This is a genomic window from Rhodocaloribacter litoris (assembly GCF_011682235.2).
GTDB classification, from domain to species: Bacteria; Bacteroidota; Rhodothermia; order Rhodothermales; family ISCAR-4553; genus Rhodocaloribacter; species Rhodocaloribacter litoris.
Genome location: NZ_CP076718.1, coordinates 2896115 through 2953785 on the forward strand (window position 1 = coordinate 2896115; position 57671 = coordinate 2953785).

At 67.8% G+C, this 57671-nt stretch carries 44 protein-coding genes, 2 tRNA genes, 1 other RNA gene and 1 pseudogene (2 of these 48 running past the window's edge); 25 read left to right on the forward strand and 23 right to left on the reverse strand.

Annotated elements, in window-relative coordinates:
• The 7 genes and pseudogenes from leuB to GQ464_RS12085 form a co-directional block, all read left to right on the forward strand.
• Positions 1-787: the 3' portion of a 3-isopropylmalate dehydrogenase gene (leuB, locus tag GQ464_RS12055; RefSeq protein WP_228350248.1), read on the forward strand. Its footprint begins 314 nt before the window's first position; 787 of the gene's 1101 nt are visible here — the last part of the coding sequence; its start codon lies beyond the left edge, outside the window; the stop codon is at positions 785-787.
• 187 nt (positions 788-974) lie between these two features.
• A pseudogene (locus GQ464_RS12060) lies at positions 975-2573 on the forward strand (2-isopropylmalate synthase); the annotation flags it as partial.
• A gap of 71 nt (positions 2574-2644) precedes the next feature.
• A complete protein-coding gene (locus GQ464_RS12065) occupies positions 2645-3937 on the forward strand; it encodes a 3-isopropylmalate dehydratase large subunit (RefSeq protein WP_166977841.1) in 1293 nt (430 codons plus the stop codon).
• A gap of 236 nt (positions 3938-4173) precedes the next feature.
• On the forward strand, positions 4174-4737 hold the full coding sequence (locus GQ464_RS12070; RefSeq protein WP_166977843.1) for a LeuD/DmdB family oxidoreductase small subunit: 564 nt from the start codon (positions 4174-4176) through the stop codon (positions 4735-4737).
• Positions 4738-4769: 32 nt separating this feature from the next.
• The gene (gene cimA / locus GQ464_RS12075) at positions 4770-6425 is read left to right on the forward strand and encodes a citramalate synthase (protein ID WP_166977846.1); all 1656 of its coding nucleotides are present in this window, start codon (positions 4770-4772) and stop codon (positions 6423-6425) included.
• Between the two features lie 53 nt (positions 6426-6478).
• Positions 6479-11035, forward strand: coding sequence for a glutamate synthase large subunit (gltB, locus tag GQ464_RS12080; protein ID WP_228350249.1), 4557 nt, complete (start codon positions 6479-6481; stop codon positions 11033-11035).
• An 80-nt stretch (positions 11036-11115) separates the two neighbouring features.
• Positions 11116-12579 carry a glutamate synthase subunit beta gene (locus GQ464_RS12085; RefSeq protein WP_166977848.1) on the forward strand — a complete coding sequence of 488 codons (1464 nt, stop codon included), beginning with the start codon at positions 11116-11118 and terminating at the stop codon, positions 12577-12579.
• Positions 12580-12675: 96 nt separating this feature from the next.
• On the opposite strand, the gene GQ464_RS12090 is transcribed toward GQ464_RS12085, so the two are convergent.
• The 3 genes from GQ464_RS12090 to GQ464_RS12100 all read right to left on the reverse strand — a co-directional run bounded on the left by GQ464_RS12090 (position 12676) and on the right by GQ464_RS12100 (position 13730).
• Positions 12676-12748: transfer RNA gene (locus GQ464_RS12090), tRNA-Glu, on the reverse strand.
• A gap of 302 nt (positions 12749-13050) precedes the next feature.
• Positions 13051-13467, reverse strand: a complete 417-nt coding sequence (locus tag GQ464_RS12095; RefSeq protein ID WP_166977850.1) for a type II toxin-antitoxin system VapC family toxin — start codon at positions 13465-13467, stop codon at positions 13051-13053.
• Entirely contained in the window at positions 13464-13730 is a 267-nt protein-coding gene (locus tag GQ464_RS12100) for a hypothetical protein (RefSeq protein WP_166977852.1), read from the reverse strand. The genes GQ464_RS12095 and GQ464_RS12100 overlap by 4 nt, the downstream gene beginning before the upstream one ends.
• Positions 13731-13970: 240 nt before the next feature.
• Here GQ464_RS12100 and GQ464_RS12105 point away from each other — a divergent pair, with 240 nt between their 5' ends.
• The 3 genes from GQ464_RS12105 to GQ464_RS12115 all read left to right on the forward strand — a co-directional run bounded on the left by GQ464_RS12105 (position 13971) and on the right by GQ464_RS12115 (position 18206).
• Positions 13971-15098 (forward strand): endonuclease/exonuclease/phosphatase family protein, encoded by a 1128-nt coding sequence (locus GQ464_RS12105; RefSeq protein ID WP_228350250.1) that lies wholly within the window; start codon positions 13971-13973, stop codon positions 15096-15098.
• Positions 15099-15188: 90 nt separating this feature from the next.
• Positions 15189-16835 (forward strand): acetolactate synthase large subunit, encoded by a 1647-nt coding sequence (locus tag GQ464_RS12110; RefSeq protein WP_166977856.1) that lies wholly within the window; start codon positions 15189-15191, stop codon positions 16833-16835.
• A gap of 3 nt (positions 16836-16838) precedes the next feature.
• The gene (locus GQ464_RS12115) at positions 16839-18206 is read left to right on the forward strand and encodes an NAD-dependent succinate-semialdehyde dehydrogenase (RefSeq protein ID WP_166977858.1); all 1368 of its coding nucleotides are present in this window, start codon (positions 16839-16841) and stop codon (positions 18204-18206) included.
• 15 nt (positions 18207-18221) lie between these two features.
• Here GQ464_RS12115 and GQ464_RS12120 read toward each other — a convergent pair whose 3' ends face one another.
• The 3 genes from GQ464_RS12120 to GQ464_RS12130 all read right to left on the reverse strand — a co-directional run bounded on the left by GQ464_RS12120 (position 18222) and on the right by GQ464_RS12130 (position 21125).
• The gene (locus tag GQ464_RS12120; RefSeq protein ID WP_166977860.1) at positions 18222-19487 is read right to left on the reverse strand and encodes a M48 family metalloprotease; all 1266 of its coding nucleotides are present in this window, start codon (positions 19485-19487) and stop codon (positions 18222-18224) included.
• A gap of 17 nt (positions 19488-19504) precedes the next feature.
• Entirely contained in the window at positions 19505-20497 is a 993-nt protein-coding gene (locus GQ464_RS12125) for a M48 family metalloprotease (RefSeq protein WP_166977862.1), read from the reverse strand.
• Between the two features lie 142 nt (positions 20498-20639).
• Complete coding sequence (locus GQ464_RS12130) at positions 20640-21125, reverse strand: hypothetical protein (RefSeq protein ID WP_166977864.1); 486 nt, start codon at positions 21123-21125, stop codon at positions 20640-20642.
• A 227-nt stretch (positions 21126-21352) separates the two neighbouring features.
• On the opposite strand from GQ464_RS12130, the gene GQ464_RS12135 reads away from it, so the two are divergent.
• From GQ464_RS12135 to secG, 6 genes are all read left to right on the forward strand, one after another.
• Positions 21353-22537, forward strand: coding sequence for an RNA-guided endonuclease InsQ/TnpB family protein (locus tag GQ464_RS12135; protein ID WP_166977866.1), 1185 nt, complete (start codon positions 21353-21355; stop codon positions 22535-22537).
• Between the two features lie 142 nt (positions 22538-22679).
• Positions 22680-23909 (forward strand): MFS transporter, encoded by a 1230-nt coding sequence (locus GQ464_RS12140; protein WP_166977868.1) that lies wholly within the window; start codon positions 22680-22682, stop codon positions 23907-23909.
• A 188-nt stretch (positions 23910-24097) separates the two neighbouring features.
• On the forward strand, positions 24098-25270 hold the full coding sequence (locus tag GQ464_RS18745) for a serine hydrolase (protein WP_166977870.1): 1173 nt from the start codon (positions 24098-24100) through the stop codon (positions 25268-25270).
• A 76-nt stretch (positions 25271-25346) separates the two neighbouring features.
• Positions 25347-26087: an RsmE family RNA methyltransferase gene (locus tag GQ464_RS12150; protein WP_228350251.1), complete on the forward strand. Its 741-nt coding sequence runs from the start codon at positions 25347-25349 to the stop codon at positions 26085-26087.
• A 518-nt stretch (positions 26088-26605) separates the two neighbouring features.
• Complete coding sequence (locus tag GQ464_RS12155) at positions 26606-27163, forward strand: NUDIX domain-containing protein (protein ID WP_166977871.1); 558 nt, start codon at positions 26606-26608, stop codon at positions 27161-27163.
• A 78-nt stretch (positions 27164-27241) separates the two neighbouring features.
• On the forward strand, positions 27242-27592 hold the full coding sequence (gene secG, locus GQ464_RS12160) for a preprotein translocase subunit SecG (RefSeq protein WP_166977873.1): 351 nt from the start codon (positions 27242-27244) through the stop codon (positions 27590-27592).
• Between the two features lie 67 nt (positions 27593-27659).
• Here the strand turns inward: secG and GQ464_RS12165 are convergent, their stop codons facing one another.
• The 9 genes from GQ464_RS12165 to GQ464_RS12205 form a co-directional block, all read right to left on the reverse strand.
• Positions 27660-29216 carry a T9SS type A sorting domain-containing protein gene (locus tag GQ464_RS12165; RefSeq protein ID WP_166977875.1) on the reverse strand — a complete coding sequence of 519 codons (1557 nt, stop codon included), beginning with the start codon at positions 29214-29216 and terminating at the stop codon, positions 27660-27662.
• A 61-nt stretch (positions 29217-29277) separates the two neighbouring features.
• Positions 29278-32802, reverse strand: coding sequence for a M4 family metallopeptidase (locus GQ464_RS12170; protein WP_166977877.1), 3525 nt, complete (start codon positions 32800-32802; stop codon positions 29278-29280).
• A 69-nt stretch (positions 32803-32871) separates the two neighbouring features.
• Positions 32872-33333 (reverse strand): hypothetical protein, encoded by a 462-nt coding sequence (locus GQ464_RS12175; RefSeq protein ID WP_166977879.1) that lies wholly within the window; start codon positions 33331-33333, stop codon positions 32872-32874.
• 189 nt (positions 33334-33522) lie between these two features.
• An RNA gene (rnpB, locus tag GQ464_RS12180) (RNase P RNA component class A) lies at positions 33523-33948 on the reverse strand.
• A gap of 45 nt (positions 33949-33993) precedes the next feature.
• Positions 33994-34764, reverse strand: a complete 771-nt coding sequence (locus GQ464_RS12185; RefSeq protein WP_166977881.1) for a zinc ribbon domain-containing protein — start codon at positions 34762-34764, stop codon at positions 33994-33996.
• Positions 34765-34863: 99 nt separating this feature from the next.
• Entirely contained in the window at positions 34864-35997 is a 1134-nt protein-coding gene (locus GQ464_RS12190; RefSeq protein WP_228350252.1) for a Nif3-like dinuclear metal center hexameric protein, read from the reverse strand.
• Positions 35998-36065: 68 nt separating this feature from the next.
• Entirely contained in the window at positions 36066-37382 is a 1317-nt protein-coding gene (locus GQ464_RS12195) for an MFS transporter (RefSeq protein WP_166977885.1), read from the reverse strand.
• Between the two features lie 150 nt (positions 37383-37532).
• On the reverse strand, positions 37533-37928 hold the full coding sequence (locus GQ464_RS12200) for a hypothetical protein (RefSeq protein WP_166977887.1): 396 nt from the start codon (positions 37926-37928) through the stop codon (positions 37533-37535).
• Positions 37929-38272: 344 nt separating this feature from the next.
• Entirely contained in the window at positions 38273-39457 is a 1185-nt protein-coding gene (locus GQ464_RS12205; protein ID WP_166977889.1) for an aminotransferase class V-fold PLP-dependent enzyme, read from the reverse strand.
• A gap of 107 nt (positions 39458-39564) precedes the next feature.
• Between GQ464_RS12205 and GQ464_RS12210 the strand changes: the two genes are divergently transcribed.
• The 6 genes from GQ464_RS12210 (at position 39565) to GQ464_RS12235 (ending at position 46118) form a co-directional block, all read left to right on the forward strand.
• Positions 39565-39637: transfer RNA gene (locus GQ464_RS12210), tRNA-Arg, on the forward strand.
• A gap of 174 nt (positions 39638-39811) precedes the next feature.
• Positions 39812-40390: an RNA polymerase sigma factor gene (locus GQ464_RS12215; protein ID WP_166977891.1), complete on the forward strand. Its 579-nt coding sequence runs from the start codon at positions 39812-39814 to the stop codon at positions 40388-40390.
• Positions 40377-41411: a FecR domain-containing protein gene (locus tag GQ464_RS12220; RefSeq protein WP_166977893.1), complete on the forward strand. Its 1035-nt coding sequence runs from the start codon at positions 40377-40379 to the stop codon at positions 41409-41411. Before GQ464_RS12215 ends, GQ464_RS12220 begins: the two co-directional genes overlap by 14 nt.
• Positions 41412-41429: 18 nt before the next feature.
• Positions 41430-42665 carry a serpin family protein gene (locus tag GQ464_RS12225; RefSeq protein ID WP_166977895.1) on the forward strand — a complete coding sequence of 412 codons (1236 nt, stop codon included), beginning with the start codon at positions 41430-41432 and terminating at the stop codon, positions 42663-42665.
• Positions 42666-42674: 9 nt separating this feature from the next.
• Positions 42675-43160 (forward strand): DUF6174 domain-containing protein, encoded by a 486-nt coding sequence (locus GQ464_RS12230; protein ID WP_166977897.1) that lies wholly within the window; start codon positions 42675-42677, stop codon positions 43158-43160.
• Positions 43161-43265: 105 nt separating this feature from the next.
• Positions 43266-46118, forward strand: coding sequence for a carboxypeptidase regulatory-like domain-containing protein (locus tag GQ464_RS12235; protein ID WP_166977899.1), 2853 nt, complete (start codon positions 43266-43268; stop codon positions 46116-46118).
• A gap of 61 nt (positions 46119-46179) precedes the next feature.
• Here the strand turns inward: GQ464_RS12235 and GQ464_RS19225 are convergent, their stop codons facing one another.
• The 6 genes from GQ464_RS19225 to carA all read right to left on the reverse strand — a co-directional run bounded on the left by GQ464_RS19225 (position 46180) and on the right by carA (position 51551).
• Positions 46180-46290 carry a HepT-like ribonuclease domain-containing protein gene (locus GQ464_RS19225; RefSeq protein WP_272493449.1) on the reverse strand — a complete coding sequence of 37 codons (111 nt, stop codon included), beginning with the start codon at positions 46288-46290 and terminating at the stop codon, positions 46180-46182.
• A gap of 199 nt (positions 46291-46489) precedes the next feature.
• Complete coding sequence (locus tag GQ464_RS12245) at positions 46490-46786, reverse strand: nucleotidyltransferase family protein (RefSeq protein ID WP_166977901.1); 297 nt, start codon at positions 46784-46786, stop codon at positions 46490-46492.
• A gap of 117 nt (positions 46787-46903) precedes the next feature.
• Positions 46904-49732, reverse strand: a complete 2829-nt coding sequence (gene carB, locus GQ464_RS12250) for a carbamoyl-phosphate synthase large subunit (protein ID WP_166977903.1) — start codon at positions 49730-49732, stop codon at positions 46904-46906.
• Between the two features lie 26 nt (positions 49733-49758).
• Positions 49759-50214: a DUF6036 family nucleotidyltransferase gene (locus GQ464_RS12255; RefSeq protein WP_166977905.1), complete on the reverse strand. Its 456-nt coding sequence runs from the start codon at positions 50212-50214 to the stop codon at positions 49759-49761.
• Positions 50171-50368, reverse strand: coding sequence for a hypothetical protein (locus GQ464_RS12260; protein WP_166977907.1), 198 nt, complete (start codon positions 50366-50368; stop codon positions 50171-50173). The genes GQ464_RS12255 and GQ464_RS12260 overlap by 44 nt, the downstream gene beginning before the upstream one ends.
• Positions 50369-50381: 13 nt before the next feature.
• Positions 50382-51551 (reverse strand): glutamine-hydrolyzing carbamoyl-phosphate synthase small subunit, encoded by a 1170-nt coding sequence (carA, locus tag GQ464_RS12265; protein WP_166977909.1) that lies wholly within the window; start codon positions 51549-51551, stop codon positions 50382-50384.
• Positions 51552-52108: 557 nt separating this feature from the next.
• On the opposite strand from carA, the gene GQ464_RS12270 reads away from it, so the two are divergent.
• Together GQ464_RS12270 and GQ464_RS12275 are read left to right on the forward strand one after the other, a co-directional pair.
• Entirely contained in the window at positions 52109-52801 is a 693-nt protein-coding gene (locus tag GQ464_RS12270; protein ID WP_166977911.1) for an energy transducer TonB, read from the forward strand.
• A gap of 111 nt (positions 52802-52912) precedes the next feature.
• Entirely contained in the window at positions 52913-55168 is a 2256-nt protein-coding gene (locus GQ464_RS12275) for a DUF5916 domain-containing protein (RefSeq protein WP_166977913.1), read from the forward strand.
• Between the two features lie 9 nt (positions 55169-55177).
• On the opposite strand, the gene GQ464_RS12280 is transcribed toward GQ464_RS12275, so the two are convergent.
• Together GQ464_RS12280 and mdh are read right to left on the reverse strand one after the other, a co-directional pair.
• Positions 55178-55903, reverse strand: a complete 726-nt coding sequence (locus GQ464_RS12280; RefSeq protein WP_166977915.1) for an FKBP-type peptidyl-prolyl cis-trans isomerase — start codon at positions 55901-55903, stop codon at positions 55178-55180.
• Between the two features lie 180 nt (positions 55904-56083).
• Entirely contained in the window at positions 56084-57019 is a 936-nt protein-coding gene (gene mdh / locus GQ464_RS12285) for a malate dehydrogenase (RefSeq protein WP_166977917.1), read from the reverse strand.
• A gap of 248 nt (positions 57020-57267) precedes the next feature.
• Between mdh and GQ464_RS12290 the strand changes: the two genes are divergently transcribed.
• Positions 57268-57671, forward strand: the 5' end (the start) of a protein-coding gene (locus GQ464_RS12290) for an alkaline phosphatase (protein WP_166977919.1). It continues 1000 nt past the right edge of the window; only the first 404 of its 1404 coding nucleotides appear in the window; the start codon lies at positions 57268-57270; the stop codon falls past the right edge of the window.

The following is a 57671-nucleotide window of genomic DNA, read 5'->3' on the forward strand; positions in this document are numbered from 1 at the left end:
CTTCGCCAACCTGCGCCCGGTGACGGTGCCGGCGGCCCTCGCCGGCGCCTCCCCGCTCCGCCCTGAGCGCGTCGCCGGCACCGACCTGGTCATCGTCCGCGAGCTGACCGGTGGCATCTACTTCGGCACGCCGCGCGGCATCGAGCAGGGGCCGGAGGGGCGCCGGGGCGTCAACACGATGCGGTACGACGAGGCCGAGATCGAGCGGATCGCCACGGTGGCTTTCGAGCTGGCTGCCCGTCGCCGGGGCCGCGTTACCTCCGTGGACAAGGCCAACGTGCTCGACGTCTCCCGCCTCTGGCGCGAGGTCGTCACGTCCGTGCACCGCGACCGCTTCCCCGAGATCGAACTCGATCACCTGTACGTGGACAACGCCGCGATGCAGCTCGTGCGTGACCCCCGCCGGTTCGACGTCGTCCTCACGGCCAACCTCTTCGGCGACATCCTCTCGGATCTGGCGGCGACGCTGCCGGGCTCGCTGGGGCTGTTGCCCTCGGCCAGCATCGGGGGGGGCGTGGGGCTGTTCGAGCCCGTGCACGGCAGCGCGCCCGACCTGGCGGGGACGGGCCGGGCCAACCCGCTGGCGGCCATCCTCAGCGGGGCGATGCTCCTGGAGCACCTCGGCGAGTCGGACGCCGCGGCCGCCGTACGCCGCGCCGTGGCATCCACGCTGGACGACGGCTTCCGCACGCCCGACCTGGCCGGCGACGGCGAGGCGGCGTGCTCCACCCAGGCCATGGGCGCCGCCGTGTGCGAGCGGCTGGAAAGCACGGAGGTGATGGCATGATCGGATTGCGATGTTTTCGCGGACGGCGCACGCTTCGACTTAGCGGGCGTCCGGTGTGCCGGGGCCCCCGGGCCGCATGCCGGACGCTTCCCCCGATACGGCCCCGCCGCTGCCACGGGCCGTCTTGATGCGAACGTATCCCGCAATCCTGTCGAAGCAAACGGACACGGCACGTGTCCAGATCATCATGAAAGACCGCGTTATCATTTTCGATACCACGCTGCGCGACGGGGAGCAGGCGCCCGGCGCGTCGATGACCCTGCCCGAGAAGGTACGGATCGCGCACCAGCTGGCCCGGCTGGGCGTCGACGTGCTCGAAGCCGGATTCCCCATCTCCTCGCCCACCCAGTATGAGGCCGTGGCCCGGATCGCCGCCGAGGTGGAGGGACCGGTGATCTGCGGGCTGGCCCGCGCCCTGGAGGCCGACATCCGGGCCGCCGGCGAGGCCCTGGCCGCCGGACGCCGCACCCGCATCCACACCTTCATCGCCACGAGCGACATCCACATCGACGCCAAGTTCGGCGACGCCCGCTTCGGCGCGACGATGGGCGAGAAGCGCCGGACGATCATCCGCATGGCGCAGGAGGCCGTCCGGCTGGCCCGCACCTATACCGACGACGTCGAGTTCAGCGCCGAGGACGCCGGGCGCACGGACGTGGGCTTCCTCTGTGAGGTGATCCAGGCGGCCGTTGAAGCCGGGGCCACCACCGTCAACATCCCGGACACGACGGGCTACTGCACGCCGGCCGAGTATGCGGCGCTCTTCGAGGCGGCCCGCGCCTGCCTGAAGGACCACCCGCAGGTCATCCTCTCGGCGCACTGCCACGACGACCTCGGGCTGGCCGTGGCCAACTCGCTGGCGGCCGTTCGCGCCGGGGCACGGCAGGTGGAGTGCACCATCAACGGTATCGGCGAGCGGGCCGGCAACGCGGCGCTCGAAGAGATCGTCATGGCGCTGCATGTGCGGGCGGACCGGTTCGGTGTCACCACCGGCATCGACACGCGGCAGCTGACGCCGACGAGCCGCATGGTGACGCTCGCGACGGGCTTCCCCGTGCCGCCGAACAAGGCCATCGTGGGGCGGAACGCCTTCAGCCACGAGGCCGGCATCCACCAGCACGGCGTGCTCCGCCGGCGCGACACCTACGAGATCATGCGGGCCGAGGACGTGGGGCAGACGGCCGAGTCGATCCGCCTCGGGCGGCACTCGGGCCGTCACGGTTTCTTCAGCCGGCTCGAAAAGCTCGGCCTGCCCGTGCCCGAAGCGCAGCGTGAGGACCTCTACCGGCAGTTCGTGGAGCTGGCGGACCGGAAGAAGGAGATCTTCGACGAGGATCTGGTGCACCTGGTGAACGGCGCCGTGGTGCCCGACGCTACCGAGCATTACCGGCTGGAGCGGATGCGCGTCACCGTGGATTCGGGGCGGGCGCCCGAGGCCGAGGTGCAAGTGTTCTGCCGGGAAACCGGGGAGCACGTCGTCCGGCAGGCCACCGGCGACGGCCCGGTCGATGCCCTTTTCCGCGCGCTCGACCACGCCGTCGGCAGCACGCACGAACTGGCCAGCTACGCCATTCGCTCCGTCACGGAGGGCTCCGATGCCCTCGGTGAGGTGACGGTGCTCCTGAGCGACGGCGGCGCCTTCTTCCGCGGTGTGGCCCGGCATACCGACGTGCTCCAGGCCTCGGCCGACGCCTACGTCGAGGCCCTCAACCAGCTGGCCACCCACCGCGCCGACACCCACAGCGTCGCTTTCGTCACGGGGGGCATCATGCACTCCTTCGGCAATCCGGCCGCGGCGGGCCTGGACCGGCCGCCCGCGTATGCCCCCGTTTCCGACAACGAAATCAAAAAGGCCTCATGACGATCACCGAGAAGATTCTGGCCCGGCATGCCGGGCGCGACCGTGTCGCCCCCGGAGACAACATCTGGGTGGAAGTGGACGTGCTCATGACGCACGACGTCTGCGGGCCGCCCACCATCGAGATCTTCAAACGCGAGTTCGGCGAGCACGCCCGCGTCTGGGACCGGGAAAAGGTGGTCATCATCCCGGACCACTACATCTTCACGAAGAACCACCACGCCAACCGCAACGTCGAGATCCTGCGGGCTTTTGCCGCGGAGCAGGACCTGCCGCACTACTACGACGTGGGCACCGAGCGGTACAAGGGGGTCTGCCACATGGCCCTGGCCGAGGAGGGGTTCAACCGCCCCGGTTCGCTGCTCGTGGGCACGGACAGCCACACCTGCACCTCGGGCGCCTTCGGCATGTTCTCCACCGGCATCGGCAACACCGACGCGGCGCTCGTCATGGGCACGGGTAAGCTCTGGCTGAAGGTGCCCGAGACGATGAAGTTCGTCTTCGAGGGCAGCCTGCCGCCCTACCTCATGGCGAAAGACCTGATCCTGACCGTCATCGGGGACATCGGCTGCGACGGGGCCACCTACCGGGCGCTCGAGTTCGACGGCGAGGCCGTCTACGACCTGCCCGTGCACGAGCGCATGACGCTCACGAACATGGCCATCGAGGCCGGGGGCAAGAGCGGCATCATCGCGCCCGACGAGAAGATCTTCGAGTACGTCCGGGCCCGCACCGACGCGCCGTTCGAGCCGGTCTACGGCGATCCGGATGCGCGTTACCACACCTTCCGGGTCTACGACGTGACCACGATGGAGCCGGTCGTGGCCAAGCCGCACAGCCCGGACAACCGCGCCGCCGTCAGCGAGGTGGCCGGCACCCGGCTGGACCGCGCCTACATCGGCTCGTGCACCGGCGGCAAGCTGGAAGACTTCGAGGCGGCGGCGCGCATCCTGAAGGGGGAGGAGGTGGTCATCGATACGTTCATCGTGCCGGCGACGACCCACATCGCCCGGCAGCTCCACACCACCACCCTCGATGGTGTCTCGCTCTACGAAATCTTCGAGCGGGCCGGATGCCAGATCGGCAAAGCCAGCTGTGCCGCGTGCCTGGGTGGGCCGGTCGACACGTTCGGCCGCACGCACGGCTCGGAGGTCGTCATCTCGACGACCAACCGGAATTTCCCGGGCCGGATGGGTTCGAAGCAGGCCTCGGTCTACCTGGCCTCGCCGCTGACGGTGGCCGCCTCGGCCCTCACCGGGGTCATCACCGACCCCCGGACGGTGCTCGTCTAGGGGACAGGCTCCGTCACATAAACCTCCACGGAGGCTACCTCCCTCGGTCCCTCGGGGCGCCTCCTCCCTCGCACGGCGTGGGGACGGTTCGTCAGGCCGCCGCGGCCGTTGCCGCGATGAGACGGATCGCCCTGTGCGGGGAGGAGGTAGCCGGAGGGGGGCGATGGGCGGGGGGGCAGCCCGCCAAGGAACCTGCATGCTCCCGATCCCTGCCTACACACGAACGAAAGCCAGCCATGGAAGCCATCATCAAGGGACAAGCCTACGTTGTGGGCGATGCGATCGACACGGATCAGATCATTCCGGCGCAGCACCTGGTCTACAGCCTTTCCGACCCGGAAGAACGGCGTTTCTACGGGCGCTATGCGCTCAGCGGCGTACCGCCGGAAGGACAGGGGTTGCCGTTCGGGCACCGGCCTTTCACCCCGCCGGACGCCTTCACGAGCCCGTACCGGATCGTGGTGGCCGGGAGCAACTTCGGATGCGGTTCTTCGCGGGAGCATGCGCCGTTCGCCCTGGCCGAGGCCGGGTGCGCCGCCGTCGTGGCCGAGAGCTATGCCCGCATCTTCTACCGCAATGCCGTCGGAGGCGGGTTCCTCGTCCCCTTCGAGAGCACCGAGCGGCTCGTCGAGCGCATCCGCACGGGGGATATCCTCTCGATCGATACGCAGGTGGGCACCCTGGCCAATGAAACCACCGGCGAGACGTTCTTGCTCAAACCGCTCGGCGACGTGGCCGACATCCTGCGTGCCGGCGGCATCTTCAACTATGCCCGCCAGGCCGGTCTCATCCCTGCCTGATCCCCGTGCCACCCCAACAACGGACCGTTCACATGCCGCACGCCATCGAACTGTTCGACACCACGCTTCGGGACGGGACGCAGGGGGAACACGTTTCCCTCTCCGCCCGCGACAAGCTTCGCATCGCCCGCCGCCTGGACGCCTTCGGCATCGACCTGATCGAAGGGGGGTGGCCCGGCTCGAACCCGAAGGACCAGGCCTTCTTCGAGCAGGCCCGGGACGTTGCCTGGCGGCATGCCCGCCTGTGTGCCTTCGGCTCGACGCGGCGCGTGCAGTTCGCGCCCGAAGACGATCCCAACCTGGCGGCCATGCTGGCGGCCGGCACGCCCGTCGTGTCGATCTTCGGCAAAAGCTGGACGCTGCATGCCGAGGTGGCACTCGGCGTCAGCCGTGACGAGAACCTCGACCTGATCGCTTCGTCGGTGGCCTATCTGAAGGCACAGGGGAAGCACGTCGTCTACGACGCGGAGCACTTCTTCGACGGGTATGCCGACGACCCGGCCTATGCGCTGGCGACGCTGGAGGCCGCCGCCGAGGCCGGGGCCGACGTGCTGGTGCTCTGCGACACGAACGGCGGTACGCTGCCGCAGGCCGTCTACGAGGTGGTGCGGGAGGTCTGCACCCGCTTCGACCGGCCCGTCGGCATCCACGCCCACAACGACGGCGGGTGCGCCGTGGCCAACACGCTGATGGCCGTGCAGGCCGGTGCCCGGCACGTGCAGGGCACCATCGGCGGCATCGGCGAGCGCTGCGGCAACGCCGACCTGTGCGCCGTCATCCCGGGGTTGCAGCTCAAGCTGGGTTACGACTGCGTGGCCCCCGCCCAGCTCCGCGGGTTGACCGAGCTGGCCCATTTCGTGCAGGAGGTAGCCAACCTGGATCCGGTCGACCGGGCCCCCTACGTGGGCCGGAGTGCCTTCGCCCATAAGGGCGGGGTGCACGTCTCGGCCGTGATGAAAGAACCCCGGGCCTACGAGCACCTGGAACCCGAAACCATCGGCAACCGGCGGCGGGTGCTGGTCTCCGACCTTTCGGGGCGCAGCAACGTGCGCTACAAGGCCGCCGAGCTGGGCCTGAAGCTCACCGAAGCGGAAGCCGCCCTGGCCGTCCGGCGCATCAAGGAGCTGGAACACCACGGGTATGAGTTCGAGGGGGCCGAGGCCTCCTTCGAGCTGCTGCTGCGGGCCGTGCAGGGCGAGGCCGTCTCGTTCTTCGAGTTGGAACGCCTGCGCGTGCGTAGCGACATCCAGGACGTGGATCGCGTGGAGCGGTCGTCACGGGTCTCGTCCTCCGAGGCCCTCCCGGCCGGCAGCTGCACCGAGGCAACGATCGTCGTGCGCGTGGGGGGGCGGCGCGAGCTGGCCGTGGCCGAGGGGACCGGTCCCGTCGATGCCCTCTCGAACGCCCTCCGGCAGGTGCTCGCCGGCTGTTTCCCGAGCCTGGAGCGCGTGCGTCTTTCCGACTACAAAGTCCGGGTCGTCAATCCCGAAGAGGGTACCGGCGCCGCCGTGCGCGTGCTCGTCGAGCACCGGGACGACACGCGGAGCTGGGTGACCGTCGGCGTCTCGTCGAACATCCTCGACGCGAGCTGGCGGGCCCTGGCCGACGGCATCCGCTATTACCTGTGGCTCGTGCATCCGGCGGAGGCGTCGCCTTCCCGGGCCGCCGTGGAGCCGGCCCCTGCCTGACCGGCCGCCATCGTCCCCCGTTTCCGTTCCACATCAAAAAGCAGGAGGTTCACGTGTCTGGTCAACGTTCTCCCCGTGATTTGTATGATCCCCGCTTCGAACACGATGCCTGTGGGGTGGGTTTTGTCTGTACGCTGACGGGCGAAGCGACGCATCGGATCGTCCGGCAGGGATTGGAGCTGCTGGTCAACCTGGAGCACCGGGGAGCGTGTGGCTGTGACGAGAAGACGGGCGACGGCGCCGGGGTGCTTCTCCAGCTCCCGCATGCGTTCTTCGCGGAGCGGTGCCGGGCGCAGGGGCTGGTGCTTCCCGAGCCGGGCGACTACGCCGTCGGGATGGTCTTCCTGCCGGCCGTCTCCGCCCAGCAGGACTTCTGCCGGCGGATGATCGCCGATGCCGTGCGGGCCGAGGGGCAACGGCTGCTGGGCTGGCGCCGGGTTCCCACCCGCAACGAGCACATCGGAGCCATGGCGCGGGCCGTGGAGCCGTCCGTCTGGCAGTTCTTCGTCGGGCGTGGACCGGACGTGCCGGACCAGGCGGCCTTCGAGCGGAAACTCTACGTCATTCGCAAGGTGGTCGAGGGCATCGCCCGGCGGTCCGGGCCGGTCGTGCGCGACGCCTTCCACATCGCCAGCCTCTCCACGCGCACGGTCGTCTACAAGGGGATGCTCACGCCGGACCAGGTCGCCGGCTATTATCCGGACCTGACGGATCCGCTCGTGGCGAGCACGATGGCGATGGTGCATGCCCGCTTCAGCACGAACACGCTGCCCCAGTGGCCGCTGGCCCAGCCCTTCCGCTACCTCTGCCACAACGGCGAGATCAACACGCTACGGGGCAACGTGAACTGGATGCGGGCCCGTGAAGCCGCCTTCGAAGACGCGCGCTTCGGGGCCGATATGGAGAAGCTGACGCCCGTGCTCACCGAGGGCGCCAGCGACTCGGCCATCCTGGACAACGCCCTTGAACTGCTCTATCACACCGGGCGCGACCTGCCCCATGCCATGATGATGCTGGTGCCCGAAGCCTGGGAGCACCACGAGGCGATGGACGACGACCGCCGCGCCTTCTACGAATACCACGCCTGCCTGATGGAGCCGTGGGACGGTCCCGCCACGATCCCCTTCACCGACGGGCGCTACCTGGGCGCCGTGCTCGACCGCAACGGCCTGCGTCCCTCGCGCTACACCGTCACGAAGGACGGGCTGGTGGTGCTGGCCTCGGAAGCCGGCGTGCTGCCCATCGACGAGGCACGGGTGGAGACGAAAGGGCGCCTGCAGCCCGGCCGGATGTTCCTCGTGGACCTGGAGGAGCGGCGCCTCGTCAGCGACGAGGAGATCAAGGAGCGGGCTGCCCGGCGCCGGCCCTACCGGTTGTGGCTTGCGGAAAACCTGCGCACGCTGGAACGGTTGCCCGCGGTGCCGGCTTCCCAAACCGGGTACGCAGCGGCCGACGACCCGCCGGCGTGGCGGGAGAAACTCTTCGGCTACACGCTTGAAGACGAACGCCTTTTGATCGCGCCCATGGCCCTGAAGGGCAAGGAAGCCATCGGCTCGATGGGCGACGACACCCCGCTGGCCGTCCTCTCGGATCGCCCGCGCCTGCTCTACGACTACTTCCGCCAGCTCTTCGCCCAGGTGACCAACCCGCCGCTGGACGCCATCCGCGAGGAGCTGGTCACGTCGCTCATGACCTATCTGGGTGCGGCGCCGAACCTGTTCGAGGAGACCCCGGCGCATGCCCGGCGGCTCCGGCTGGAGCAGCCGATCCTCACCGACGCCGACCTGGCACGGATCCGGCAGGCCGGTGACGAGGCGCTCCGCACGGTTACGCTGGCGGCCACGTTCGACGGTGGCCGGGGCGGGGCCGGGCTTCAGGCCGCCCTCACACGCCTGTGTGCCGAGGCCGCCGACGCCGTCCGCACCGGCGCCACGATCCTCATCCTCTCGGACCGCACCGCCGGGGCCGTGCGCCTGCCCATCCCGGCGCTGCTGGCCACCGGGGCCGTCCATCACCACCTGATCCGCGAAGGGCTGCGGATGCGGTGCAGCCTCGTCGTCGAGAGCGGGGAGCCACGCGAGGTGCACCACTTCTGCACCCTGCTCGGCTACGGAGCCCAGGCCGTCAACCCCTACCTGGCCCTGGAAGTGGCCCACCGCCTGGCCGCCGACGAAGGCCTCGACCGGGAGGAGGCGGAGCACAACTTCATCAAGGCGGCCGGCAAGGGCATCCTCAAGGTGATGTCCAAGATGGGCATCTCGACGTTGCAAAGCTACTGCGGCGCCCAGATTTTCGAGGCCGTCGGTCTCGGCGACGAGGTGATCGAGGCGTACTTCACGGGCACGCCCTCCCGGCTGGGCGGCGTCGACCTCGACGTGCTGGCCGAAGAGGTGCGTCACCGGCATGCACAGGCGTTTCCGCCGGTTGCGTTGCCCTACGGGCAGGAGCTCGACGCCGGCGGCCGCTACCAGTGGCGGCGCGGCGGCGAGCACCACCAGTTCTTCCCGCTCTCCATCGCCCGGCTCCAGCATGCCGTCCGCGAGGGGCGCTTCGAGACGTACGAGGAGTACGCCCGGCTCGTCAACGAGCAGACGCGGCGCCTGGGCACGCTGCGAGGGCTGCTCGACTTCCGCACCGACGACGTCACGCCCGTGCCGCTCGACGAGGTGGAGCCGTGGACCGAGATCGTCAAGCGCTTCAAGACCGGCGCCATGTCCTACGGCTCCATCAGCCGGGAGACGCACGAGACGCTGGCCGAGGCCATGAACCGCCTCGGCGGCAAGAGCAACACCGGCGAGGGCGGCGAGGACCCCGAACGCTACGACCGTGCCCACCCGGCCCGCAGCCGCATCAAGCAGGTCGCCTCCGGCCGCTTCGGCGTCACCATCGACTACCTCACCAGCGCCGACGAAATCCAGATCAAGATGGCGCAGGGGGCCAAGCCGGGCGAGGGCGGCCAGCTCCCCGGCGAGAAGGTCTACCCGTGGATCGCCCGGACGCGCCACTCCACGCCGTACGTGGGGCTGATCTCCCCGCCGCCGCACCACGACATCTACTCCATCGAGGACCTGGCCCAGCTCATCCACGACCTGAAGAACTCGAACCCGGCGGCACGCATCAGCGTCAAGCTCGTCTCCGAGGTGGGGGTGGGCACCATCGCCGCCGGCGTGGCCAAAGGCAAGGCCGACGTGGTGCTCATCAGCGGGCACGACGGCGGCACGGGCGCCTCGCCGCAGACGTCGATCATGCACGCCGGCCTGCCCTGGGAGCTGGGCCTGAGTGAGACGCACCAGACGCTCGTGCGAAACGGGCTGCGCCGCCGCATCCGGGTCGAGTGCGACGGCCAGCTCAAGACCGGGCGCGACGTGGCCATCGCCTGCCTGCTCGGGGCCGACGAGTTCGGCTTCGCCACGGCCCCCTTGGTGGCGCTCGGCTGCATCATGATGCGCAAGTGCCACCTCAACACGTGCCCCGTCGGCATCGCCACGCAGGACCCCGCGCTGCGGAAAAAGTTCAGCGGGGAGCCCGAGCACGTCATCAACTATTTCCACTTCGTCGCCGAGGAACTGCGGCAGATCATGGCCGCACTCGGTTTCCGGACCGTCGACGAGATGGTCGGGCGGGTGGACCGGCTCCGGGTGCGCGAGGGGATCGACCACTGGAAGGCGCGGTACCTGGACCTCTCGCCGATCCTGCACCGGCCTCGCCTGCCGGACCTGCTGGCCCGCTTCCAGACGGACGAGCAGGATCACGGCCTCGACCGTGCCCTGGACCATCGCCTGATCGAGCAGGCGCGGCCCGCGCTCGAACAGGCCGAACGGGTGACGATCGAGACCGAGATTCGTAACGTCCACCGCACCGTGGGCACGCTTCTCAGCGCCGAGGTCAGCCGCCGGTATGGCCCGGCCGGCCTGCCCGACGACACCATCGTCGTCCGGGCCCGCGGGACGGCCGGGCAGAGCTTCGCCGCCTTCGGCGCACGCGGCCTCACGTTCGACATCGAGGGCGAGGCCAACGACTACTTCGGGAAGGGGCTTTCGGGGGCGCGGCTCGTCCTGCGGCCTCCCCGGGAGGCCACCTACGACCCGGCCCATGTGATCATCGTCGGCAACGTCGCCCTCTACGGCGCCACGAGCGGCGAGGTCTTCATCCGCGGGCAGGCGGGCGAGCGCTTCGCCGTGCGCAACAGCGGGGCACGGGCCGTCGTCGAGGGCGTCGGGGATCACGGCTGCGAGTACATGACCGGCGGCGTGGTCGTCGTCCTCGGCCCCACCGGGCGCAACTTCGCCGCCGGCATGAGCGGCGGCGTCGCCTACGTGCTCGACGGCACGCACGACTTCCGGCGCGGCCGCTGTAACCCGGAAATGGTGGACCTCGAACCGGTCACCGACCCCGAGGACATCGCCGAGCTCCGCGCCCTTATCGCAAGGCACCACGCCCTCACCGGCAGCACCGTCGCTGCCTGGGTGCTCGACGACTGGGAAACGGCCCTCCGCGAGTTTGTCAAGGTCATCCCCGTCGAGTACCGGAAGGCGTTGCAGCGCCTGGCCGAGGAAGCGGCGGATTCCAGCCGCGTGGACGCTTCCTCCGAAACCTCGATAGCCGCGTAAGGGGATCCCGCGCCGGCCAGACCCCGGCCCGCCTCCATCCTCCAATCTTCGATCTTCGATCTGCAATCTGCAATCCAGATATGGGCAAGCCGACCGGATTTATCGAATACCCGCGTGAGATGCCGCCGCGCCGTCCGGTGAAGGAGCGCGTGCGGGACTACCGTGACATCTACGCGCCGTTTCCCGAGGAGAAAGTGCAGACGCAGGCCGCCCGGTGCATGGATTGCGGCGTGCCGTTCTGCCAGAGCGGGTGCCCCCTCGGCAACGTCATCCCGGACTGGAACGACCTGGTCTACCGGGGGCGCTGGCGCGAAGCCTTCGAGCGGCTCCGGGCCACGAACAACTTCCCCGAGTTCACCGGCCGGATCTGCCCGGCGCCGTGCGAGAGTGCCTGTGTGCTCGGCCTCATCGAGCCGCCCGTGACCATCGAGCAGATCGAGCGAACCATCGCCGAGCATGCCTATGCCGAGGGCTGGGTGGTGCCGCAGCCGCCCGCGCGGCGCACCGGCAAGCGGGTGGCGGTCATCGGTTCCGGCCCGGCCGGCCTGGCCTGTGCCGACCAGCTCAACCAGGCCGGGCACACCGTCACCGTCTTCGAGCGGGACGACCGCATCGGCGGCCTGCTCCGCTATGGCATCCCCGACTTCAAGCTGGAGAAAGACGTCCTGGATCGCCGCCTGGCCGTCATGGAGGCCGAGGGCGTCGCCTTCCGCACCGGCGCCGATGTGGGGCGGACGGTGCCCGTCGAGGCGCTGGACGACTTCGACGCGGTGGTGCTCTGCGCCGGCGCCACGAAGCCCCGCGACCTGAACGTGCCGGGGCGGGAGCTGGCCGGCATCCACTTCGCCTGGGACTACCTGCGCCGCCAGAACAAGCGCGTCGCCGGCGACGCGGTGCCGGACGACCCGACGCTCGACGCCGCCGGGAAGGACGTCATCGTCATCGGCGGCGGCGACACCGGCAGCGACTGCGTGGGCACGGCCAACCGCCAGGGCGCCCGCTCGGTGACCCAGTTCGAGCTGATGCCCATGCCGCCCGAGACGCGCCCGCCGCACCAGCCCTGGCCCTTCTACCCGATGGTGCTGCGGACGAGCTCGTCCCACGAGGAAGGGGTGGACCGGCAGTGGAGTGTGATGACGACGGCGTTCCTCGGCACGGACGGGCACGTCGAGGCCCTGCAGACGGTGCGGGTGCGGCCCGTGCGGGAGGACGGCGGGCGGCTGCGTTTCGAGGAGGTGCCCGGCTCCGAACGCACCTGGCCGGCGGGCCTGGTGCTGCTGGCGATGGGCTACACCGGCCCCGAGCCGGACCTGCTCGACCGCCTCGGCCTCGAACGCACGCCCCGCGGCACCGTCGCCACCGACGCGCATTACCAGACGAGCCGCCCCGGCTTCTTCGCCGCCGGCGACGTGCGGCGCGGAGCCTCGCTCGTGGTGTGGGCCATCGCCGAGGGCCGCGAGGTCGCCCGCGCCGTCGACGCCCACCTGACCGGCTTCACGGCGCTGCCCGTGCGCGGCGAAGGCGACCTGCCGCTGGTGCGCTGAGCCGCCGGCTCGTGGCACCTTCGCCGGGGCGGCCCGTTTCCGCCACGACAAAACAAAACGCCGCGCCCGGAGGACGGGCACGGCGTTTTCAGGAGGTACCGCGTACGGGATTTGAACCCGTGTTACCGGCGTGAGAGGCCGGCGTCCTAGACCCCTAGACGAACGCGGCGTATCGTAATGGAGCTCTTCAAAACGCGTTTTTTCGAGACGGGTTCCCTCTTCGTGGGGCTCACCCGGTCCGCTCGGGACCACGGCGTTGCAGAATTTTGGCCGATCTTCTCATTTTTAATCTGGACTCGATCTAAACAGCGGGGTATCTTCTTTTCCGGTAACAACGACGACCTGTGATCGCGTCGTACCGCGTGGGAAGCGGCGCCCGTCTTTGCCGGAGCAGAGGCGGGCGCCGTTTGTGTGTAACGCCTGCCGTGCCGCCCTTGAAAAGGGCGGCGGCATGGACCGGCGAAAGGGAGATCATGCCGGTGGTCGTATCAGGGAGATGGTTTTCCGGCGATGTAGACGGTAGACGGAGAAGTCCTGTACGTCGAGCGTGAACACGGGCAGTTCGAGCAACTCGGCCAGGCGAACGACACAGGCATCAGCGAAATCCATCGATTGATCGGCATACTGCTCCAGCAGGCGCATCACCTCATGGGCCTGTTCATCGAAGTGCAGGGGCGTTGTTACTCTTCCCAGGCGGATCCACCGGCGCAGGGCGGCACGGGCCCGGGGTACCCTGCCGAGCAGGTGATAGGCCTCCGTCAGTACGGCTTCACACGTTACCAGGGGCGCTGCCAGATCGCGGGTTTGCTCCAGGGCCCAGGTATGATACCGGTCACGCGGGTTGAAGAAGGCCACGAGTGGGCCGGTATCCAGGATCGCCTGCCTCATGTCCCCAGGTCGTTGAGATAGGCCCGGTTGGTAGAGAGGTCTTCCGGCCCCTCTCCCAGGTCGGCCAGCAGTGCATCGAGCCCGTGGAAGGGAGTGCCCACCGGAAAGGAAGAGGTACCGACTTCGGTGGCGAGGATCTGCTCAACGGCCCGCAGGAGGGCTTCTTCAACGGAAAGATGGGCACGTTGGGCCAGCCGTTCGAGGGCCTGACGCTGCTCGGGTGTCAGCCGCAGGCGGATGTCGGAGGATTCGGACGAGGACATGGGAAGCGGCAGTTATCGCTTTTGTGCGAGGTAAAACGATGTATCTGTTGTGATGTTGCCGGATGACGAAATACAATCCACGCGTCGTGCCGCATGGGAAGCGGCGCCCGTCTTTGCCGGAGCAGAGGCGGGCGCCTTCGTCGTTCGGGGAGGATGCGCCATCAGCGAGGCGACACGGGACGGTTCAAACACATTCGCCCGATGGGTGTATCCTCTCAGCCGGCTTGTCTATATTCCGGCATGGCAACAGGCGATCGATCGGGTTATGGTGGCATCGGCATGAAGGCCTTTCTCTACGGCGCGGCCGTGCTGGTCCTCGTCGCAACGGCGCTGCCGGTCGTCCGGGGTGGGGCGTGGTGGATCCGCATCTTCGACTTTCCCCGCCTGCAGATCGTCTGCTTCGGGGGGATGGTGCTGGCGGGTCTGGTGTGGCCGTGGCCGGCGATGGGGGCCGGAGGACGGCTGCTGGCAGGCCTGCTGTTCCTGGCCCTGGGGCTGCAACTCTACCGCATCTTTCCCTATACCCCTCTGGCCGCGAAGGAAGTGCGGGACGCACGGCCCGGCGGTGAACGCTTCCGCCTGATGATCGCCAACGTGCTGATGACCAACCGCAACACGGAAGCCCTGCGCGAACGGATACGGGAAGCCGATCCCGACCTGCTGCTGCTCGTGGAGACGGACGCGCGGTGGCAGGAAGCCCTGCGCCCGCTGGAGACAACCTATCCGTACCGGCTTTGCTATCCGCAGGACAACACCTACGGCATGCTGCTTTTCTCTCGCCTGCCCCTCGAGAACGCCGGGGTGCGCTTTCTCGTCGAAGACGACGTGCCTTCGATGTGGGCCGAAGTGGTCTTGCCTTCCGGTGCCCGTTTCGATCTGATCGGCGTGCACCCGCGCCCCCCGCGCCCCGACATCGGGCAGGACGCCACCAAACGCGACGCCGAGCTGCTGCTGGTGGCCCGTATCGTCGCCGAGCGGGGACGACCCGCCGTCGTCGCCGGTGACCTGAACGACGTCGCCTGGTCTCACACCACCCGCCTCTTTCAACGTCTCAGCGGCCTGCTCGACCCGCGCAAGGGACGCGGCATGTACAACACTTTCCACGCAAGCTACCCCTTCCTCCGCTACCCGCTCGACCACGTCTTTCATGCCGGCGTGTTCCAGGTCGGGGCGCTGCGCCGCCTGCCCGCCTTCGGCTCCGACCACTTTCCAATGTTTGCCGAGCTGCGCTTCGAACCGGCCGGACGATTCTTGCAGGAGCCACCGGCGCCGGAGGACGGGGACGAAGCGGAGGCCCGGCAGAAGATCGAGGAAGGGCGAGAGGCGGCCCGGAACACCACCGAGGAGGAGAAACGCCGCGACTGCTGACCGGTAGGAAGGAAGCGGGCGAAGGGAAGTCCGGCAAGGATGCCGGGCCGGCTCCGGTTTTTTTTGCACCACCAACCCGTTTCGGATTGTATGACCGTTGCCGAGCTGTTTGTCCGGTGCCTGGCGCAGGAGGGCGTGAAGTACGTTTTCGGGGTGCCGGGAGAGGAGAACGAAGATTTGCTTTTCGCGCTGGCCGGTTCTCCGGTTACGTTCGTCCCGACGCGGCACGAACAGGGGGCGGCCTTCATCGCCAACGTGTGGGGAAGGCTCACCGGCGAGGCGGGGGTCTGCCTCTCGACGCTCGGCCCCGGCGCCACGAACCTGCTCACGGGCGTGGCCGATGCCAACCTGGACAAGGCCCCGCTCGTGGCCGTCACCGGGCAGGGCAGCACCACCCGCCTGCATCACGAGAGCCACCAGTATATCGATGTGGTGAACATGTTTCGGCCCGTGACGAAGTGGAACACGTCGGTGGCCGATGCCCGCGTGGTGCCCGAGGTGGTGCGCAAGGCCTTCAAGCTGGCCGAGATCGAAAAGCCCGGCGCCACGCACGTCGAGCTGCCCGAAGACGTGGCGAAGGAGACGGTGCCGGCGGGAGCCGTGCCCCTGCCGCGCCGGGGGGTCCGTCGCCCCGCGCCCGACTACAAGGCACTCGAACGGGCCGTGGCGCTGCTCCGAAAGGCCCGCCGCCCGCTCGTGCTGGCCGGCAACGGCGCCATCCGCAAGCTCGCCAGCACCCACCTGACCCGCTTCTGCACCACGCACGGTATCCCGGTCGTGAGCACCTTCATGGGCAAGGGCGCCGTCTCCGACCGGCTCGACGTCTCGCTGCTGAGCATCGGGCTGGGGTTCAAGGATTACGTGATGGAGGCCGTCGAGCAGGCGGATCTGATCGTCACCGTCGGCTACGACATCGCCGAGTATGCGCCCGAGGCGTGGAACCCGCACGGCGACAAGACGATCGTCCACATCGACTTCGTGCCCGCCGAGGTCTATACCCACTACACCCCCGAGGTGGAGCTTGTCAGCGACATCTCCGGGGCGCTCTGGGCGCTCAACGAACGCCTCGACGGGGACGCCCTCGCCGCCGAGCGCGGCTGGCACCGGGCGGTCCGCCGGCGCATCCTCGACGACCTGGCGACGTACGACCTGCCCGGCGACGCCACCACGTTTCACGTGCCGGGCGTGCTCAACGTCGTCCGGTCGATCCTTCCCGAGGACGGGCTGCTCCTGAGCGACGTGGGGGCACATAAGATGTGGATCGCCCGTAACTTCCCCACCTACTGCCCGAACGGGTGCATCATCAGCAACGGGCTGGCGAGCATGGGCATCGCCCTGCCCGGCGGCATCGCGGCGGCGCTCGTCGATCCCGGCCGGCCCATCGTGGCGGCCATGGGCGACGGCGGGTTCCTGATGAACGCCCAGGAACTGGAGACGGCCCGCCGCCTGAACGTGGGCTTCACCTGCCTGGTCTTCAACGACAACGACTACGGCCTCATCGCGTGGAAGCAGGAAATGGCCCGTGGCACCTCCGTCGGCACCCGCATCGGCAACCCGGACTTCAAGGCCTTCGCCGAGAGCTTCGGCATCCCGGGCTACCGCCCCGCGACGGTGGCCGAACTGCGGGCCACGCTCGAGGGCACCCTGGCCCGGCGCGAGCTGTGCCTCGTCGAGGTCCCCGTCGATACGTCGGTCAATCACGAACTCGTCCAGAAGTTGAACCAGTACTGGAGCTGAAAGATGGCTATCCGATCGATCAACCCGGCCACGGGGGAGGTTCTCCGAACGTACGAAGAACATACCGAGGAAGAGATCCGGCTGATTCTGAAGGATGTGGACGCGGCGCAGCAGGCGTGGCGCCGCGTGCCTTTCGAGGCCCGGGCCGACCACATGCGCGAGGCCGCCCGGCTCCTGCGTGAGCGCGCCGACCGCTACGCCCGCCTCATGGCCGAGGAGATGGGCAAGCCCGTCGCCCAGGGGCGCGCCGAGGCGGAGAAATGCGCCTGGGTGTGCGACTACTACGCCGACAACGCCGCCCGCTTCCTGGCCGACGAACCCATCGAGACGGACGCCTCCGAGAGCTTCGTGACCTACCAGCCGCTGGGGGTGGTCCTGGCCGTCATGCCGTGGAACTTCCCGTTCTGGCAGGTCTTTCGCTTCGCCGCGCCCAACCTGATGGCGGGCAACGCCGGGGTGCTCAAGCACGCCTCGAACGTTTTCGGCTGTGCGCTCGCCATCGAGGAGGTCTTCCGCGACGCGGGTTTTCCGAAGCACCTGTTCCGCACGCTGCTCATCTCCAGCCGGAAGGTGGAGGCCGTCATCGCCCACCCGCTGGTGAAAGCCGTCACGCTGACGGGCAGCACCCCGGCGGGCCAGGCGGTGGCGGGCAAAGCCGGCTCGGTGCTCAAGAAGACCGTCCTCGAGCTCGGCGGCAGCGATCCGTACGTCATCCTGGAAGACGCCGACCTGGAGGCAGCCGTCGAAACGTGCGTCACGAGCCGGCTCATCAACTCGGGGCAGAGCTGCATCGCGGCCAAGCGGTTCGTGGTCGTCGAGGCCGTCCGCGAGGCGTTCGAGGAGCGATTCGTGGCGCTGATGGCGGCCAAGAAGCTGGGCGACCCGATGGCAGAGGACACCGACGTGGGCCCGCAGGCGCGGGTGGACCTGCGCGACGACCTGCACCGGCAGGTGCTCGAAAGCATCGAGAAGGGGGCGCGCCGGTTGCTCGGCGGCGACATTCCGAAAGGGCCGGGCGCCTACTACCCGCCCACCGTGCTGACCGACGTGCGGCCGGGCATGCCCGCCTACGAGGAGGAACTGTTTGGCCCGGTGGCCGCCATCATCCCCGTGCGCAACGAGCAGGAAGCCCTTCGCGTGGCGAACGATTCGTCCTTCGGCCTCGGCGCGGCGGTCTTCACGCGGGACGTCGAGAAGGGGCGGCGCATCGCGCGGGAGGAGCTGGAGGCCGGTTGCTGCTTCGTCAACGCTTTCGTCCGCTCGGACCCGCGCCTGCCCTTCGGGGGCGTCAAGGAGAGCGGGTACGGCCGCGAGCTTTCCGAGGCCGGCATCCGGGAGTTTGTCAACATCAAGACGGTGTACGTCCGGTAGGATGCCCGGCGGGGCTCATTGTGCCAGGGCGTTCCACAGGCGCGCCTTCTCCAGGTGGGTGCGGCCGGTGAGGGGACTGGGGTCTTGAAAGACGGGAGCGGCATCGCCGGCCGGTTGTTCGAAGGCGTAGATGAGGGCGGTGCAGCGGTGCGTGGGGGTCAGCGGACGGGCGCCGAGGGCGGGCGGCAGCGCGTTCAGCCCGCCGCTGAGCCAGGCCTGTCCTTCGGCCAGGCTCACGGCGACGTTCTCCTGCGTGAAGGGATGGGGTGAGACGATGAAGACGACGATGCGATAATGGCCCGGCGTGGCCGTGAACAGGGCCCGGAAGTATTCGGTGAGTGAAAAGCGCGTCATCGGTCGCACCCGCGTAGACCAGCGGTCGGGTGGGTCCTTCGGGGTGCCGTCCGGGAAGATCTGTTCGAGGCGGGCCACGAGGGCGAAGCCGTCCGGCACGGCGTAGTAGCTGCGTTCGCCGTAGCCGACGGCCTCGAGGGCGGTCTCCAGCCGCTGGGCCAGGGCCTGCAGCGTGGCGGGCGGGCCGATGCCGGCGGCCAGGCGCTCGGCCGGCAGGTTGGTGAAGGCGGAGGCCTTCGGCGGCGGCCAGGGGAAGGTGGGCCCTTCGGCCGGGGAAGCCGGGGTCGCTCCGGAATCACTGGTGTAGCCGTAGTAGTGTTGCGTCGACGTGGCGGCCTTGGCCCAGCCTTCCCGGACGGCCGCCCGGCGAAGGGGCCAGGCCGGATGCGTCGGGCGTGCCTGCGGGGCGGCCAGGGAATCCATCAGGGCGGTGGCCTGTCGTGCGGAGGCCCGAAGCCGGGCCAGCACGTAGCCGGAGAAGTCGTCCGCCTCCAGTTCTTCGAACACCCGTTGCTTGCCCTCGCTCAGGGTATGGTTCAGCAGGTGGTGGCCGGTTTCATGGGCCAGCACGCGGAGCGCCGCCCACGCTTCGTCCTCACGTCCCTGTGTTTTCCGGATGAAGAAAGGGTTGTAGAGCAGCACCCGCCGGTCTGCATCGCGGGCGGCGGCGACCGTGGGGACGTTGGCCGCGCGCACGGTGAAGTTGCGTGGCAGCCGCACTTCCCGCAGGATGCGGTCTATGGCCGCCTCGGCCTCCTGATCGGCCGGGAACGCGTAGAGCGCCTCCCGGACGGCCGTGCCATCGTAGTTGCAGAAGGCTTCGAACGTGACCTGCTCCTGGGCGACCGACGGCCCGGCCGAGAGCAACAGGGTCGAAAGCAGCAGGCCGGGCAGCGGGGCGAGGCGCGTGCAGGCAGGGGGCGTCATGGCTCCGGGCGGTTGTCTCACTCGTTGTACGTGACGTGGCCCATCCGAACGGCCTGTCCCCAGGCGTTGCGCCCCCAGATGATCCCGCTCGTGTCGACGGCATAGGTGGTGCCGGTCAGGCCCATCAGATCCAGGTAGTACTTGACGGTCGGATCGCTCGACTGCACGACGTAGAACCAGGCGACGCCGGCCTGGTTGGAGGGGACGCGCCGGCCGACGCTGATCGTCATGCCCATGTAGTTCATGTAGATGTCGCCCGTGCGGGTGACGAAGGACACGCTGCCGTCCTGGAAGAGGCACTGTGCCACGATGGTGTTGCCGGGGACGGGGTCGGGGGGCGGCAGGTCGTCCCGTTCCTCGTCGGCGATGGGCTCCCGGACGGGGCGTCTGTCCTTCTCGGCGGGAGTCGCCCGGGGTTCGGTGCGCGGGTTCTGGTCACGGGCCTCCATCCAGCCGTTGGCGATGGCGGCCAGGCGCGCCGACTTCGGCGGGTGCGTTTCGCTGCCGCCTTCCCCTGCCATCGCTTCCATGGCCGCCTGTGCGTCTTCGAGTGTGGCCTCCATCTTGTAGAGGATGTAGCCCGAAAACTTGTCGGCCTGCAGTTCCGTTTCGGGGCGGCTGCCGCCGGGTTCGAGGGTGTGTCCGGAGAGGTGATGCCCGATCTCGTGGGCCAGGATGCTGATGGCCGCCCAGTCCGTGTGGGTCGTTCGCTTTACCCGCTCCATGAACGTCTGGTTGTACAGGATCAGTCGTTTGCTGTCGCGGATGACGGCGGCGGCGTTGGGCACGTTGGCGGCCTTGATGGTGAAGTTTTGCGGCAACCCGGTGTAGCGCATGATGCGCTCGACGGCCGTTTCGGCCTCCCGGTCGGAGGAAAACCCGTAGATCTCTCCCGCAATGGATTCGCCGTAATAGCTACAGGCTTCGCGAACGACGAGCAATTCCTGAGACGAGGCCGGGCGGAAGCCGCTCACCAGGAGCAGCGCGGCGAGGAGCAGGGAGCGTTTCATGGTATGTGGCCTCTTGCCGGGGAAAGGGCGCAGAGAAGGGCATCGACGCGGGCGCGAAAGACGTGCGGGCGATGCGAGATGCACGAAAATAGCGTCTTTGATACCGTGCTTCGATTAATCTAAGTAATTTTTTTACCGAAATCTAGGCCGAATCGGGGTGGTTTTCTTCCGGAGGTGGGGCAGCCGGGGAGGCGGCGGTTCGGGGGTGCCGGTCTGTTGCTACGAAGAAGAAGCCGAGCACGGCGCCGGCGAGGCCCTGCAGCGGTCCCAGCCAGAGGTTGGACAGGCGCATCAGTTCCAGCTGGGGGAGGGGAGAGAACGGGCTCAACAGCAGGGTCAGGCTGACGATGGCCAGGTAGACGACCGAGAGCGCATAGGCCAGGCGGAAGGTGAAGGGGTCCACCCGGGCTGCTCTGGCACTGCGCCCGAGGGCATCCGAGGCAATCACCCCGGCGATGAGGGACAGCGTCGGCATGATCGTCGGGAGGAACCAGCTCCAGGCCTCGCGGGCCTGATCGCCGTAACGCCCGAGGAAGGTCTGTAACAGCAGCAGCAGGAAGATCAGACCGCCACCGGTGAACCACAGTACGGCCAGGCGTTTCTGGCAGCGGGATTTGAGGAGAGGCATGGTGCTGTCGGGGAAGGGAAGGGTGCAACCCGTCTGGCGGAAGCGATACGACGTGGCGGCCGCGATGCCGGGCGAATCTCACGAGAAAGGATGCAGGATAGCGAGCGCAGGAAGCCCACTCGTTTACGGGTGGGAGGAATGCGCCTTTGCTCAGAGCACAACGTTCAGCCTGAGAGCAGGAACTTCCGCAGGCGACACATAATAGCTTGTGAAATCCCAGTACCTTTATGCCCACCGTACGTTACCGATACCGCTTCTATCCCAACGCCAAGCAGCGACAGATGCTCGCCCGGCAGTTCGGGTGCGTTCGGTACGTCTACAACTGGGCGCTGGCGCTCAAGCGGGATGCCTTCCGCGAGCGGGCGGAGAAGATCGGCTACGCCGAGACGGACAAGCGGCTGACGGCGCTGAAGCGGGAGCCTGATCATGCATGGCTTCGCGACGTCTCCAGCGTTCCGCTTCAGCAGGCCCTTCGACATCTCGACAAAGCGTACACGGCGTTCTTCCGGGGCGCCGCCCGGTTCCCTCGCTTCAAGGCAAAGAAGCACCGTCAGAGCGCCACGTACACCAGACAGGGCTTTTCGCTCAGAGACAGCGGAGTACCGGGGCAGCCCGTCGTGAAGCTTGCCAAAATGAGCACCCCGCTCAAGATCCGGTGGAGCCGCCCGCTGCCGTCCGCTCCGTCGAGCCTGACGGTCGTTCAGGAGCCTGATGGGAAGTACTACATCTCCTTCGTCGTCGAGGTGGATTATCAGCCTCTCCCGAAAACCAAGAGAGAGGTGGGTATCGATCTCGGCTTGAAGGATGTGGTGGTAACCTCCGACGGCTGGCGTAGCGGTAATCCGAAGCATCTCAAACGCGCTCTGGATCGCCTTGCCCGCGAGCAGCGAAAGCTCGCTCGCAAGCAGAAGGGTTCCAGGAACTGGCACAAGCAACGCCGGAAGGTGGCGAAGCTACACGCGAAGGTGCGGAACCAACGCACCGACTTCCTGCACCAGGTTTCGACGCGGCTCGTACGGCGTTATGATGCCGTCTACGTGGAATCGCTGAATGTGAAGGGCATGGTCAAGAACCACAGCCTTGCCCGCGCCATCAGCGATGCCGGTTGGAGTGCCTTCGTCGGAATGCTCTCGTACAAGGCGAACCTGTACTGCAAGCAGCTGGTGCAGATCAACCGCTGGTATCCAAGCAGCAAGACGTGTTCGGATTGTAGTTATACGATGGAAACCCTTCCGCTGGGTGTGCGGGCATGGGTGTGCCCTCGGTGCGAGGCAGAGCACGACCGCGACGTAAACGCGGCTAGGAACATTCAGGCGGTCGGGCAGACCGTAGCCGAACGATCGTTCGGCAAAGCTTGTGGAGACGGTGTAAGACCGGCGCTAGCTCTGGTTAGCGGCGGCGACTGTCGATGAAGCAAGAATCCCACGAGCTTCAGCCGTGGGAGTGTCAAGATAACACTTTTGCCTCAAAGGTGCCAGCGGTCGTATGCTGGGGCAGCCGGGCACCCGGCTTTCGGTGAGGCGACCGGCTGTGGCAGGCAAGCAGGCAGACGGCATGACGACAGAACGACCTCCGCGGAAGGTACGGCATCTGGTGGTGCTGGCCGTGGCCGAGTTGCTGGCCATGGCGTTGTGGTTCTCCGCCTCGGCGATCGTCCCGCAGCTCACGGTGGCCTGGGGACTCTCGGGTGCGACCCAGGCCTGGCTGACGATGAGCGTGCAGGTCGGCTTCGTCGCCGGGGCGCTGGGGAGTGCGGTGCTGAACCTGGCCGACCGTGTCCCGGCGCCGCGCCTGGTGGCGCTGAGCGCGCTGGCCGGTGCGCTGTGCAATGCCGCCATCGCGCTCTGGGTGGATGCCCCGGCGCCGGCGCTCGCCTTGCGCTTTCTGACCGGCATGACGCTGGCCGGGGTCTACCCGCCTGCGATGAAACTGGTCGCCTCCTGGTGCCGGGCAGACCGGGGCTTCTGGATCGGTGTGCTCGTCGGTGCCCTGACCGCCGGATCGGCGGTTCCCCACCTGCTCAATGCGCTGCCGCTCTTCGGGACGGAGGGGTTGCCTCCCTGGCGCACGGTGCTGCTGGCCAGCTCGGTGCTGGCGGTGGCCGGGGCGGTGCTGGTGGGGGGCTTCGTGCGGCCGGGGCCCCTGCTGGGGCAGGCCCGTCGCTTCGACTGGCGGCACGCCGCCGCCGGCCTGCGTGCCCGGCCCGCCCGCCTGGCCAACTTCGGCTACTTCGGCCACATGTGGGAGCTCTACGCCATGTGGGCCTGGGTGCCGATGATGTTGCTGGCCGCCTACGAGCAGGCCGGCTGGGGCGAACAGGCCGCCCGCCTGGCCGGCTTCGCCGCCATCGCCGTGGGCGGGCTCGGGTGCGTCCTGGCCGGTCGCCTGGCCGACCGGTACGGGCGCACCACCATCACGATCGCCAGCCTGGCCGTCTCGGGAACATGCTCCGTCTCCGCCGGACTCTTTTTCTCGCAGCCCGCCGTGCTCACCGGTCTCTGCCTCGTGTGGGGCTTTGCCGTCGTGGCCGACAGCGCCCAGTTCAGCGCTGCCGTCAGCGAGCTGGCCAACCCGCGCTACGTGGGCACCGCGCTTACCGTGCAGACGTGCATCGGCTTCCTCATCACCCTGGTTTCGATCCGCCTCATCCCGCCGATCGTCGAACTCGCCGGGTGGACGTGGGCCTTTGCCCTGCTCGTGCCGGGTCCCCTCTTCGGCATGGCCGGCATGATCCGGCTTCGCGGCCTGCCCGAAGCCCGCAGGCTGGCTTCGGGAAACCGGTGAACGCGTCCCGGAGCGGCGGAAAGATCGGGGCCGCCCGGGATTGCAAAACGGTACGAAGCCGGCCCGCACATAAGGGGCGTCGCCCCCGGCCGCACGTTGCAACGGGCACACGCCCCCGGTTATTTTTAGAGCAAAGGGAAGCCCCTGCTCTCGCAGCGGGCCCGAACGTTCAACCATTCCCCTGCACCATGCGCCGCCTTCTGTTTTTCCTGCTGGCAACGGGCCTGCTCGCCTCCAGGGCCCCGGGCCAGTCCCCGACCGAACGGCTGGAACTGCTCTTTACCCAGGATACGACCCGGGCCGAGTGGTTTGCCCCCCCCTTTCTGGAGCAGGTCCCGGCGGAACAGGTAGCCCGGATCGTGCGGCAACTCCGGCAGGACTACGGGGAATGGGTGGGAGCGACGGGCCGGGGCATCGAATACGACGTATCGCTGGAACGCGCGAACATTCCCACCCGCATCGTGCTGGACGCGCGTGGCCGGATCGCCGGGCTCTTTTTTGGACCTCCCGTTCCGCTGATCGCCAGCCGCGAGGCGCTCCTGGATTCCCTCCGGCAACTGCCCGGCACGGTCAGCCTGTTCGTGCAACAGGAGGGCCGGGATGCCATGGCGCTTCAGCCGGACACCGCCCTGGCCGTCGGCTCGGCGTTCAAGCTGGCGGTGCTGCTGGCGCTTCGCCGGGCACTCGAGGCCGGTCGCCATCGCTGGGACGAGGTCGTCCGGCTCCGACCGGAATGGAAAAGCCTGCCTTCCGGCTTTCTCCACACCTGGCCGGAGGCGTCGCCGCTGACGCTGCACACGCTGGCGGCGTTGATGATTTCGCAGAGCGACAATACGGCGACCGACGCGCTCATCCATCTGCTGGGACGTGCCCCCATCGAAGCCCTTGCGCCCCGTAATCGCCCCTTCCTCACCACGCGGGAAGCATTCGTCCTGAAAAATCCGGCCAACCATGCCCGGGCGCAGCACTTCCTCGAAGCCGGTCTGGCCGAGCGGACGTCCCTGTTGCCCGGTTTGCAGGCCCTTCCCCTGCCCGACGAAAGCCTGTTTGCCGACGGCCCGGTGCGGCCCGAAGTCGAGTGGTTCTTCTCTGCGCGGGAGCTCTGCACGCTGATCTCGGCGGTCTACGACCTGCCGGTCATGCAGATCAATCCGGGCCTGGCGCGTCGCGAAGACTGGCAGCTCGTGGCCTTCAAGGGGGGCTCGGAGCCCGGCGTGCTGAACCTGACCACCTATCTGGTCGATCACCAGAACCGGCACCATTGCATCAGCGCTACCTGGAATCATACGGACGTGCTGGACCAGGCGCGCTTTGCCGGCCTGTACCGGCGGTTGCTGCAACAACTTCGAACCCAGCCCTGAACCGTTGCCGGCCCATCCGGAGCAGGCCGGGGGCACGGGTTCGGTGACGTTCAACCCTTCGGCAAGAGATTCGCACGTGGCGAACCTGATCACGGCTCATTACGCACCACCGGCCTGTATTGAGGGCGAGACGGTGATTCTGCCCGAGGAAGAGGCCCATCACGTCGTCCGGGTGCTACGGCGCCGTGTGGGCGACGAGATCACCGTGGTCGACGGCGAGGGGGGATGGTATCGTGTGCGCCTGGACGAAGCGAACCGCACCCGGGCTGCCGGGACGATCCTGGAACGGCGCCAGGGTGTAGGCGAGCCTCCCTACGATCTGACGATCGGGATGGCGGTGCTCAAAAACCCCGGCCGGTTCGAGACGTTTCTGGAGAAGGCCGCCGAGCTGGGGGTCTCGGCCGTGGTGCCGCTGCACACCGGCCGTACGGAGAAGGAGCGCATCAAGCCGGCCCGTGCCCGGCGTATCCTGGTGGCGGCGATGAAGCAGTGCGGGCGGAGCCGGCTCGTGCGGCTGGATCCGCCGCAGGCCCTGCCCGACCTGTTGCGGGGTGCTTCGCCCGACCTGGGGTTTCTCTGCCATGAGCAAGCGGATCCGGCATGCACCCTCGATGCCATGCTCCGGCGGTATGCCGGGGCCCGGCGGGTCGTGGTGCTCGTCGGGCCCGAGGGCGGGTTCACCGAGGACGAGGTGGCCGGGGCCCGGGAGGCCGGCTACCACCCGGTGTCGCTGGGACCCCGGCGGCTGCGGGCCGAAACCGCCGGCCTCGTGGCCGCCGCGGCCGTCATGCTCGCCCGGCCTCACGATTTCGTATGAAGTGTCGGCGAAGAACCCCCCCCGGCCGGGCAGCAAATCCCGTGTGCCGTTACGATTTAAGGGTGAGGTGGGGAGCGATGAAAGCCCACGGCTTCAGGGCTATCTCATGAGATAGCCCATGTGGGATGAAATCGCCAGCAGAGTGTGACACACTAGGACGCGGAACGCGTCCAATGTCGTTGGCTTGTGTTAACTTTAGACACATAATAGGTTTGTAGATACTCGCTAAACGATGCGCAGGGAAGGGGCATCTTCCCCTGGGGTAGGCGACGTAAGACCGTCTACCACCCCCCTCGGTGGGGTGGGACGGCTGTCGCTGAAGGCTATCTCGTGAGGACGCGTTGGCCGTGTAGGGCCGCAAGGGCCGTGTAACACGGCCAACGCGGCCGGACGGCCCTTGCGTCCAAATAGCCGGGATCCCAGAATCCCACGTGCTTCAGCCGTGGGAGTATGTCAATTTGCTGCAAACGCCCATCGCCGGGACGGCTGGGACAGGACAGACAGGAGGGCGCAGCGACATGACCGACCTGCAGGAGAAGCCGCTTTCGTCCACGCCCGTCTATGACGGGGTGTTGCTCAAGGTCCGGCGGGACGAGGTGCGCCTGCCCGACGGCGGCACGTCGGTGCGGGAATGGATTGATCATCCGGGTGCGGCGGCCGTGGTCCCCCTGTTCCCGGACGGGACGACCCTGCTCGTCCGGCAGTTCCGGTATCCCCCGCGCCGGACGTTTCTCGAAGTGCCCGCCGGCAAGCTCGACGTGGCCGGAGAAGATCCGGCCACCGTAGCCCGGCGCGAGCTCGAGGAGGAGACGGGCTACCGGGCGGGCCGCCTCACGGCCCTGGGAGCGCTCTATCCGTGCATCGGCTACAGCAACGAGGTCATCCACTTCTTTCTGGCCGAAGACCTGACCGCCGGGGAACGCGACCTGAGCGACGGCGAGTTTCTCGAACCCGTACCGGTCCTCTTGGCCGAGGCCGTCGCACAGGCCCGGCGCGGCGAGCTGCACGACATGAAGACGGTCGCCGCCCTGCTGCTCGCCGAGGCCCATCTGGCCGGACGGGCATCGAAACCGTGAACTTCTCTGGAACACGTTGTCCGCCCGGAACATGCACCGTATCTTTCACTCTTCCGCAAACAGAAACGACACGTTCCCATGTTTATCTTCCTGATCGTTCTCATCACCCTCATCGCCGTGTTGCTGATGCTGGTGGTGCTGGTGCAGAGCGGCAAGGGTGGGGGGCTGGCCGGTATCGCCGCCGGTGGGGCGACCACGCAGATCCTGGGTACCCGGCAGGCACCCGACATTCTGGAGAAGGCTACGTGGACGCTGGCCACGGCGTTCATCGTGTTGTGCATCCTGACCAACTTTGCCGTCGACCGGGGCGAGCAGCAGGAGAGCGTCATCCAGCAGCAGGCGCAGGGAGCCCGGACCGAACAGCCGGTCCTGCCGCCACCTGCCGATGGCGGAGCGCAGCAGAACGCCCCGGAAGGCGGGAACAACTAAGCGTATCGGCGCGGCCCTTTCGAAACGACGCCCCGGAATGTGCTGAAAAAGCCGTTCCGGGGCTTTTTTACGGAGCGCGCAGGATGATGCGGAGCGCGGTGTGGCCGGCCTGTTGCAGCCGGACCAGGTAGGCGCCGGGCGGCAGGCCCTCGGCCGGCAGTTGCACCGTGTGACGCCCGGGCCCCTGCACGGCGTCGACGAGGCGCCGGACCTCGCGCCCGAGCAGGTCATACACGCGAAGCTGTACCGGACCGGCGCGCGGCAGGGTGTATTGCAGCATGGCACGCTCCGTGAACGGATGGGGATAGACGGCTTCCAGCGTCGGAAGCTGCGGGAGCGGCTCGTCGCGCGGCTCGTTCCGGATGGGCAGGCCGGGCGCACCGGTCCGGATGGTACGGCCCGGGCCTTCCAGCTCCACCCAGGCCGTGAGAAAGCCCGACGGCCCGGCCGCCACCGCCGGCATGCCGGCGTCGCCTTCGGCCAGCAGGACCGGCGCGCCCAGCGGCTCGCCGGCGGCGCTGAAAAGCCGGCTCCACGCTCTGAAACCGACCGCCGAACTGTCGCCCCAGACGACCATGAACCGGCCGTCCGGCAGCAGGGCCACTTCCGGGCGGCTTACGATCTCGCCGTGGCCGGTGCTGACCTGGAGGTTGGTTCCGAGGCGCCGCCCGCCTGCGTCGAAGCGCTGTGCGAAGACGTCGCCCTGGAAGCCTGTCCGGGTGTCGGCCCACACCACCACGCTCTGCCCGGAGGCGTTCATGGCCGCCGACGGCCAGAGGCTGTAGCTGCCGGGCTGGTTCACCCCGGCGTCGTTCACCTTGAGGTTGCCGCCGACGAATGCGAGCGTCTGCGGGTCGAAGAACTGGGCGCCGATGTCGCAGTCGTTCGTGTTGCCCCGGTTGTCGAGCAGCGCGCATTCGTGCCATACCGCGAGCAGGATGGCGGAGCTGGCCGCGATGTCGGGAAACTGGTGAAAGGCGGCCCGGGACAGGGGGTCGTCGTGGGGGATGCCTTCCTCGACGATTTCATTGCCGCCGGTGTCCAGGATGCGGATAGCCACGTTGTTGAAGTCGGCGTCCTGGAAGAAGCCCTGGTGCGTGATCAGGATCGTGTCGTCCGGGCCGATGGCGATCCGGGGGCGTGTTTGCCTGCCGCCGCCGGGGAAGATGAGCTCGTACTGCACGCAGTTTCCGGAGTCGTTCAGGTCGATCAGCTGCCCGCTCGGATCGACGGCGCCCAGGGTGGTTTCGGACGTGTAGACGTCGTCGGTGCCGACGAGGGATAACCAGCCCTCGTGCGTCATGGCGACCAGCAGGGTTCCGTCCGACAGGAAAGCGGGCTCCGGATGGTACATAAAGTCGCTAGACCAGAGGGAGAGGCTGCTGCAGGATTCGCCTTCGAAGAGGTGAAGCGGGCCGAGGGGGGTTCCGTCGGCCGCGTAGCGCTGGACGGCCACGTTGTCGGCCGTGGTGGTGCGCTGGACGCGGGCCACGTAGGCCAGGGCGTACGAGCCGTCGGTGGCCACGGCGAGGCGAGGCCCGTAGACATCGAGGATCTGCTGGGCGGGCGCGGGCGTTGCCGGCAGCCACAGGACCAGCAGGGCGGGCAGCATCAGACGTCGCATGGCAATCGCTTCGTGACGTTGATGGCGATGGAACATTGCCGCTAAGCAGGTGCCGGGCAGGCTAGCGCAGGTGTAGCATGCGGTGTGTGCGCACGACACCGCCGGTGGTGAGCCGGACCAGGTAGAGCCCGGGAGGCAGGTCTTCCGCCTCGAAGGTGAACGTGTGCATCCCGGCCGGCAGCGACGTGTTCACCAGCATGCGTACGGTGCGGCCGAGCAGGTCCACGACTTCGAGCCGGGTGGGACCCGCAGCGGGCAGGCCGATACGCAGGGTCGTGAGCCGGCTGAACGGGTTCGGGTAGTTGGGAAAGAGGGTCACCTCGGCCGGCAGCGTCTCGCTCGCTTCCACCGGGACGCCGCCGGGGGCCGTCACGGTGATTCGTACCTCGGCCGTTCCGCTGAGGCCGCCGGCATCGGTCACCGTCAGGCGCACGGTGAAGGTGCCGGCGAGGTTGTAGGTGTGGGTGATCACCCGTCCTCCGCTCACCGCACCGTCGCCCAGCTCCCACCGGTAGGCCAGCTCGCCCCCTTCGGGGTCGCTGGAGCCGGACGCATCCAGCGTGACGGTCAGGGGCCGCGTGCCGGAGGTGGTCGACGCCTGGATGTGGGCCGTCGGGGCCTGGTTGTTCGCTCCGCCGGAAGCTCCCAGTGCGAACCACTTCGGGTTGTGCACGGCGCTTCCGAAGAACGAGGCCACCTCCAGCGCGCCGAAGTTCTGGCCGTCGAAAAAGATGAGGGCCCCGTACTGTGCGGTGCTGAACACGAGCTGCGTGTCGTCCGGGGCAAAGGAGGGACGCCGGCCGTCGGTGATGGTGACCCCGCTGATGGGCGTGCCCGGAACGTTCAGCGTGTACAGCTCGCCCGTCTCGAAATTGCCCAGGGCCACATCCCATACGCCGCTCGCGTTGTCGATGACGTTGAAGGCGACGAAGTCCGGGTCTCCACTGCTGTAGGTGATGTTGCCGACGCTCAGCGCGGGGGGCTGGGCCGGCAGCAGGTTATAGATCCGGCCGCTGGCAAAGTCGATCTCGTACATGCTCCAGAACTCCGAGCGGCTGCCGGCGAACGTCACCGCGTTGAAGGCGTCGAAGGCCAGGCGGGGCACCTGCGGGTTGGGGGACCAGGCGACGACGTCCGGGAACTGGATTGTGTTCACCTTGATGCCTTCCTGGGTGCTTTCGGGCTCCAGGGGGATGGCTCCGATCTGTGTGCCGTCGAACAGGTAGAGGGTCGGGTCGTTCGCATAGGCCGAGACCAGCGCCACCAGGTTGCCGTCCGGCGCGATGGAGGCGTTCCACAGGTCCCCGGGCTGTTGCAGGTAGAGATCCTGAAAGACGCTTACGTTGCCGGTTTCGACTTCGAGGAAGGCGAGCCGGCCCTGGGGATCGACGAACCAGATTGTGCGGCCGTCGCGCGTGGTGGTGAGCTGGGCGTAGTCGCCGGTGCCGGGGTCGACGCGGGCTACGGCGTTCGGGTGGTTGAAGACGCCCCCGGTGATGTTCTGCGGGTCAGTCACGTCGATGAGGCCGATAGAGCCGTCGTCCAGCAGGAAGGTGATGAGGGAGGAGCCGCCCTGCTGCACCGGGATGTCGTTGCCCGCTCCACCGCCCGTGCCCGTACTGGCGGTGATGCCGACGGCATCGAAGGCCGCCGTGACGGCGTCGACCTCGGCGCTTCCCGCGCCGTAGAGGTCGGTGGCGGCCTGGATGAGGGCGTTGCGGGCATCTCCGAACTGGCTGTTGCGCGTCAGGTAGGTGGTGAGGGCGCGGTAGTAGATCCGCTCGGTTCTGGCATGGCCCAGGGCCTGGATGACGAGCGCGGCGGCCCGGTTTGGAATGCCGCTGTTGATGTGGACCCCGCCGTTGTCCTGCTCGGCACCCAGGTTCTGGTACTGGTTCATGTGGGCCGGCTGCGGTTGCAGGAGCTGCGCGTTGTCCGGGTTGAGGAAGTCGCGCAGGGCCGGGCCTTTCCCCGGGCGCATGACGTCCTCGCCGATCAGAAAGTCCTCGGGGTCCACCATGATGCCGAAGACGTCGGCGAAGGATTCGTTCAGCGCACCGGGTTGGAACTGGTAGACGAGGTTGGCCGTGTGCTGGATCACGCCGTGGGACATCTCGTGGCCGGCCACGTCGAGGGCACCGGCCAGCGGGGTGAAGATCTGGTCACCGTCGCCGTAGGCCATGATGCGGCCGTTCCAGAAGGCGTTGTCCATCGGTTGCCCGCCCTGTGTCACGCGGATGACGGACACGAGCGGTTGATCCTGCCCGTCGATGGCGTTCCGGCCGTGGACGTCCTTGTAGTACCGGTACGCCCGTTCCTGATTGACGTGCGCCGAGACCGCGGAGGGGTCCGTCCAGGCGTTGTTCGGGGAGGTCACGACGACGGGCGGGTTTTGCTCGCTCAGATCCTGCCCGTTGGCCGTGAATGTGACGGCGCCGCCCCGGTCGGGGAGGGGCAGCTTGACGTTTTCCGCCGTCAGGTTGTCCAGGTCGGAGAGGGCGACGTAGGTGCCGTCGTCGTTCAGAAAGACGCGGAAAGACTGGGTGGTGCCGTTGAGGTCCACGCCGGTGGCGTCGACGAACGAACCGGCTCCGGTGCGGCTTTCCACCTGCAGAAAGACCGGGGTATCCGGCAGCGGGGCGTCGTGCGGGTGTTGCAGGAGGGTGCAGTGGCGCTGGATACGGTTCAGCACGGTGCCGCGGCGGGCGTCGACGAGGTAGGTGTACCACTCCATGAAGTTGGGGTGCAGGCTGATCTCATAGGCCAGGTGGATCGTGCCGCCGGCGTCGGGGTAGAGGACGAGGCGTGTCTCCATGGCGTCCAGCCCCAGTTCTGCGGCGAGCCGGCCCCGCACGGGTGCCCAGCGTTTCCGCGTTTTCAGATCCTGGACGACGACCCGTTCCGCGTCGGCCGGGGAGAGTGTCGGCCGGGTGGTTACGTTGCGCGGGGTGGGTTCGTAGGTGCCGTTGAGGGCATACGCGGTTCCTGTCTCGTCGAAGTGGACGTAGAGGTCGCGGCCCCATACGGGCAGCCCTTCATACTGCTGCTCGAACCGGACGTGGGTGTAGCCGAGTTCGTCCACCACGGTGCGGATCGGCCGGAGCTCGTCGCGCGGCTCGTCCAGCCCGAGAAGCGGGGCGTGGCGTTGTAATAATTCATGGGCCGCCTCGGTGTAGCGGGTTGCCGTCTGTTTACCGGCACCCGCCGGTGGCAGGTTCACCTGTCCTAGCGATCCCCGCAGCCAGCGCAGCGTGCCGTTGGGGCTGCGTTCGAGGTGCAGGCCGGTGAGCCCGTTCGGGTGGGTGGGGAGGGCGGCTCGCAGGTTGCTTCCGGTGTGCAGGGACAGGCTTCCCAGCACCTGCCGGTCCAGCACGGCGGTGCCGGCAAGGGTGGCCCCGGCCCGCAGGTCTTGCCGGCCGGGATGGGCGGCAAGGAATGCCTCCACCGAGGCATACCGGGGCACAGCCTCGGGGGACAGGCCGGTGAGCGGCCGCGGATCGACCGGGCTTTTCTGAGCCGGGCTCTCCGGCACGAGGATGAGGGCAAGCAGCAGGACCCATCCGGAGGCGCGTAACAGGGCAATCATGGCAAATCCTTCGGCATGGCGCGCCGACGCCGGTCGACGGGGCAGGGGCCGGCGCGGCAGAGTGCGGGATCAGCGGGTTTGGAATGCGGCCCGGCCCGTGGCCAGGCACGTGTCGAAGAAGGTTTCCAGGGGTGTTTCGGCCGGCTCGATCCCCTCTACACGCGGTATCCAGGCGACCCGGTGCCGGCGGCCGTCGGCCGTGGCTTCCAGCACGGCCGTCAGGTTTCCAGGCTCATCGAGGACCCGGGCGAAGAAGTCGAGCGCCTCGAACCGGGTCCACAGCGCCTGCAGGGCTGCCCGGTCCAGTGCGCCCGTAGCCTCCACCCGTTCTTCGGCATAGCGCCCGGACCAGGCCGTCACGGTGCCGTCGGCCGTGATCGTGTAACCGGTCCAGCGACCGGCCACCCCGCCGCCCTGGCCGCACACCAGCCGCCAGTCTGCCGGCCAGGGGGCGGCAGGGGCGGGTTCATCGCGTGGGGCGGTACAGCCGGTCAGAAGAACCAGCAGGGTCCAGAGGCCTGTTTTCAACATGCGGAGGGACGATCATCGGGGGCGAGAGCCGGCCTGCACTCCGGCCGCTGTTTTTCTCTTGATCACAATAGGAAAAAAAGTCCACGTTCGGATCACCCGGCCGTTTTTTTTGAGGCCGGTGTTGCCGGAGGGGAGGGGCATACAAAAAAGGCAGCCCCCTGCGGGAGGGACTGCCTTTCGGAAAGGTGCGGCCTGCGCCGGCCTGTAAGCCGAATTCTGTCTGCCCGGCGGGTGGCCGCGGCACCCGGACCGGGGAGATCATCATTTATCTAGGCGGCCTACCCGCGCCGCGTTTCGGCGGGCCACCTTATTCCCGACGGCGTCGGGAGGCGGCGCTGCTTGGCCTTGCACCCCGTGGGGTTTGCCTGGCCGCCCCGGTTACCCGGGACGCCGGTGGGCTCTTACCCCACCGTTTCACCCATCACCTGTGCCCCGGCGAGCAATGGCGCGGCCATTTTCCGCCGGGGCCATCGGCTGGTCTGCTCTCTGTTGCACGTGCCGTCTCCGCCCGGTTACCCGGACGGAGCCCCCGCTTGACGCGGGGCACGGTGCCCTGTGGTGTTCGGACTTTCCTCACCCCGACCGGAGTCGGGGCGCGATGATCCGGCCGGCGCAAACGAACCTTCTGCGGTGTTGAACCGGCACCGTGCCGGCCGGGTTTCACTCGACGCGCGTCTCGCCGAGTTGCATCTCTTCGATGGTTTCCTCGAAAAGCTCCTGGTCGACGATGATGCGGCCGGTGTGCTCGCAGACGATGATCCGGTTGCGCTGCCGGATCTCGACCTGGCGCTGGGGCGGGACGGCAAAGCCGGCGGCGGCACCCCGGATGAGGGGGACCACGGCGCGCCCGTCGCGGACGCGGCCGCGCAGGCGCTTGTAGGCCCGGAGGTACCGCTTGTCGACGGCTTCTTCAGCCTGCTGGCGGGCGGTCTCCAGGTCGGCCTGCTCGTGCTTGGTGTCTTCCAGCACTTCCTGCAGTTCCTTCCGCTTGGCGACCAGGATCTCGTCGAGGGCCTGAAGCCGTTCCTGGGCCTCGGCCATGGCCGCGGCGCGGGCCTCGGCCGAGCCGTCGATCTCCTCGATCTTGGCCTTCGCGTTCAGGATCCGCTGTTTCTGTGCTTCGATTTCCTTCGTCAGTGCGTCGTACTCACGGTTGTTGCGCACCTGGAGTTGCTGCTCTTCGTAGCGCCCGATCAGGGTTTCGCTCTCCTTGATGTCGAGCTCCGCCTGGCGCCGGGCCGTCTCGATGTTCTGCTGCTCGCGCTTGTAGTTCTCGATCCGGGTCTCCAGCCCCGCCTTCTCGTCTTCGAGGTCCCGGATCTCCTCCGGAAGGTCACCGCGCAGCTTTTTGATCTGGTCGATCCGGCTGTCGATGTGCTGCAGCCGGATCAGGGCTTTGAGCTGTTCGCCAATGCTGGTCTCCTGAGACATAGGAATCGCGCTTGTCGTAGTTGAGGAACACGCACCCGTCGAGCACAGGGTAACGTTTCAGAAGGGTTTAGGTTCGATATATTTCGTGCGAAGAGTCGGTCAGGGGGTGAAGGTGTGCATGGGGCTGGTGCGGGTGCGGGTACGCTGCCAGGTGACGCCGGGGAACCGCCGGCCGAGCCATTCGCACAGCAGCGTTTCGGTGACGGCTTCGGTTTCATAGTGGCCGGCGTCGATGAGGGCCATGCGCGGGTGGCCGTCCGGATCGAGCACGTCGAAGAAGCGGTGGTAGGAGACGTCGGCCGTGACGAAGGCGTCGGCGCCGGCGCGGAGGGCGGTGCGGGTGAGGTGGCTGCCGGCCCCCCCGCAGACGGCGACGGTCTCGATGCGGGCCGCCGGGTTGCCGGCATAGCGCAGGCTGCCGGCCTCGAGCCGTTCGGCGACGCGCCGGAGAAAGGCCGTAAGGGGTTCCGGCTCGGGCAGCCGGCCGAGGGCGCCGAGCCCGGCCCGGGTGGCGGGCTGCTGCACCGGGTACACATCGTAGGCGACTTCCTCGTAGGGGTGGGCGGTCTTCATGGCCCGTATGACGCGCTCGAGGTCCCACCGCGCCACTTCCACCTCCAGCCGCATTTCCCGGACGGACTCGAGGGCGCCGGCGCGGCCGATGAAGGGGTCGGCTTCCGCACCCGGGCGGAAGAAGCCGGTGCCTTCGAGCGCGAAGGCGCACGCGTCGTAATCGCCGATGCGCCCGGCGCCGGCCTCGGCCAGGGCCGCCCGCACGGCGTCGAAGTGGGAGGAAGGGACGAAGGTGACGAGCTTGCAGAGGGTTTCCGGCAGGGGATCGAGGAAGCGCACGTCGGTCAGGCCCAGGCGTTCGGCCAGGGCGAAGGAGACGCCGCCCGGCGCCGCGTCGAGGTTGGTGTGGAGGCTGTAGAGCGCGATGCCGGCCTCGGCCAGGCGCAGGGCCAGCCCGCCGGCCAGGTCGTCCGGTGTGAGGCGGCGGAGCGGGTGGAACAGCAGGGGATGGTGTGTGATGATGAGCGTGGCCCCGGTGCTCCTGGCCTCCTCCAGCACGGCGGGGGTCAGGTCCAGGGCGACGAGGGCGTGCCGGACCCGTTGCCCGGCGTCGCCCACCTGAAGCCCGACGTTGTCGTACGACTGGGCCGAGCCCGGTGGTGCCCATGCTTCGAGGGCGGCCGCAATCTCTCGGATGGTCGGAAACGCAGGGTCAGGCATGGTACGGTCGGGTTGAAGGTGGAAAGGTTGCCGGTTGCGCCGGTGCTGTCGCTTTTGCAGGCTCCCGGTCATTCCGTTGCCAGCGGGGCCGTACGGGCCGGGCGCCCGGCCACGGCCACCCCCTCTTTTTCATCGACACGCAGCAGCAGGATCCCGCCGAGGATGAAGAACAGCAGCACCGAGGCCACCCCCAGGCGCTGGCTCTCGAAGAGGTCCGTGAGGCGGCCCAGCAAAAAGGGGCCGAGGAAGGCGGTCAGTTTGCCCGAAAAGGCGAAGAAGCCGTAGAACTCGTTTTCCAGGCCGGGCGGTACGAAGCGCCCGAGCAGGGAACGGCTGGCGGACTGGTTGGGGCCGGCGAGCAGGCCGATGAGGATGCCGGCCACCCAGAACCCGAGGCGGCTCGTCGTCAGCACGGCCAGCAGGCTGGCCCCGGCCAGGCCGGCGAGCGAGATCATGACGGTCGTTTTGCCCCCGAGCCGGTCGTCCAGGAAGCCGAAGGCGTAGGCCCCGAGTCCGGCCGCCACGTTCAGCACGATGCCGAAGACGATGATCTCCTCGGTGGTGAAGCCGAACGTGCCGGCCGCATAGATGCCTCCGAAGGCGAAGATCGTGATCAGCCCGTCGTTGTAGATGAGCCGGGCCAGCAGCAGCCGGAACACCTGCCGGAACCGGCGGATCTGGCGGAAGGTGGCGGCGAGTTGCCGGTTGGCCGAACGAATGAGGCCCGTGCCGGGCGGCAGCGGCGGCTGCTTCTTCTCCTTCACCAGGAGAAACATCGGAAGGCTGAAGAGGGCGAACCAGACGGCTACCAGCAGGTTCGTGGCACGGACGTGCGCGCCGGTCTCCTTCGACAGCCCGAAGGGTGGCGTCTCGGGGTTGACGAAGACGAAGAGCGCCGTCACCATGCAGAGGAGCCCGCCCACGTAGCCGAGCGCCCAGCCGTAGCCGGAGATGCGGCCGATCTTCTCCCGCGGGGCCAGGTCCGGCAGGAAGGCGTTGTAGAAGACGTTCGCCATCTCGAAGGCGATGTTGGCGACGACGAAGGTCGTGAGGGCGAAGCGTACCTGGCCCGGGGTGGGAAAGAAGAGCACGGCGGTGGCGGCCACGCAGATCCCCGTCGAGAGCAGGAGAAACCGCTTGCGGTAGGCGCCGCGGTCGGCGATGGCACCGGCATAAGGGGAAAGCAGTGCCACCACCAGCCCGGTGGTCGTCACGCCCAGGGACCACAGGCTCGTGCCTTCGACCTCGTTCGGGGCGATGCCGACGGTGAAGTACGTCGCATAGATGAAGGTGACGACGAGCGTGGTGAAGGCCGAGTTGGCGAAGTCGTAGAGGCTCCAGGCGAGGACGGCGCGGCGGTCGTAGACGAGGTCGGAAGCGGGCAAGGGGCGGCAGGGCTGATTCGAGGGACGCAGCACGCCGCACAAGGTAGCAAAAACGGGGGAGGCTTGGAACGGGCTTCCCGGCCTGTGGGACGTTAAAAAAAAAGCGCCGTCGGGCGGCGACGGCGCGGGTCGGGGCCGGGGCACAGGGGTTCAGCCCATGCCGGTCGAGTAGGTGATCAGCTCGCTCAGCGGCAGGTCGACTGGCGGGCGGGCAGGTGCCAGGCGATAGCGCCCCGGGGAGCTCCAGCGCATGCGCTCCTCCAGTGTGTGCTTCCACAACGACCCCTGCTTCAGCACGAGTTCGATGACACGACCGTCTTCCAGATGAAAGACGGCGTTCGGTCCCGCTCCGCCCTCCAGATGCCATTCGATGCGGCAGACCTCATCCAGCGGAATCAGCGCGTGAAACTTTTCCCCGACGTGCCAGCCGGTCAGCTCGATGCGATCCAGATAGAGACGGGCGCGGCCGAAGAGCAGGCGGCGCGGCGGATACTGAAAGCTCGACGTGAGCAGTACGATCTTGTGATGATAGGCTGATGAATACATGATCCCCTCGCAATGCTTCAGATCGCTCTATTCATGGTACACACGGCCCGGGGTGCATACCCACATTTGCCGGAAGAAAGCGCTTTTTTTCTGGTGTGTTACGGGACGGCGGCAGGCGGTTGTTTCATAAGCGGATACCGGAGTTCCTGCCCCGGGGTTATCATCGTCTCTCGAGAAGGAACAGTTAAGCCGGTGTTGTGAGAAAGGAGGCGAGCCGTTGCGGGTCGGCGGGTCGCTTGCAGGTCCATACGGCATCCGGCCGGTCGGGATGCGGTTTGCAGGACCGCCCCGTTTCTTAAAGACACCGCAGGCCCCCGGATCTAACCGGCGATGTCGTGAATTTCCTATGTAACGCCGCTTAAACCGGCGAGGACGTCACAGAAGCGTTCAATTTCGTTTTCGGTATTGTAGTAATGCACGGAGGCGCGCACCATCGGCGGCAGGTTGCGGGCCTCGGCGTCGAGGCGGGTCGAGGCGGGCGTGGTCACGGAAACGTTGATGCCGCGGGCGCGGAGGTGCCGGTGGATTTCGTCGGCTTCCATAAGGCTGGAGGTGAAGGTGACGAGGCCGCAGCGCGTCCGCCCGAGGTCGCGGACGGTGATGCCGGGCAGTTCGGCCAGGCGGTGCCGCAGGCGTTCGGCCAGCCGCTGGACGCGGTCCCGTATGGCCTCCAGGCCCCAGTGCAGCGCATAGTCCACGGCCACGCCGAGCGCGATCTTGCCGGCGACGTTGCCTTCCCAGGTTTCGAACCGGCGGGCGTCGGGGCGGATTTCGTAGCGGTCGCGGCTCACCCAGGTGGCGGCGTGCAGGTCGAGCATCGGCGGTTCCAGGCGTTCGAGCCAGGCGCGGCGGACGTACAGGAAGCCGGTGCCGCGCGGGCCGCGGAGGTACTTGCGCCCGGTGGCCGAGAGCATGTCGCACCCGATGGTTTCCACGTCGAGCGGTAGCTGGCCGGCGGACTGGCAGGCATCGAGCAGGAACGGGATGCCGGCCGCGCGGGTCACGCGGCCGACCTCGGCCGCGGGGTTGACGAGGCCCCCGTTCGTGGGCACGTGCGTCAGGGCCACGAGCCTGACCCGCTCGTCGAGCAGCTCGCGCAGCGCCTCGACCGAGACCTGGCCGTGCTCGTCGCTCGGGACGACCTCGACCGTGGCGCCGGTGCGCCGGGCGACCTGCAGGAAGGCGATGAAGTTGCTCGCATAGGCGGCCCGGGCGGTCAGGATGCGGTCGCCCGGGCGGAACGGCAGGGCATAGAAGGCCAGGTCCCAGGCCCGCGTGGCGTTCTCGACGAGGGCGATCTCGTCGCGCCGGCAACCGAGCAGGCGGGCCAGGGCGTCGTAGGTGTGTTCGAGGGCCTCGTGTGCTTCGGCGGCGGCTTCGTAGCCGCCCGTCTCCGCCTCACGGCGAAGGTGGGCTATCTGGGCCTCGAGCACGGGCCGGGGCGGCAGGGCCATCCCTGCGTTGTTGAAGTGAAGCACCCTCTCGCAGCCGGGGGTATCCTGCCGGGCACGGGCAACGTCTATCGTCATGATCGGGAAGGGTCGGGTCCAACGGGTGTGCCAGCATAGCAAACGGCCGGTTGGCCGGGATCGTGCGGGGAACTTATTGCAAGCGTCGGTTTTACCCAACCCGTTTTGCCCCCGTAGCTCAGTGGATAGAGCATCGGTTTCCTAAACCGAGTGTCGCAGGTTCGATTCCTGCCGGGGGTACTTTTCCCTGCGCCTGCTTCTCTCCGAAGCGGGCGTTTTTCGTATATAGGCCGTGGCGGTTCTCCGGTGCGGGCTGGACGGATGCGCGCCGGCGGGAATAAAGCCGCGATCCCCGTTGTCTATTACGGCAAAACGCTCCGGGACGGGACCCGGGGCCAGGATGCGAACCCGACGTTGACCGAAAAGACGCACGCCGATACGTCGCTGACCGATGACGAGCTACTCGCCCGCGCGCGAGGCGGGGAGGCGCTTGCCTTCCGCCTGCTGGTGGAACGGTACGAGGGAACGGTCGCGGCCACCGTGCATGGCCTGCTCGGCAACGGGGCCGACGCGGAAGACGTCGGACAGGAAGTCTTCGTCCGGTTCTACCGGAGCCTGGATCGCTTTCGGGGGGAGGCGAGCCTGAAGACCTACCTGACGCGGATTGCCGTCAACCTGTCGCTCAATGCGCTCAGGCGCCGGCGTCGCTTCTGGGCCCGCTTCTTGCCGGAGGATCGCTTCGAGGATCTGGAAGATGCGACGTACGAGCCCGATGTCGAAGCCCGGGACCGTGCGGCCCTCGTGCGGGCGGCCCTCGAACGCCTGGCGCCGCCGTTCCGGGTTGTGGTCGTGCTCCGCATGATCGAGGGATATTCGACGCGGGAAACGGCCGAGATCCTTGACCTGCCGCTCGGTACGGTGCTCTCGCGACTGGCCCGCGCGCAGCAGAAGCTCAAGGTGCTCCTGACACCCTACTTCGATGATGAAACCTGACGACCATCTGCTCCTCCTGCGTGCCCTGGACGAGGCCCTCTCGCCCGGCGAGCAGGCGCGCTTCGAGCGGTTGCTGGCCACGTCGGCGGAGGCACGGGCCGTCTGGCAGGCCCACCGGGCCGTCCGGGAGGCCGTCGCCACGGCACGCAACGATACCTTCGGGCCGCATTTCGCCGACCGGGTGATGCAACGCGTGGCCCGGCAGCAGCGGCCGCGGGCCCTCGCCGCGAAGGCACGCAGCATCCTGGGACGTGTCGTGCCTCCGGGTGGGTGGCATCCCCTGCGTGTGCCCGTTGCCCTGCGCTGGGGCGGCCTCCTGGCGGTCGTCGTGGTCTTCGCCGTGCTCTGGCTGTGGTACCGCCCCACGCTCGTGACGGTGCCCTACGGGGCCGTCGAGACCGTCCTCTTGCCGGACGGCTCGGCCGTCACGCTGGGCAGTGGCGCCCGGCTCCGGTACCGGCCCTTCCTCGCCCGTTCCGTCCGGCACGTGATCCTCACGGGCGAGGCGTTCTTCGTGGTGGCTGCGGATGAGAAACCGTTCGTCGTCGAGACGTTCAACGCCCGGGTGACGGTCCGGGGGACGCGCTTCAACGTACGGGCCTGGCCGGACGACCTGGCGCCGGAGACCGTCGTGACGCTCGAGGAAGGCGCCGTAGAGGTGGCCGGCCGGTCGGGTACCGGCACCGTCCGCCTGGCACCGGGGCAGACGACGCGCGTGGCGGCGGGGGCCGGCCCCTCCCCCCCCGCGGTGCCCGAATACGAACGGCCGATGGCCTGGCGGACCGGCGGGCTCTCCTTCTCGGGCCGGCCCCTGGCCGACGTGCTCCGCGCCCTCGAACGACGCTACGCCGTCGAGTTGACGGTGGCCGACGAGGTGGCCCATCGCCCGGTTACCTACCTCAACCCGCGTCCGACCTCGCTCGAAGACGCCCTGGGTGATCTCTGCTTCTCGCTCGACCTGCGCTATCGCCGCACCGCCGACGGCTACGAGATCATCGTTCCATCCACCCCGGATCCCTGAACCGTGCCTGAACGAACCATGCGGATACGCCTTTTCCCCTGTCTTGCCTTGCTGGTGGCCCTCGGCGGCTGCTCCTTCCTCGCTTCCGAGGACGCACCGCCCTTCGAGCGGGCCGAACTGCGCCCGCTGACCTCCACCGAGCAGGCCGTCATCGAGGCCGACAACGGCTTCGGCCTCCGGCTCTTTCGCACCCTGCACGAAGCCGAACCCGGGCAAAACCTCTTCATCTCCCCGTTGAGTGTCTCCATGGCCCTCGGCATGACGCTCAACGGCGCCGCCGGCGAGACGCGCGCCGCCATGGAAGCCACGCTCGGCAAGACCGGCCTCTCCGAAGAAGCCATCAACGCCGCCTACCGAGACCTCATCGACCTGCTCACCCGGCTCGACCCGGAGGTCCGCCTCGACATCGCCAACTCGATCTGGTACCGGCAGGGCTTCAACGTGCTCCCCGGCTTCCTCGACCTGAACCGGACCTACTTCGACGCCGAGGTGCGGGGACTCGACTTCCGGGATCCGGCCACCGTCCGCGTCATCAACAACTGGGTCAAAGAGAAGACACAGGGCAAGATCGACCGGATCATCGAGCAGGTCGCCCCCGATCATATGATGTACCTGATCAACGCGATCTATTTCAAAGGAGCCTGGCAGTATGCCTTCGACCGCAACGCCACGCGGGATGCACCTTTCCATAACCTCGACGGAACGAGCACGACCGTCCCGATGATGACGCTCGAAGGGACCCTGCCCGTCTACGGGGCCGAAGGATTCTCGGCCGTTGACCTTCCTTATGGGGACAGCCTCTTCTCAATGACCATCGTGCTGCCGGCCGTGGGAGCGGAACGGGACGTGAACGCCCTGGCCGCCTCGCTCGACGGGGCAACGTGGGAGGCATGGATCCGGCAGCTCGCCCCGCAGAAGGTGAAGCTGCTCCTGCCGCGCTTCAAGCTCACATACGACGCCTCCCTCAAACAGGCGCTGGCGAAGATGGGAATGGAGGTGGCCTTCACCGACGATGCCGACTTCAGCCGGATGACGCCCGAACGGGTCCGGATCAGCGACGTGCTCCACAAAACGTTCGTGGAGGTGAACGAGGAAGGCACCGAAGCCGCAGCGGTTACGGGGGTCATCATCGAAGTGACATCCATGCCACGCACGACGGTGATCGAGGTGAACCGGCCGTTCCTCTTTTTCATCCGGGAACGACACTCGGGCACGATCCTGTTCATGGGGAAGGTGCTGTCGCTGGCCTCCTGAGTGACGACCATGCGAATCCCCGCGGCATGCATCGATGGTTGGCCGGCGATCCTGCTGCTGGGAACGCTGTTCCTGACCGGCGGCTGTGCTTTCCTCGAGGCCCGGGACGAAACCCTCCCGGAGGGGATCCCGCTCCGTCTCGAAGAGGCCCGGCAACGGTGGGAGCGGCAGCGCCTCAGCGATTACGATGTCCTTCTTTCGCGCCTCTGTTTCTGCTATCCGGCAGGGACGTTCACCGTCTTCGTGCGGGCCGACACCGTGCGGGCCGTCGTGTCCGAGGCTTCGGGTGCCGTGCTGGATCCGGAGCAGCGCCGGATCTTTCCCACGATCGACGGTTTCTTTGACCTGGTGGCGCAGGCGCAGGCCGGGGCCGACAGCCTGATGGTCCTCTATGATCCCGTGTGGGGCGTGCCCACCCGGATCGTGATCGACTGGGTGGAACATGTCTTCGACGATGAGATCCGGTACGAAATCCACGGCCTGTCGGTGCGCTGAGGCGCTTCGCGGCGTGGTGATGGGCGGGCCGTGGGTCCGGTGAAAAGGGACCTGAAATCCGCGAGAACCGGCAGCTGGCCGTTGAACAAGCCGAACCTTCCAACCATGGTGTCCTGCCTTGCTTGTCGTCGGTGGGTCGTCGTGGCCGTGCTCCTGTGGGGGATGCAGGCGGCCGGTACGGCCTACGGGCAGGCGGAACGTTACGCGCTGGCGATGCGGGGGGTGCCGCTGGAGGAGGCCCTGGCCCGCTTCGTGGCGGTCACGGGGGTGGCGCTGGCCTACGACCCCGCGCTTGTCGGGGGGCGGCGGGTCTATTGCGTCGTGCAGGACGAGACGGCGGAGGGCATCCTCCGTTGCCTGCTCGACGGCACCGGGCTGGACTTCTACCGTCGCTCTTCGGGCACCTATGTGCTGACCCGGCCCGTGGCGCTGCCGCCGCAGTATGCCGTGCTGGCCGGTGCCGTCGTCGATGCACGGACGCGGGCGCCGCTGCCCTATGCCCATGTGGTGCTGGCCGACCGGGGCCTCGGCACGACGACCAATGGAGCGGGGCAGTTCGCCTTTCCGCAGCTGTTGCCGGGGCGCTATGCCGTGGCGGTTTCCCACCTCGGCTACCGGGTGTGGCAGGATACGCTCGTGCTCGACGCCGGAGGCAGCGCCTACGTGCGGGCGGCCCTGGCGGCGGAGCCGGTGCCGATCACGCCCATCGTCGTCGATGCGTCGGACGTGGAGCCGGGGGACGGCGTCCGGGCGCGGGTGGACCGGCAGGAGCCGCCCGTCGGGTTTGCCACGGAGACGGGGACGACCTCGTTCCTGCCACTGCAGGCCCTGGCCGGGGTACGCCTCAGTGATGCCACGGCCGACGTGCACGTGCAGGGCGGAGCGGCCGGCGACCACCTGCTCCGCCTCGACGGGGTACCCGTCTTCATGCCCCGCCAGACGGTCGGCTTCATCGGGCCGTTCAGCCCGCTGGCGCTGGCACGCATCACCGTGCATCGTGCCGGTTTCGGGGCCGAGGCCGGGAGCCAGACCGCCGGTGTGCTCGAGGCCGAGCACCTGGTCGAATCCGGCGACGGCTTCGAGGCCCAGGTCGATCCGCTCAGCCTGAATGCGCGTCTGTCGCTTCGTACGGGGCCGGAGGAAGCCCCGCGCGTGGCCCTGATGGCCGCCGTACGGGCCGGCCCCTGGGCGGCCTACCAGCCCGCCGCCCTGCGCCGGACGCTCCGCCGCTGGAGCACCCCCGACCCCTTCGTCCTGCTGGCGCCCCTGCGCCGCTATCAGGACATCGACCCCGACTTTTTCCGCGAGACGCTCCTGCTCGATCCCGATCCCGAACCCAGACTGGCCTTCTCCGACCTGCATGCCGCCCTGCGCTGGCACCCGGCGCCGCTGCGGACGCTCTATGCCTCGTTCTACCGGGGACGCAAACGCCTGGCCGGTGACCTCTTTCCCGACGCCGCCCTGCGCAAAAGTTTCGCTCTGGTCAATACGCAGGGACTGGTCACGGTGGAAGACACGTACGACTGGGCAGGTGGCACCGGACAGGTACGCTACGACGCCGTCCTCGGTGGGCCTACGCTGTGGAGTGTACAGGCTCGTGCCGGCCACTACCGCTTCGATCACGACTACCAGTTCTTCGAAGCCCTTGCGCTCGACATCGATGAGGCCCGGGTGCAACTGGGCGGGCCCGCGACGCGCCGGACACGGGACGGCAACCGGGTCACCGAGCTGGGACTGGCCGCCTCCCTCGATCACACCCGCGGCGCCCACCACGTGCAACTGGGCCTCGAAGGAACCGTCACCGACAGCCGCTTCGACCTGCGCCTGGCCAGCGTCGCAGAGGGGACCATGTCGCTCCAGGTACGTCCGGTGCTGGAAGGCAACGCGCCCCTCGACCTGGATTCGACGGCGACCTTTACCATGGTGCACCGGCAGGTACGCCATGCCGCCCGCGCCACCCGGGTGGCCGCCTTCGCCCGGGACCGGATCCGGCTCGGCGCGGCGGTTTCGGTAGAGGCCGGGGTGCGCCTCACCTACCGGCCCGGCCGTCAGACTGTCTACGCCGAGCCCCGCCTGGCGGCCACGTACACCCGGGCGGTCGGTGGCCTCGGGCCGGTCACGGTTCGCCTGGCGGCCGGCCTCTACCGGCAGTTCGTGAGCCAGTTCGACCTGAGCGTGCTCAATGCCGGGGCGCTCCTGTCCACAGCCCGCATCTGGTTGCCGCTCGACGCCTCCGTCCGCCCGCCGAAGGTCTATCACCTCGCCCCGGCCGTCACACTCACGCCCGGGCGCGGCTGGACGGTGCGCCTGGACGGCTACCTGAAGCACCAGCCGCACGGCCTCACGATCAACTACGCTGCCGACCCGGCCGGCCTGCCGGCCGACGGCAAGGGGCCACAGAACGCCTTCCTGACGTCATTCCGGGCCCGGTACTACGGCGGCTCGGTCGCCCTGGAACGCAAGGGCGAACGCCTGCGCGTCCGCGCCGCCTATACGCGCAGCGTCGCCCGGTGGCACAGTGACGACCTCTTCGACGGTCGCCGGGTGTCTTTTCCCTGGAACGAACCCCACCGCCTCGACCTGGGGGTCGACTGGCTGCCGGCCGAGCGGTTCACGCTGAGCCTCCGCGCCTACGGCGTCCGGGGGCAGACCTGGGCGCTCCGCCGGGCCTACTACGACTATTTCGGGCACAGCCCGCGTACCCGCTACCACCCGCCCTACGACCTGGGAGATCCCGATGCCCATCGCCTGCCGGACCGCTACGGCCTCGACCTGGGCGCTGCCTACACCCATCCCCTCGGTCCCGCACGGCTCCAGCTCCGTCTCGACGTGCTCAACCTGCTCAACCGGGCCAACGTGGCCGACCGGCGCCTCGTCTTCGACGGAGACGGCCTGTCGACAGCCCCCCGCCTGTTGCCCCCGCGTTTCGTGGCCTTTGCCGCCCGCGTCTCCTGGTGACGCCCCGAAACGTCGGTCAGCTCGTCGATGAAGGCGATGGCCTCGCCGGTGGGTGTGCGCATCAGAGGAGCTGCTCCAGTTCTCGGATCAAATCCGGCAATTCCTGATCCACGGTGGCCCAGGCGATGGCGAGATCGACGTCGAAGTAGCCGTGTACCAGGCGGTTTCGCATCCCTACGATCGCCGTCCAGGGAATGGAGGGACATGTGACCCGTGTTTCGGCGGTGACCCGGGACGGCTTCCCCGATGATCTCGATCGATTTGAGGAGCGCCAGGACGAGCATACGGTTGCCGTCGAGATCGGATCGGGCGTGTCCTTTCACGACGTGCGTGCTTCGCGGGCGGCCTCCAGCATGTGCCGAAGCCGTATCTCATCCTGTGGCGTCATAGAGCACGCTGGCTTCCGCCCGAACAGCCTCCCGGAACCAGGGGCTCAGGTCCTTCGGCGTACGCAGATCTACCCGGCGTCCGACCGCCTCGGACAGGGCCTGCTCGATCGCCGAGAGTCCGATGAAGCCGGGCACGTGATCCGGATCGAATTCAACGAGCAGGTCCAGGTCGCTGTCGGGGCCGGCGGTGCCGTGAAGCACCGACCCGAACAGCGAGAGCCGGATGATGTGATGCCGGCGGCAAAACCGGGCGAGGGCATCTTGCGGGAACGGGGACATGGCGCGCCGGATCAGGTCCCCGTTCCAATGCCCCTGCCGGGTACGGGTTGCCCGGAGGCGAACGACGAAGGGACGGCGGGTTGCGCTCGTCCCTCGGTCTGTTTACGTCGCCGCGCCTTAGCGCGACAGGTACAGGTTGCGCATCTCGTAGGGCCGGCGGAAGTGCTCGTCGGTCAGCTCGTCGATGAAGGCGATGGCCTCGCCGGTGGACTTCATCTCCGGGCCGAGCTCTTTGGGCACCTCGGGGAACTTGTCCCACGAGAAGACCGGCTCCTTGAGGGCGAAGCCGCGCAGCTTCGACTCCAGCAGTCCTTTTTCGCGGAACTCGGCGAGCTTGTGGCCGAGCATCACCTTCGTGGCGATGTTCGAGATGGGGATGCCCGTGGCCTTGGCCACGAACGGCACCGTCCGCGAGGCACGGGGGTTGGCCTCGATCACGTAGACCACCTCGTCCTTGATGACCATCTGCACGTTGATCAGGCCGACGACCTCCAGGCGCCGGGCGATCTCGGTGACGTAGCGCCGGATGGTCTGCTGTACGGTGTGCGAGAGGGAGTAGGGCGGGAGGACGGCCGTCGAGTCGCCCGAGTGCACGCCGGCGGGCTCGATGTGCTGCATGATGCCGGCGATCCAGACCTCCTCGCCGTCCGAGATGGCGTCCACGTCCACCTCGATGCCATTTTCGAGGAAGAGGTCGAGCAGGATCTGGTTCTCCGGCAGCAGCTTGTGGATCATGCGCACGTAGCGGGCCACCTCGTCGCGGTTGATGGCGATGCGCATGCCCTGGCCGCCGAGCACGTAGCTGGGCCGCACCAGGATCGGGTAACCGATGCGCTCGGCCACCTCGGCGGCTTCGGCCGCATCGTAGGCCACGCCGTAGGGCGGGTAGGGGATCTCCAGCTCCTTGAGCACGTCGGAGAACTTGCCGCGGTCTTCGGCCAGGTCCATGTTTTCGAACGACGTGCCGAAGATGCGGATGCCGTGCTCGGCCAGGCGACGGGCCAGCTTCAGCGCGGTCTGGCCGCCGAGCTGCACGATGACGCCCTCGGGCCGCTCGTGCTCGATGACGTTGAGGACGTGCTCCCAGAAGACCGGCTCGAAGTAGAGCTTGTCCGCCACGTCGAAGTCGGTCGAGACGGTCTCCGGGTTGCAGTTGATCATGATGGCTTCGTAGCCCAGCTCGCGGGCGGCCAGCACGCCGTGCACGCACGAGTAGTCGAACTCGATGCCCTGCCCGATGCGGTTGGGGCCGCTGCCCAGGATGAGCACCTTCTTCCGGTCGGTGACCTCGCTCTCGTTGGCCGTCTCGTAGGACGAATAGAAGTAGGGTGTCTGGGCGGGAAACTCGCCGGCGCAGGTGTCGACGAGCTGGTAGGTGGGCAGCACGCCCAGGCGCTTGCGGTGGGCGCGAACGTCGTCCTCGGTTACATGGTCCTGCACCAGGTAGGCGATCTGGGCGTCGGAGAAGCCGTGGCGCTTGACCTCGAACAGGAAGTCCCGGTCGATCTGGTCGAGGGTGCGCCGGGTGAGGGCGGCCTCCAGGTCGACCAGGGCCCGGATCTGGTAGAGGAACCAGGGGTCGACGCGGGTGATGTCGGCCACCTCCTCGACGGAGGCGCCGAGCTTGAAGGCGTTGCGGATCTGCAGGGTGCGGTCCCAGTAGGGCTTCTTCAGGCGCTCGCGCACCTCCTCGCGCGTGGCGTCTTCGCGGTCGGCGCCCAGGCCGGCATAGCCGATCTCCAGGCTCTGCCAGGCCTTCTGGAGGCTCTCGGGGAACGTCCGGCCGATGGCCATCACCTCACCGACGGCCTTCATCTGGGTGGTCAGCTCTTCGTCGACGCCCTCGAACTTGTCGAAATTCCAGCGGGGGATCTTGGTGACGACGTAGTCGATGGCGGGCTCGAAGCAGGCGCTGGTGGTGCCGGTGACGTCGTTGGGCAGCTCGTCGAGCGTGTAGCCGACGGCCAGGCGGGCGGCGACCTTGGCGATGGGGTAGCCGGTGGCCTTCGAGGCCAGGGCCGACGAACGGCTCACGCGCGGGTTGATCTCGATGACGATCATCCGCCCCGTCGAGGGTTCGAAGGCGAACTGGATGTTGCACCCGCCGGCGAAGGTGCCGATGGAGCGCATGGCGCGGATGGCGGCGTCACGCATCTGCTGGAACTGCTTGTCGGTGAGCGTCTGCGCCGGGGCCACCGTCACCGAGTCGCCGGTGTGCACGCCCATCGGATCCACGTTCTCGATGGAACAGATGATGATGACGTTGTCGTTGGCGTCGCGCAGCAACTCCAGCTCGTACTCTTTCCATCCGAAGAGGCATTCCTCGATGAGGACCTGGTGCACGGGCGAGATCTCCAGGCCGCGCGTGACCTTGCGGTCGAACTCGTCGGGCGTCCAGACGATGCCGCCGCCGGAGCCGCCCAGCGTGAACGACGGCCGGATGACCACCGGGAGACCGCCGAGCTCCTGGGCGATCTCCTTGGCTTCGAGCAGGCTCTTGGCCGTGTGGCTGCGGGCCTGGTCCAGGCCGATCTCCTCCATTCGGTCCCGGAAGCGCTGGCGGTCCTCGGTGATATGGATCGCGTCGATGTCCACGCCGATGACCTCGACGCCTTTCTCTTCCCAGAAACCCTCCTGGTGGAGCCGGTCGGCCAGGTTGAGGGCCGTCTGCCCGCCCATCGTCGGCAGCACGGCGTCGGGCTGCTCCCGCTCGACGATCTCCTTGATCGAACGGGGCGTCAGCGCCTGCAGGTAGATCTTGTCCGCCGTGACCGGGTCGGTCATGATGGTGGCGGGGTTCGAATTGACCAGGATGACTTCGTACCCTTCGGCCCGGAGGGCCCGGGCGGCCTGGCTGCCGCTGTAGTCGAATTCACAGGCCTGCCCGATGACGATCGGACCGGAGCCGATGAGCAGAATCTTTTTGATGTCGGTGCGCTTGGGCATGACGGGATGTCGGTTACGGGATGATGTCAGGGATCGTGGCGGCGCTGGATATCCCGGAGCGCCTGGACGTCGAGCTGGTCCTTGGGACGAAGCGACCCGGACTTGAGCCGGATCAGTCCCTCGGCCGTCAGGTAGCGAATCGGAACATCCTGTACATGGTGCAGGGCGGTATAAGGCAGGAGATCTTCATACGTGTGCCCGCTCATCAGGGTGAAGATGTCCAGCGGGAACGACTCGATGATCCGGATACAACCCTCTTCGAGGGTGAAATCATCGATCGTGAGTTGACGAGCATGGCCTTCTCCGAAGTCGGCGAGCACGTTGAGCAGGCGTTGCAGGTTAAGCGGGGAGGCTTGAACCAGGATGTCGACATCTTCCGTGGCGCGGGCGTAGCCGTTCAGGGTGACGGCCAGCCCACCGACGAGGATGTAGGCAACGTCACTCCGGCTGAGGTCCACCAACAACTTTTCGAATGCGGTCATGGTCGTCGTTCCGGGGCCAGGTGCCGCCGGTCAGCGCCAGGGTGCGTTGCCGTAGCTCCCAGGCCAGTTCGAGCGGGCGCTTTGGCTGGTGTTGCCCGACCTGTTTACGGATCGATTCGGCCGGTTCGGGCCGATGGGCCTGCGTGTCGGTCATGGTCGTCACCGGGTCATCGGCGTTCGCCGTCTTCTTTTGCGTGCCGGACGACGGGCACGCCGCGCACCTCGGCGATGTCGCGCAGGAAGGCGTCGAAGAGGTAGCGGCTGTCGTGCGGGCCGGGCGAGGCTTCCGGGTGGTACTGCACCGAGAGGCCCACGAACGTCTTGAAGCGCAGGCCCTCGACGGTTTTGTCGTTCAGGTTCACATGGGTCCACTCGACCTTGGCCGGGTCGAGCGAGGCCGGATCGACGGCGAAGCCGTGGTTCTGCGTCGTCACTTCCACACGGCCCGTCTGGAGGTTCTTCACCGGGTGGTTGGCGCCCCGGTGCCCGACGAACATCTTGTAGACCGTCAGGCCCAGGGCCAGGGCCATGAGCTGGTGGCCGAGGCAGATGCCGAAGAGGGGTAGCCCCGTCTCCATGGCACGGCGGACGGTTTCGATGGCCTCGGGCATGGCGCGGGGATCGCCGGGACCGTTCGAGAAGAAGAGACCGTCCGGGTTCCAGGCGAGCACCGTCTCCAGGGGGGTGGAAGCCGGGAAGACACGCACCGTGCAGCCCCGCCGGGCGAAGGTGCGCAGGATGTTCAGCTTGACGCCGTAGTCATAGACCGCGATGCGGGCGCCTTCGCCCAGGCTGTAGTCGTAGGCCGCCTCGCAGGTGACGCGGGAGGCCAGCTCCAGCCCCTCCATCGACGGCCAGGCCCGGGCCTTCTCGACGAGGCGCTCGTCGTCCAGGTCGACCGACGAGATGACGGCGTTCATGACCCCTTTGGCGCGGATGTGCCGCACCAGCCGCCGCGTGTCGACGCCGGAGATGCCCACGAGCCGGTGTCGCAGCATGAAGTTGTGCAGCGACTCGTCGGCGAGCTGGTTCGAGTAGCGGTGGGTGAACGACCGCACCACCAGGCCCGCAATCATCGGGCGCTCGGCCTCCATGTCGATGTCCATGGCGCCGTAGTTGCCGATGTGCGGGTAGGTCATCATCATGATCTGCCCGTGGTACGAGGGGTCCGTCATGATCTCCTGGTAGCCGGTCATCGACGTGTTGAAACAGAGCTCGCCGCCGGTCTCACCCCGGTGGCCGATGGCGACGCCGGTGACGACGGTGCCGTCGGCCAGGGCCAGCTTGCAAGGTTGCGGTGCGTTCCCGTTCGTCGAAAGGTCGATGGTCTGGTTCATACGGCAAAGCGGTTCAGCGGGGAATCTGAGCGGGCAAGGCGGTCAGAAGCGGACGTACCGTAACCGCTTCTGCAAAAAAAAACCTTCCCAGGACGCCGGGAAGGTCGAACACAACACGGGTGGGTGCTTGGTATGAACAAGAGCGGAAAGATCGCGTCGTTCAAGGCTTTATCGGGGCAGCCGGTCGGGCCGCGTGCGTTCTCCCTGTTACTGAAGGATGATTGTGTCAGGGGGACGGTCCCTGCCGTCGACACATTTCTGTCAAAATACGGCGGCGGGGCGGGTTTGCACAAGCGCAGGTCTCGCTTTTGCAGGGGTTTCATAGAAGAAGAACGCCGGGAAAACTGAAACAGCTGCCGGGGCGGGAAGATCCCGTCCCGGCTCGGCCGAACCGGGCGGCTCCGGGCGGGTTCAAGAAGCCGGTTCCGGACCCGCGACGGTCGATCCGGCGGCACCGACCGGTGAGGGGACGCGTGCCACATCTCGGCGCGGAACTTCCGTTTCGCCGCCTCTAAATAAGGTAAACTTGGTTCCGGGAACAGCCTCGGGAACGGCGCATGCCGCGCAGGGGGAAGACATACGACCGGCAACAGGGGTACGTGCTCCGCATGATGGCGACGCTGGCGCTCAGCCTGGCGGTCGTGACGGCGGCCGTCCGGTGGTGGCCTCCGCCCGGTGCGGCGGAGCCGCCGGAGATCGTCTACGATCCGCGGGGGCAGGAGCTCATCGTGATGGAGGAGATCGTACAGACACAGCAGCGGCTTCGCCGACCCCCGCCGCCGGCGCCCCTTGTGCCCGTCGTGGTGCCGGACGAAGTCGTCCTGGATGAGTACGATCTGGAGGTGCGGGACAGCTACCTGCCCGTGGACACGCCGGGAGACGATGCCGAGCAGGTCGAGGGGGATCCTGAAGGGACCCGGGCGACGGCCGTCAGCGCCACCGTCGGCCCCAAGCCCGTGCGGATCGTGGAGCCGGAGTACACCCGGGAGGCCCGCCGGAAAAAAGTGCGCGCCGAGGTGGTCGTCGAGGTGCTGGTGAACGAACGGGGCCGGGTGGAGCAGGCACGCATCGTCGAACGCTACCTGCTGGGGGACAGGCCGGAGGACCCCAAACAGCCGGTGCCACGACTGGGCTACGGTCTGGAAGAGGCCGCGCTGGCCGCCGCCGAAGGCTGGATGTTTCGCCCGGCCCGTCAGAACGGCAAGCCGGTCAGCAGTCTGTTCACGTTCACCCTCAGCTTCGGCATCTGAGCGGGCCCAGGGGCCTCCGCCGGCGGGCGAAAAATCCGGGAACGGTTGGGATTTTCGACGGCCCGTTCGGAAATTGCGGCTTCGATTTCTCCACTCAACGTGCCGGAAAACATGATGGGGATTCGTGCCGGTTTCCGGGGCCGCCGGCTGGTGGCGGGATGGATCGGGCTGTTGCTGCTGGGGGGCGGCCATGCGCTGCGGGCGCAGCCGGTGGAGCGGGCCGTGTCGCAACGCCCGGTCGTGCAGGCGGTGGCCGTGCCGGAGCCGCCCCGGCTCGACGGGGAGGTGCTCGGCGACCCGGTCTGGCAGGCCGTGCCGCCGGCGACGGGTTTCCGGCAGACGGAGCCGCGGGAGGGAGCGCCCGCCTCCGAGCGGACCGAGGTCCGCCTGGTCTTCACCGACGCGGTCCTCTACGTGGGTGTGATCTGCTTCGACCGCGATCCCTCCGGCATCATCGTCGCGGACAGCCGCCGCGATGCCTCGCTCGACGAGACCGACAGCTTCCGTTTCATCCTGGATACCTACCGCGACGGGCGCAACGGTTTCGTCTTCGGCACCAACCCGGCCGGTATCGAGTACGACGCGCAGGTTACCAACGAAGGACAGGGCAGCTTCGGCGGGGGCCGGCAGATGGCCGGCTCGGGGGGCGGCTTCAACATCAACTGGGACGGCTCCTGGGAGGTGCGCACCGCCACGGGCGATTTCGGCTGGAGCGCCGAGTTTGCCATCCCGTTCAGCACCCTGCGCTTCCCTTCCGGGCGTGAGCAGACCTGGGGCATCAACTTCCAGCGGACGATCCGGCGGCGCAACGAACACGCCTTCTGGGCGCCGCTGCCCCGGCAGTTCAACCTCAACCGGGTCTCGCTGGCCGGTACGCTGACGGGGCTGGCCGTGCCGGATCCGCGTAACCTCAAGGTCATGCCCTACGTCCTCGGCCAGGCCATCCGGGACTTCGAGGTGCACGGCACCACGCACACCGAGGCCGACTTCGGCGTCGACCTCAAATACAGCCTCACGCCCGGGCTCACCCTCGATGCCACCTACAACACCGATTTCGCGCAGGTGGAGGTGGACGAGCAGCAGATCAACCTGGATCGTTTCAGCCTCTTTTTTCCCGAAAAACGCCCCTTCTTTCTCGAAAACGCCGGGCTGTTCTCGGTCGGGGAGACGGGCGAGGTGGAGCTGTTCTTCAGCCGCCGCATCGGTCTCTCGGCAGGGGCAACCGTGCCGATCCTCGGCGGCGTGCGGCTCTCGGGCACCGCCGGCGCCACCCGCATCGGCTTGCTGGAGATGCAGACCGAAGCCGTCCGGGCCGACAGCCTCCCGGCCAACAACTTTGCCGTGGTACGGCTGCAGCGGGAGTTGCCCAACCGCTCGGCCGTCGGGGTGTTGCTGACCAACCGGCAGGGCACCGGTGATCTGGCACCCGACCGGGACTACAACCGCCTCCTGGCCTTCGACGCACGGTTCGGGCTCGGCGCGTACGGGATGGTCTCGGGCTTCGTGGCGCGCAGCTTCACCCCCGGCGTCGACGGCGGCCAGCAGGCCTTCAACCTCGACGCGCAGTATGATGCGGAAGCCTGGCTGCTGAGTGCCACCTTCACCCAGGTGGGCGACGGGTTCAACCCGGAGGTGGGCTTCCTGCGGCGCACCAGCTACCGGAAGGTTGCCGGCCTCATCTTCCACCGCTTTCGCCCGGAGGACTTGCTGGGCTTCCTCGAACTACGCCCGCACGTCTCCTACCGGGGATACTGGGGGCTCGACGGCTTCCAGGAGACGGGCTTTCTCCACATCGACAACCACTGGGAATGGCGGGGCGGCTATGAGATCCACACCGGCATCAACCTGACCCGCGAGGGCGTGCGCGCGCCCTTCGAGATCGCCGACGGGGTCTTCGTGCCGGCGGGGACGTATGATCACCGCGAACTGCAACTGGTCGGCTTCACGAACCGGGGCTACTGGATCAGCCTGGAAGCCCGGGCCACCATCGGCGGCTTCTTCGGGGGAGATCGCGTCTCGATCGACCCCACGCTGAACGTCCGGGCCGGCGAGACCCTCAATGCCGCCTTCAGCCTGAGCTACAACGACGTCCGGCTGCCCGGGGGCCACTTCACGACGAACCTCTTCCGCGCCCGCCTCTCCTATGCCTTCTCCCCGCGGGTCTTCATACAGAGCCTCGTCCAGTATAACGATCAGGCCGGCGTTTTCTCCATGAACGTGCGCCTGGGATGGCTCCGGGCCGCCAATACGGGCCTTTTCATCGTCTTCAACCAGACCAGCACCGCGGACCGTTTCTTCGGTTTCGACGAGACGCTCAACCGGGGGCTGACGGTCAAGTACACCCACCTCCTCGACGTGCTCCGGTGAGGCGGGCCTCTACGGTTCCCGCACTTCGAGCAGTTCGACGACGAAGGTGAGAACGGAGAACGGGGGGATGATGCCGTTGCCGGCCTGTCCGTAGGCGAGGTGGTAGGGAATGACGACCATGCGCTCCCCGCCGGCACGCATCCCTTCCAGGCCCCGGTGCCATCCTTCGATGAACCCGGTGCTGCCCAGTTCGAAGGTGAAGCCTTCGGCGCTGTCGAACTCGATGTCGCCGAGCAACGTGCCGGTGTAGTTGACGGTCAGGATCTTGCCGGTCTTGGCCGTGGCGCCTTCGCCGTCGACCCTGTCTTCGATGTACACGTCGTCCAGGATCCGGTCGAGCGTGATGTCGAAGATGACGGTGGCATTGCCGGGCACTGCGTCGCCGAAGCCGCGCCGCCCGAAGGCGAGGTGGGGGGGGATGGTCAGCCGCCGGGTGCCGCCCGGCCGCATCCCGGCGATGCCCTGATCCCAGCCTTCGATGACCTGCCCCACCCCCAGGGTGAAAGCCAGCGGGAGCTCGTCGTCCTCCGAGGTGTCGAAGACCGTGCCGTCTTCCAGCCTGCCCACGTAGCTGACCATGATCGGATCGCCGGCCTTGACGGCCGGGCCGTCGCCTTCCTGCAGGTCTTCGATCAAAAGCTCGCCTTCCGGCTCGCCGTTCGCATCACAACCGGCAAGCAACAGGCCGGAGACGAACAGGGCAACACCCAGCGTACTCGCGAAGCGAAACTTCATTTCTCCCATCGATAAGATGACGTGGCACAGGAACCGGACGTACGGGTGAACAGCCCGGCTCCCGGTTTTGTTCGGGCCGTTCAGGGCAATAAGCGGGGGATGATGCCGGATGCCCGGCTGCGGCAAAAAGAGACGCCGCCGCCCGGCCGGGCGACGGCGCCGGTGAAAGACAGGCGGGTATCAGCCGGCCGCCTGCAGCGCTTCGAGCTTGGCGACGTTGGCGCGGACGTGCTCGGCGGAGGCGTCGAGCAGGGCCTTTTCCTCGTCGTTCAGTTCCACCTCGATGATCTCCTCGACGCCGTTACGGCCGAGGCGGGCCGGTGCGCCGATGAACAGCTCGTGCAGGCCGTATTGCCCGTTGAGCCAGACGGCGCACGGGAGCACCCGGCCCGAGTCTTTGATGATGGCCTCGGCCATCTCGGCGGCCGCCGCCCCGGGCGCGTACCAGGCCGAGGTACCCATCAGTTTGACGATCTCGCCGCCGCCGAACTTCGTGCGTTCCACGATGGCGTCGATCTTTTCTTTGGGCAGGAGCTGGGTCAGCGGGATGCCGGCGACGGTGGTGTAGCGCGGCAGCGGCACCATCGTGTCGCCGTGCCCGCCCATGAGCAGCGCCTGGATGTCCCGCACGGAAACGCCCAGCTCCATGGCGATGAAGGCCCGGTACCGGGCCGTGTCCAGCACGCCGGCCATGCCCATGACGCGCCGGCTGGGGAAACCGCTCGTCAGGTAGGCCACGTAGGTCATCACGTCGAGCGGGTTCGAGACGACGATGAGGATGGCGTTCGGGCTCTGCGCCACGAACTGCTCGGTGACCGACTTGACGATAGCCGCGTTCTTCACGAGCAGGTCGTCCCGGCTCATGCCGGGCTTGCGGGCCAGCCCTGCCGTGATGATGCAGAGGTCCGAGCCGGCCGTATCGGCATAGTCATTCGTGCCGATGACGCGCGTGTCGTAGCCGTGGATGGGCGCGGCCTCCCACATGTCGAGCGCCTTGCCCTGCGGCAGCCCCTCGACGATGTCGACGAGGACCACCTCCTTGACCATATCCTTCCGGGCGATGCAGTCCGCCACCGTCGCTCCGACGTTGCCGGCACCCACAACCGTGATTTTCATGGTATCCTCCAGGATGATGCGTTCTTTGATCGAGCGATGGGCCACTCCCGCAAGTAAATACGACAGGGCCTTGCTGTCTGCCAATATTCGACAAAATATGCCGGTTTCGTCCCCGGGGCAAGGTGTCATTGCTCCTCATGCGTTAATCTGACACCCCGGAAACGCCGGTGCCCGGACGGGCGTTAGGGCGGGGCTCCCCGGCCGGAACCGTGTCCGGGCCTTTACCAGCCTTCAAAACCGTTGATCCCATGCGCTTCAGCCGAGCTTTAACCGCGTTTTTTTGTCTTGTCCTGTCGGTTTTTCTCAGCGTGGTCGTCGGGGCCTGTTCGGGGCAGCCGGAGGAGACGAGCCGGCCGAAGAACGTCATCCTGCTCATCGCCGACGGGTGCGGTCCGGCCAGCTTCACCCTGGCCCGCACCTATCGCCGGGACGTGCTGGGGCAGGCGGGCGGGCTGGCCGTCGATCCCCACCTGGTCGGCACCGTGCAGACCCACGCGACGGACTCCCGCGTGACCGACTCGGCGGCCGGGGCCACGGCCTATGCCTGCGGCGTCAAGACGTACAACGGCGCCATCGCCGTCGACACGCTCCGCCGGCCCGTCGCCACGGTACTCGAAGCGGCCGAGGCACGGGGCATGGCCACGGGCCTGGT

What these genes read in the sequence shown, in the direction of transcription:
- GQ464_RS12065 (WP_166977841.1), top strand. Translation starts at nt 2,645, where the DNA reads ATGACGATCACCGAGAAGATTCTGGCCCGGCATGCCGGGCGCGACCGT.
- GQ464_RS12070 (WP_166977843.1), top strand. Translation starts at nt 4,174, where the DNA reads ATGGAAGCCATCATCAAGGGACAAGCCTACGTTGTGGGCGATGCGATC.
- cimA (WP_166977846.1), top strand. Translation starts at nt 4,770, where the DNA reads ATGCCGCACGCCATCGAACTGTTCGACACCACGCTTCGGGACGGGACG.
- GQ464_RS12085 (WP_166977848.1), top strand. Translation starts at nt 11,116, where the DNA reads ATGGGCAAGCCGACCGGATTTATCGAATACCCGCGTGAGATGCCGCCG.
- GQ464_RS12095 (WP_166977850.1), bottom strand. Translation starts at nt 13,467, where the DNA reads ATGAGGCAGGCGATCCTGGATACCGGCCCACTCGTGGCCTTCTTCAAC.
- GQ464_RS12100 (WP_166977852.1), bottom strand. Translation starts at nt 13,730, where the DNA reads ATGTCCTCGTCCGAATCCTCCGACATCCGCCTGCGGCTGACACCCGAG.
- GQ464_RS12105 (WP_228350250.1), top strand. Translation starts at nt 13,971, where the DNA reads ATGGCAACAGGCGATCGATCGGGTTATGGTGGCATCGGCATGAAGGCC.
- GQ464_RS12110 (WP_166977856.1), top strand. Translation starts at nt 15,189, where the DNA reads ATGACCGTTGCCGAGCTGTTTGTCCGGTGCCTGGCGCAGGAGGGCGTG.
- GQ464_RS12115 (WP_166977858.1), top strand. Translation starts at nt 16,839, where the DNA reads ATGGCTATCCGATCGATCAACCCGGCCACGGGGGAGGTTCTCCGAACG.
- GQ464_RS12120 (WP_166977860.1), bottom strand. Translation starts at nt 19,487, where the DNA reads ATGACGCCCCCTGCCTGCACGCGCCTCGCCCCGCTGCCCGGCCTGCTG.
- GQ464_RS12125 (WP_166977862.1), bottom strand. Translation starts at nt 20,497, where the DNA reads ATGAAACGCTCCCTGCTCCTCGCCGCGCTGCTCCTGGTGAGCGGCTTC.
- GQ464_RS12130 (WP_166977864.1), bottom strand. Translation starts at nt 21,125, where the DNA reads ATGCCTCTCCTCAAATCCCGCTGCCAGAAACGCCTGGCCGTACTGTGG.
- GQ464_RS12135 (WP_166977866.1), top strand. Translation starts at nt 21,353, where the DNA reads ATGCCCACCGTACGTTACCGATACCGCTTCTATCCCAACGCCAAGCAG.
- GQ464_RS12140 (WP_166977868.1), top strand. Translation starts at nt 22,680, where the DNA reads ATGACGACAGAACGACCTCCGCGGAAGGTACGGCATCTGGTGGTGCTG.
- GQ464_RS18745 (WP_166977870.1), top strand. Translation starts at nt 24,098, where the DNA reads ATGCGCCGCCTTCTGTTTTTCCTGCTGGCAACGGGCCTGCTCGCCTCC.
- GQ464_RS12155 (WP_166977871.1), top strand. Translation starts at nt 26,606, where the DNA reads ATGACCGACCTGCAGGAGAAGCCGCTTTCGTCCACGCCCGTCTATGAC.
- secG (WP_166977873.1), top strand. Translation starts at nt 27,242, where the DNA reads ATGTTTATCTTCCTGATCGTTCTCATCACCCTCATCGCCGTGTTGCTG.
- GQ464_RS12165 (WP_166977875.1), bottom strand. Translation starts at nt 29,216, where the DNA reads ATGCGACGTCTGATGCTGCCCGCCCTGCTGGTCCTGTGGCTGCCGGCA.
- GQ464_RS12170 (WP_166977877.1), bottom strand. Translation starts at nt 32,802, where the DNA reads ATGATTGCCCTGTTACGCGCCTCCGGATGGGTCCTGCTGCTTGCCCTC.
- GQ464_RS12175 (WP_166977879.1), bottom strand. Translation starts at nt 33,333, where the DNA reads ATGTTGAAAACAGGCCTCTGGACCCTGCTGGTTCTTCTGACCGGCTGT.
- GQ464_RS12185 (WP_166977881.1), bottom strand. Translation starts at nt 34,764, where the DNA reads ATGTCTCAGGAGACCAGCATTGGCGAACAGCTCAAAGCCCTGATCCGG.
- GQ464_RS12190 (WP_228350252.1), bottom strand. Translation starts at nt 35,997, where the DNA reads ATGCCTGACCCTGCGTTTCCGACCATCCGAGAGATTGCGGCCGCCCTC.
- GQ464_RS12200 (WP_166977887.1), bottom strand. Translation starts at nt 37,928, where the DNA reads ATGTATTCATCAGCCTATCATCACAAGATCGTACTGCTCACGTCGAGC.
- GQ464_RS12205 (WP_166977889.1), bottom strand. Translation starts at nt 39,457, where the DNA reads ATGACGATAGACGTTGCCCGTGCCCGGCAGGATACCCCCGGCTGCGAG.
- GQ464_RS12220 (WP_166977893.1), top strand. Translation starts at nt 40,377, where the DNA reads ATGATGAAACCTGACGACCATCTGCTCCTCCTGCGTGCCCTGGACGAG.
- GQ464_RS12225 (WP_166977895.1), top strand. Translation starts at nt 41,430, where the DNA reads ATGCGGATACGCCTTTTCCCCTGTCTTGCCTTGCTGGTGGCCCTCGGC.
- GQ464_RS12230 (WP_166977897.1), top strand. Translation starts at nt 42,675, where the DNA reads ATGCGAATCCCCGCGGCATGCATCGATGGTTGGCCGGCGATCCTGCTG.
- GQ464_RS12235 (WP_166977899.1), top strand. Translation starts at nt 43,266, where the DNA reads ATGGTGTCCTGCCTTGCTTGTCGTCGGTGGGTCGTCGTGGCCGTGCTC.
- GQ464_RS19225 (WP_272493449.1), bottom strand. Translation starts at nt 46,290, where the DNA reads ATGCGAAACCGCCTGGTACACGGCTACTTCGACGTCGATCTCGCCATC.
- GQ464_RS12245 (WP_166977901.1), bottom strand. Translation starts at nt 46,786, where the DNA reads ATGTCCCCGTTCCCGCAAGATGCCCTCGCCCGGTTTTGCCGCCGGCAT.
- carB (WP_166977903.1), bottom strand. Translation starts at nt 49,732, where the DNA reads ATGCCCAAGCGCACCGACATCAAAAAGATTCTGCTCATCGGCTCCGGT.
- GQ464_RS12255 (WP_166977905.1), bottom strand. Translation starts at nt 50,214, where the DNA reads ATGACCGCATTCGAAAAGTTGTTGGTGGACCTCAGCCGGAGTGACGTT.
- GQ464_RS12260 (WP_166977907.1), bottom strand. Translation starts at nt 50,368, where the DNA reads ATGACCGACACGCAGGCCCATCGGCCCGAACCGGCCGAATCGATCCGT.
- carA (WP_166977909.1), bottom strand. Translation starts at nt 51,551, where the DNA reads ATGAACCAGACCATCGACCTTTCGACGAACGGGAACGCACCGCAACCT.
- GQ464_RS12270 (WP_166977911.1), top strand. Translation starts at nt 52,109, where the DNA reads ATGCCGCGCAGGGGGAAGACATACGACCGGCAACAGGGGTACGTGCTC.
- GQ464_RS12275 (WP_166977913.1), top strand. Translation starts at nt 52,913, where the DNA reads ATGATGGGGATTCGTGCCGGTTTCCGGGGCCGCCGGCTGGTGGCGGGA.
- GQ464_RS12280 (WP_166977915.1), bottom strand. Translation starts at nt 55,903, where the DNA reads ATGAAGTTTCGCTTCGCGAGTACGCTGGGTGTTGCCCTGTTCGTCTCC.
- mdh (WP_166977917.1), bottom strand. Translation starts at nt 57,019, where the DNA reads ATGAAAATCACGGTTGTGGGTGCCGGCAACGTCGGAGCGACGGTGGCG.